Genomic DNA, 56,706 nt, shown 5'->3' on the forward strand with positions numbered 1-56,706 from the left:
TTACCGATCCACAAATGCTTGGCGCCGGCGTTGCAACGGCATTTATTGCGACCATTTATGGTGTTGGTTTAGCTAATTTATTGTTTTTACCTATGGCAAATAAGTTAAAACAGCGTGTAGAGCAAAAAATGCTTTACCATGAAATGCTTGCTGAAGGCGTTATTGCAATAAGCATAGGTGAAAGCCCAGTAAATATAGAATTAAAGCTTGAAGCCTATCGTGTAGAGCGCCCTAATTTAGTGGACGAATAACATGTTACGCCGACGACTTCGTCACTCTGCTGCTAAAAGTCAACATACCGAACGTTGGCTTGTATCGTATGCCGATTACATGACTATTATGTTTGCTTTTTTTGTGGTTCTGTATGCGATAGCGATTAATAAAGAAGAACAATTCCAAATATTGTCAGATTCCCTTGAACAGGTTTTTGATAAGTCAGCTCGCCAATACTCCCAGCAAGGTGAAGGTGTCAACGGTAATGGAATATTGACAGATAGAGTGACACCTGAACAAGAAGTTCTTTATGGCGAAAGTATATTAAAAGAAGAGCAAGGTCCTGAGCTACTCGACGGCCAAAGTGATACAAGCAATATCCAGCAAAAGTATTTAGGCAAACCTCTTGATAGTTTATTAATTAAATTACAGTCAGCGCTTATTGATGAAATCCGTGATGGAGAAGCCAGTTTAGAGCTTAACCAAGATTGGCTGATTATAGAGCTAAGCTCAGGTATGTTATTTTCAAGCGGTAGTTCAGTTGCACACTCTCGAGCAAAGCAGGTCGTCAAGATTGTTAAAGATATTATTGCACCAGTAGATAACTATGTAAGAGTACGAGGTTATACTGATGATGAAAGTATTCGTAATGAGATATTTCGTTCGAACTGGGAACTGTCGGTAGCTAGAGCCACGTCAATTTTAGTAGAGCTGGAAGCATTAGGCATTAATTCAGCTAGAATGGCGATAGAAGGTTATGGCCAATATTCACCTTTTGCAAGTAACGATACAGAACAAGGGCGCGCAGAAAATCGTAAAGTTGTTATCGCACTTTCTAAGTATGGATTACCGCCAAAACAAGAGGTTAAAAGTGACGGGCAAGCTGATGAGCCTGCAGTGATTGAACCTGAAATTGAACTTCCTTCAGATGACGATACAATAAAAATAATTCGTTTGCCTCATGGTGGTATTCGCATAACAACGCGCAATGAACAGTAATTAGGATGTAATGTGAAGATTTGGACTGTCGCTAATCAAAAAGGAGGGGTTGGTAAAACAACAACCGCAGTGAGCCTTGCCGGTATTTTGGCATTACAAGGTAAACGTGTGCTGCTTATAGATACAGACCCTCATGCGTCACTCACTTATTACTTTGGCATTGACTCAGAGGATTTAGAAGTTAGTGTGTACGATATTTTTGCCCGTGGTACAAGTATGCAAAGTGAAGAGATACTCCAAGCTTTGTGTCCATCAACACTTCAAAACCTGGATATTTTACCTGCGACTATGGCAATAGCTACGCTTGATCGAAGTATGGGTAATAAAACAGGGATGGGGTTAATACTAAAAAAAGCGCTTGCAAAAATTAGCGAACATTACGATTATGCCATTTTAGATTGCCCTCCAGTTTTAGGGGTGTTAATGGTCAATGCGCTTGCAGCAAGTGAGCGAATTTTAGTGCCAGTGCAAACGGAGTTTTTAGCACTCAAAGGGCTTGATAGAATGATGCGTACTATGGATTTGATGCAATCCTCTCAAGCAAAAGATTATCAATATACTATAATTCCTACCATGTACGACAAACGTACTAAAGCATCGTTAGAAGCATACAAAACATTGCAAAGTACATATGGTGATAAAGTTTGGCCAGGTGTGATACCGGTGGATACCAAATTTAGAGATGCAAGCTTTGCACAAAAAGTACCTGTAGAGTATTGTCCTCGCTCGCGCGGTGTATACGCATATAAAGCACTGTTAGAATATTTAATTGAACAAGGTTAATGAATGAGTAAGCAATTGTTTGCTAATGAAAAAGTAATGAAACAATACCTCGGGGCTTTGTTATGTGAAGATGAGCCTGTAGATAACCTTGAGCCAGTTGCAAAATTACTTGAGCAAATCCCAGATGATTCACAACAGCATATTCATTCAAAACCTAAAGAACAATTAAAAGCAGCAGAGAGTACATTTGATAATGACTTGCTCAATGTTGAAATTGAGCCAATAGCTGAGCCAGCGTTTGAAACTGAAAAAGTTAATGAAGTGGTTGACGAGGAAGTAATAGCACCTGCAATTACTACTATAGAAAAGCCAGAGCTGGAGATTGTAACTACTAGCCAATCAGACTATTTTGATGGTGAATTTCAGGCATTGTTTTTTGAAGTTGCTGGCTTGACCTTGGCTGTGCCATTAAAAGCACTTGGTGGAATACATCAATTAGGTGAAGTAAATCATTTGTTTGGTAAGCCGAAATGGTTTAAAGGCGTTATGCTCAACAGAGAAGAAAAGCTTAATGTTGTTGATACTGCGCGTTGGGTTATGCCAGAAAAATATGATGATAAATTAGAGGCATCTTTAGATTATCAATATTTGATTACACTAGGTGATAGCCAGTGGGGTTTATTAGCTGAAAAGTTGATAAATAACATTACATTGAGTAAAGAAGATGTAAAATGGCGTACAAATAAAAGCAAGCGCCCATGGCTTGCTGGCGTTATAAAAGAAAAAATGTGTGCTTTGATAGACGTAGATAATTTAAATATATTATTAGAGAAAGGCTTAGATAGCCGTCAGTAGTAATGACCATTACGGGGTAATAGCATGAATCAAGATAAATTACTGTCAGCAAATAAAAACGCAGATAATAACGATGAAATTTTACAGTGGGTTACGTTTAAGCTAGAGGAAGAAACCTACGGCGTAAATGTAATGCAAGTACAAGAAATACTTCGTTATACAGAGATAGCTCCTGTACCAGGTGCACCTTCATATGTGATTGGTATTATTAACTTACGCGGCAACGTTGTTACCGTTATTGATACTCGCGCACGTTTTGGTTTGCTAGCTGCTGATGCAACTGACAACTCTCGCATCTTAATTATTGAAGCAGAAGAGCAAGTTATTGGTATTTTAGCCGACAGCGTATCGGAAGTGGTTTACTTGCGCAGCTCTGAAATCGACAGTGCGCCAAATGTTGGTACTGAAGAAAGCGCTAAGTTTATTCAAGGTGTTTGTAACCGCGATAATGAATTACTGATTTTGGTTGATTTAAATAAGTTACTCAGTGATGACGAATGGGATGAGTTAAGCGATATATAAGCTTTACCAAATAAATTATGGTGTTACTTAGTATAGCTATATCAGCGTTAGCGGTAGGACTTATATCGCTGGCGTTAATTATTGCATTAAAAAATAAACACGCGAATGAAATTAATGCTGTATCGCAGCAGCTTAAAGATAGCTCTGAGCAGACTCATATTTTGCGCAGTGAGATTTCGGAGATTAGAACCGGGCTCTTAAGTATTGGTAAGCGAGTGCTTGAAGTCGAACAACAAAATCAAGATTTAATGCAACAGCAAGCGGCGCAAAAATACGATGACCCTGATGCTAAAATTTACTCTCGTGCTGTAAAAATGGTTGAGTTAGGTGCAGACCTTGATGAAGTAATACGCGAGTGCGAACTACCACGAGCAGAAGCCGAATTACTATTTTCATTACATAAACAAAAAGGTGCTTAGCGCCTTTTTTATGTGCGGATAAATTGGCTCAAGCCTTAATATTTAACTTACCTTGAAAATCCTGCCAACCTGGCGGAAATTGACCTCTTAATACATACGAAAACGCAATAAGCTCTGCAATAACATAATAAAGCTCTTTAGGAATTTCTTCTCCTAACTCTAAATGCGACAACGTTTTAGCAAGTGCTGCATCTTCGTGGATCATAATTCCTTTTAGTTTAGCCGCTGCTATTATTTCATCAGCTAATTCACCAAACCCCTTAACACTTACAGTCGGTGTGTTACCAGCTTCGTACAAAAGCCCAATGGCTGACTTATTAATAGGTGTATCACTCATAGCTAAACCTTAATATTAATAATTGCGTGAGATTTATAGAATGCCTGATTGTTGGCATCGCCTCGCCTTAAATTGAGCTCGCCAACTTGTAAGCCATGTTTAGCTAGTTTTGATCTTAAATTATCTAAGTGAGGGTGAGCAATTGCACTTACTTCTTGGCTCGAGGCTAATAGCTGGCAATCGAGTGCTTTATCCATTAACTCTGCAGTAATTTGTAGCTGCCCAAGTTTGGCATAATCAAAGTTTAATCTGACAAACCATACATTTTTATCTTCTAATTTACCGGCGCTTGGCTTTTTATACTGTCCAAGTGTTATTTCTGTTTGGGCTGCTTCTGGAGGTAATCTCATCGGTAATAAAAATTGTGCAAGCGGGTTTGTGTCTGGCTGTTGATTTGGTGTTGAGACACTCACTTGGGTAAGTGTGTTTTTAACGTGTACGATTTCGCTGGCCAAAGCTTGTACTTGAGCTTGTTGAAGCTGTTCAAGCATTTTTGCTCCCGTGTTACCCATTTTAAAAGTAGGTATAAGTACTTGTAAGAGAGCATCTAAGCCAGTTTGATTATTAAAACTGATAGGCGTTACTGATTGGCTAATCAGAGGCGCAGCTAAAATACTCACAGCCACCTGCTCAAGCCCCTTAGTGAAACTACTTTGCAGCATATCACCCGCTAGTTGAGTGGGCTGTAAAGTAGCAAGTATCTCACGCTGTATGGTTGCAGGGTTTATGTTATTACTTGAAACCATACGGTTAAATGCTTGATTAATTAAGCGAATTAAATCAGGGGTGTCTTTTGTTGCCTTATTTGTAATATCAGTAATTTGACTGCTTAAAAGTTGTTTATTGTAAGCCAACCTATCTGTAGGGGTTGTGGCATCAGGAAGCTTTAATAATGTACTTAATAGTTTTGCTTCTATTGGTTGTAGCATTTGACTACGAGAGGGCGCATTAGATAACGGCTCAGTTAACAAGGTAATGCTTTTAGTGTTCACTGTGCTTGTGTTGTTTTGATTGTTATCGTTTATTGCAAGCTGTGCTGAGGAGGTGGTAAGTCCATTAGTGACTACTTCATTGGTAGGGTTAAGCAAGGTGTTCGATTTACTGTTTTCACTAGTAATAAGGGAGCTTAATTGGCTTGTTTTTAAATCACTTGGCTTAGCGCTCGCCACTTCACCTGGAGTAGAATTATTTGTTATTGGCGTGTACGTTGCTGCTGTGTTTGCAGATGTTTGCCAAACACTAACACTTCCTTTTACTAGTTGCGTTAATTGTACAATCGGCGGGAGCCTTGAAAAGTGCTCTGGCAAAATATTGCTCGTATTGTTATTTAACGCATTACTCACACTTTGAGTAATGTTAACTCTAATTAGCGGTGATTCACTCAGTTGTATAGCTAAAGACGTTTTTTGTTGCGCGGGCGAAGTTGATAGCTGCGTTAACTCAGATTTACTTATTGTAGCAAAAGGCTTATTTTCAAAATATTTAACCGCATCATTAATTCGCGTTTTTAAATCACTAAAACTATTTTGTAGCCACGATTTTATTGGACTATTTAGGGTCAATAATGGATTTACTTTAATATTACTCGCAGAAACGGCTACTTCAGGTGCATTGCTTTTTTGCGCTAAAAGTAACTCGTTAAATGGTTTTGAGAATGAGTTGTTAAGCGTTACTTTTATATTGTTTGTATCGGTTTTAATAAATAATTTATCTGCCTGGTTCACTAAATTTACTTTAATAGGTGTATTCGGTAGCTCGGCAAGTTGTTGATTAGTAATAGGTGTTGTAAATGAACCTGACTTTTGAGGATGAGTTAAAATAGCCAGTTTTGGTGTTACTTGAAGCTGCGCACTGGGTAATAAGGCCGCGAGTAAATTAGTAAGTTTAGTTTGGCTAAGTGGTTGCGAGTGAACCATATCAGCAAAGCGGTTAATAATATTAATCTGTGCGCCTTTATTAGTCGTACTAACAACTACTTTTAAAGGCTGTTCAGTTGTAAGTAACTGGGCCACGTCTTTATTTATGGCAATACTTGCGTTGAGTTTATCAATAACTAACTTGGGAGAAGGGGATACAGCAACTTGTACATCCATTGGTTGGCTTTGTAGCTCAGTGCCCGTGCTTACATAATTTAACAAGCGCTGCAATTGTACTGGCTGATTTAAAGTAAGGGTTGTACTGTTTGGCGAGATGTTGAGCTGCTTACCATCAGGGCTGATCTGTATGTTAGCACTGACTATTTTTTGCAGGTTTTGTGGTGCGCTTGTAGTGCCAAGCCTTAATGTTTGCCAATGCTTATCAATAAATACATCAAGCGTAATCGAGTCTTTCGAAAATTGGATGTTTTTAGCCGCAAGTACCTCACTAGGTAACTGTGGTAACTCATTGGTCTGGCTGTGAGCAGATTGATTGATAACCAATGAGTTAGATAATGTTATTTGCGTTGGTGTATTCATTATTTTAAATCAAGTTTTTGTTAATCGATTATAAAGCAATATTCGTATTACCCTATCATTATGGTAGACTAACGCCTAATTTTTGGCAGAGAGAATCGTCATCTTGTTACACATTAAGTCCGTCACCTGCATCAAGCAAGATCGTTGTTTGTTTGCGGATCTTAATTTTAGCCTTAATAGCGGTCAAATCATGCAATTAGCGGGTCCTAATGGGGCTGGTAAAACATCGCTACTGCGTATTATTGCTGGCTTTTCTGTGCCTGATGAAGGGTCTGTTCTGTTCCAAGATCAACCTATATCTAAGTACTATGAAGAGTATGCCAGAGAGCTGCTTTTTATAGGGCATAAAACAGGTGTAAGTACTCAGCTTAGTGCAGTTGAAAATGTTCGCCACTGGTTACAAATTAATGGCTACATAAATGAGCCTGATTTATATCCTATTTTAGCGCAACTTGGCCTTGTTGGACTTGAAGATGTACCCGTTAGAATGCTATCTGCTGGACAACAACGACGTGTAGCGCTTGTTAGGCTTTGGTTAAGTGATGCTAAATTATGGGTACTTGATGAGCCATTTACCGCGCTTGATAAAAGCGGTGTCGCCTTTTTACAGCAGCGATTTACTGAACACTTACAAAGCGGTGGTGCCATTTTATTAACGACCCACCAAGACTTAACGACCCACTTTAGTAACTTACAAACGGTTACACTGGAGTATCGCCACTAATGACTCGTCAACACTCTTATTGGTTGCTATTTAGTGCGGTATTTACCAAAGATGTAAAACTTGCGTTTCGCCAGCGCGCCGAAATTGTAAATCCTATTTTATTCTTCTTAATTGTAATTTCATTATTTCCGTTAGCAATAGGGCCTGAGCCCGGTCTACTTGCGAGAATGGCGCCAGGTATTATTTGGGTTGCCGCATTACTCTCTACCATGTTGGGTTTAGATAAGTTGTTTAGGGATGATTTTAACGATGGCTCGTTGGAGCAGTTAATTGCATCCTCTTATCCATTATCGCTAACCGTACTTGCTAAAGTGGCTGCTCATTGGGTGGTGACAGGTTTACCGCTTGTATTAATGACTCCGCTATTTGCATTGTTGTTAAACCTAGAAAGTACGGCGTTAACAGCAACCGTTTTAACATTATTATTAGGCACACCATTATTGAGCTTTATTGGCGCAATAGGCGCAGGGCTTACTGTGGGGTTACAAAAAGGGGGTATTTTGATGAGTTTACTCGTACTGCCTTTGTATATTCCTGTTTTGATTTTTGCAACGTCGGCTATCGATACCAGTACAATGTCACTGGATTATAGTGGGCAGCTTGCCATCCTTGGTGCAATGTTACTTATTGCTATTATAAGCGCACCAATTGCCATATCGTCAGCTTTAAAAGTGAGTGTAAGTTAATGTGGAAGTGGTTACATCCCTATGCTAAAGCAGAGCGTGCATACCAGTTATGCAATACGTTACTGCCATATTTTGCCGTAGTTACCGTAGTTAGTATGATTGTTGGATGGGTATGGGGGCTTGGTTTTGCACCTGCCGATTACCAACAAAAAGACAGCTACCGTATCATCTTTATTCATGTGCCTTCTGCCATTTTATCTATGGGGGCTTACTCATCAATGGCGATTGCCGCTATCGTTGCACTTGTATGGCAGCTACGAAATGCCGAGCTTGCTGTTATTGCTATTGCGCCTGTTGGTGCATGTATTACTGCTATAGCGCTTATTACTGGCGCTGCATGGGGTAAACCTATGTGGGGTGCTTGGTGGGTATGGGATGCGCGTTTAACGTCTGAACTTATTTTATTATTTTTATATCTTGGCGTGCTTTCGCTTTACCATGCATTTGAAGATAAGAAGTCAGCAGGGCGTGCGGCTTCTATTTTAGCAATTGTTGGCGTAATTAATTTACCTATTATTCATTACTCTGTTGAGTGGTGGAATACGTTACACCAAGGTGCAAGCATTACAAAGCTAGATACAAAAGCAATAGATCCAAGTATGTTTTGGCCTCTTATGGTTAATATTTTAGCCTTTGCTGCTTTTGTTGGAACAGTGACTTTAATTCGTCTTAAAAATGAAATTTTGCAACGAGAAAAGCACCGACCGTGGGTTCGCTCGTTGTTAAATAAGGGGTAATTATGCAGTTTGACTCTTTTTCTGATTTTATTGCAATGGGAGGTTATGGATTTTATGTCTGGCTTTCTTTTGGTACATGCGCACTTATTTTACTCGGTATTTTAGTGAACTCTTTGAGAGACACCAAACGTATTATGGCTTCAGTGGAGCAACAAATAATACGTGAAGCGCGAATTAAAAAAGCTAAGCAGGAACAAATCTCATGAATCCAAGACGTAAAAAGCGACTATTGGTAATTATTGCCGTACTGTTTGGTATTGGTGGTTCAATTGGTTTAGTGCTTTATGCACTGCAAGAAAATATTAATCTTTTTTATACGCCAAGCGAATTAATTGATGGCAAAGGCCCTAACAAAGAAAAACCACATATAGGTCAAAAGTTACGTATTGGCGGCATGGTTGTGCCAGGCACGGTTGAGCGTAATGAACAAAGCTTACAAGTAAGCTTTAAGCTAATAGATACAGGTCCATTAGTGACTGTGCGTTATCAAGGCATATTGCCAGACTTGTTTCGTGAGGGGCAAGGCATTGTAGCGCAGGGCGTATTAGTCGAGCCTAATGTTATTGAAGCATTTGAAGTGCTAGCAAAGCATGACGAAGAATATATGCCAGCAGAAGTTGCAGAGGCAGTTAAAGGTATTAAGCACGAAAAACCAAAATACAACTTAGATAGTGGTAATTAGCTATGATCCCAGAAATTGGTTATTTTTCTTTAACGCTTGCCATGGTGCTAAGCGTTTTACTGTGTATTTTTCCTCTTTGGGGCGCGCATACTGGTAATCTTCGGTTAATGCGTGCGGCTCCATCTTTAGCAATAGGCCAGTTTGCTTTTGTACTAATCTCTTTTGCTGCACTTATTTATGCAAGTTTAACAGACGACTTTACCGTATCTTACGTAGCGTATCATTCAAGTAGTACGCTGCCTTGGTACTATAAAATCACCTCTACGTGGGGCGGTCATGAAGGTGCTATTTTATTATGGTTAGTAATGCAAGCGGGTTGGACTGCTGCTGTAGCAGCGCGTTCTAAATCATTACCTTGGGTATTACGTGCTCGCGTACTGGGTGTACTTGGCTTTTTAGGTGTAGGTTTTATGATGTACACCTTACTGCTTTCAAGCCCGTTTGAGCGCCTACTTCCTTATTTTCCGGTAGAAGGGCGTGACTTGAATCCGCTGCTTCAAGATCCAGGTATGATTATTCACCCACCATTACTGTACATGGGTTATGTGGGGCTGTCGGTTGCTTTCTCTTTTGCTATAGCTGCATTGTTAACAGGTAAACTTGATAACACATGGGCTAAATGGTCACGCCCGTGGACGATGACTGCGTGGGGTTTCTTAGGTTTAGGTCTTACTATTGGTAGCTGGTGGGCGTATTCAGAACTAGGCTGGGGCGGCTGGTGGTTTTGGGATCCAGTAGAAAACGCAGCGCTTATGCCTTGGCTTGTTGCAACCGCATTACTGCATTCATTAAGTGTGACAGAAAAGCGCGGTATATTTAAATCATGGACCGTATTACTCGCAATTGCAGCATTCTCTTTAAGTTTGCTAGGTACGTTTATTGTACGCTCGGGTATTATTGTATCGGTACATGCGTTTGCTACAGACCCCGATAGAGGCTTATTTATACTCGCCTTTTTAGGCATCGTTGTCGGTGGTGGCTTGGCGTTATATGCAATGCGTGTGTCACAAGTTCACAGTGAAGGACGATACAAGCTGGTATCGCGCGAAGTGGCCTTATGGCTCAATAATATATTTTTAGTTGTTGCTACATTAATTGTTATGTTAGGTACATTGTTGCCAATGGTTCATAAAGAAATGGGCTTAGGTAGCATTTCTATTGGCGAACCGTTTTTTAATAAGATGTTTGCAATAATTTTAGTACCGTTTGCTATTTTGATGGGGATCGGACCACTTTTACGTTGGAAGCAAAACAAGTGGGCTTTTTTGCAAAACAAAATATTAATGGGCGTATTAGCAAGTGTTGTGATTACCTGCGCTTGGTTATTCTCAAGTTACGATTTAGTAAAACCACTTACGTTATTAGCGACAACACTGGCGGTTTGGATTGCAATATCAACAGGGATTGATATTTACACCAAAGCAGCTGTGCACGGGAGCTTAAAAGAAGGCTTAAAACGCTTTACTGTAAGTTACTGGGCTATGGTACTTGGGCATATTGGTATTGCATTTATTATTGCGGGCGTAACACTTACCTCTGCTTATTCAGTAGAGCGAGATGTATCGATGAAACCGGGTGAAATAGCACAGCTTAATGAGTATGAATATCGCTTTGATGGCGTTAAAACTATTCGTGGGCCAAACTACAGCGGTCATGCGGGCGTTGTATCTGTGCTTAAAAATAATGAGCTAGTAACACGTTTACACGCCGAAAAACGTAAATATGACATTGGTATGCAGTTTATGACTGAGGCGGCAATAGATGCCGGTTTTAAACGTGATTTATATTTAGCATTAGGTGAGCAATTAAGTGGTGATGCATGGTCACTTCGCATTTATCATAAACCATTTGTACGCTGGATATGGATTGGTGGCGTGCTTATGTCATTTGCAGGTTTCATGATTTTGTTTGATAAACGTTACCGTACATCAGCTAAAACAGCCCGTAAAGATGTACCGGAGAGTGTTTTATGAACCGTAAAATTTTAGCTATTGCGCCGCTTTTAGTGTTTGCTTTTGTGTGTGTATTTTTATACCAAGGTCTTTTTGCCAACCCTCGTGAAATTCAAACAGGGCGGTTAGGTCAAGAAATGCCAGCATTTAATTTACCTGATTTAATGCAAGACAATAAGCAGTGGACTAACGAGTCGTTAAAAGGTGAAGTTTACTTATTAAATGTATGGGGTACGTGGTGCCCAACATGTTTAGTCGAGCTTGGTTATTTAACTAAGTTACGTGAGCAAGGCGTTAAAATTATTGGACTATATTACGTACAAGGTTACGACGCTGATTTTGATGGCCCGTTTGATATGCAATCACTTCGCAGCGAAGTCACTGATATGCTGCAACGTGCAGGTGACCCTTACCAATTTAATATTTTAGATTTACACCGTACTTTGTCGTTGGATTTAGGCGTGTCGGGTGCGCCAGAAACTTTTTTAGTCGATAAGAACGGCACTATTTTGTTACATCACACCGGTGATATAAATCCGCGAGTATGGCGTGCTAAATTTGCGCCAATTATGCAGGAGCTTAAATAATGAAGTGGTTACTACTTACGCTTAGCCTTTTTGTAAGCATGGGGGCGTTTGCACAGCAAGATCGCTATCAATTTGATAACAACAAACAAGCAATATTGTTTGAAGAGCTAACCAAAGAACTACGTTGCCCTAAGTGTCAAAATCAAAACATTGCGGACTCCGACGCTGTTGTTGCTAAAGACTTGCGCGATAAAGTACTCGTATTGGTGAAAGAAGGTAAAAGCAAAGACGAAGTGATTGATTATATGATTGACCGCTTTGGCTATTTTGTTCATTACGACCCACCTGTTACACCAGCGACTTTAGTGCTGTGGGTACTACCTGTGTTAATTGTAATTGTTGGCTTTGGTTTTATTGTTATTCGCCAACGAAAAGCATCAGTAAAACAAACATGGAGCAGCGACGATGAAATGCTGCTAGCGAAGCTAATTGAACAAAATAAACGTCAGGAGCAAAGCTAAATGATTTTAATGTGGGCGTGTTTTGCCTTACTCACACTGGTTGCTCTTAGCTTTGTTATGATACCTTTTTTAAAAAAAGAGCGTGTTCAAACGATTACTCATAACGCCAATGCTGAATTAATTAGTATTTATGAGCAGCGTTTAGTCGATTTGCAAACTGATTTAGATAATCAACGCATTGATAGCGTAAATCACGCAGAATCAATTATTGAATTAAAACGTCGCTTATTGAACGAGCTATCACCAGAGAAATCACTTAACAGCAAAGGTAATAATCGTATTTTTGCTTTAACAGGCGGTGCATTTGTTCTTGCGCTTACAGGGATTTTTTATAGTTTTACAGGCAGTCAGCAGCAAATTTCGGCTTGGCATGACGCAATGGATAATTTAGCTGATTATGGCGAGCGTGCTGTAATGCAAAAAGGTGAGCCGCTTAGTCAAAATGAGCTGCAGGCTTTTGCATTGGCGCTTCGTACTAAACTTAGCCGCTCTGGCGATGATGAAGTTGCTTGGATGCTACTTGGTCGAGTGGCTATGTCGCTTAATGAATTTGACATGGCGCAGCAGTCATTTGATAAAGCACTACGTATGAACCCTGATAATATGCAGGTTCTTATTAGTTACAGTCAGGTTTTATTACTTGAAGGTAGCGAAGCTAATATGACTCGCGCGGCAGGTATGCTTTCAAAAGTGCTAAACGTTGAGCCTACTAATTTAGATGCTATTTCGTTACTAGCCCTGATAGCGTATGAGCGTAAAGATTGGCCGCAAGCTAAAACTGCATTTGAAGTTTTATTGGCGAGCATGGAAAAAAATGATTCACGTTATAACATGATCTCCGAACGTATTGCTGATATTGAGCAACAAATGCAAAGTGAAGGCTCAGTTATGCCAGTTACTACTACAACGGGTGCTATTGCAGTTACAGTCGACATTGCAAAAGAGCTTATTGATAAACAGCCAAAAGACGGTATTTTGTTTATATTTGCAAAAGCAGCAAGTGGTACGCCAATGCCATTAGCTGCTGTTAAGCTGACTAAATATTCATTTCCAATTACAGTTGAGTTGAGTGATAGTAGTGCAATGGTTGCAGGGCTTAACTTATCTAGTGCAGAAAATATTATTATTTCGGCGCGTATTTCTATCGATGACTCTGTTATGCCAAGCTCTGGTGAGCTAGAAGGTCATTCACAGGCGTTAAAGCGTGAAAGTGTAAGTGACTACCAACTTCAAATTGATACATTAATACCTTAAGGACGTTAGATGTTAAAACACAGTTTTACTTTTTTATGTTTATTGATACTAGCCGGCTGTGCTCAAGTACCTCAAAGCAAAGTAGATGACAGAGATCCGCTGCAAAGTATTAATCGTCCATTATATGACTTTAATATGGATGTACTGGATGCTTATTTGTTGCGCCCAGTTGCTGTAGGTTATGTTGAAGTAACGCCTGTACCGGTAAGAAACGGTATTGTTAATTTTACAGGTAATATCACCGCACCTGTAGATATGATCAATGCGGGTTTGCAAGGTAAACCGGGTAATGCAAGCGTGAGCTTAGCACGCTTTTTAGTTAACTCTACTGTCGGTCTTTTTGGTATCTTTGATGTTGCAAGCTCACTAGGTCTTGAAATAGTCGATGAAGACTTTGGGCAAACGTTGGGTGTATGGGGCGTAGGTGATGGCGCCTATTTAATGCTACCAGGTATGGGGCCAACAACAGCACGTAACCTGACCGGTGATGTAGTCGACAACTTTGTATTACCTGAAGTTGCGCTAACGACTCCACAAACTATTTTAGTATTTGTTTTAAAAGCAGTTGAGGCGCGTGCATCATTAATCCCACAAGAAGGGCTATTAAATGATTCACTTGATCCGTACTTATTTGTAAAAGATATTTACTTCCAGCGTCAAATTTATGAGCTGTACGATGGCAATCCACCAGTTAAAGAAGAGCCAGCTGATTTTGATGAAGACTTTTTAGAAAGTTTATAATTGAAGCCACTAATAAAAACGCCAGCTAAATGCTGGCGTTTTTATTGACTGTTTATATAATCTGAACTTTGGCTAGAGAAAAATAAACTTAGATATCATTATAATTCAATATATTAGTAAATGTTTTAACCAGAGTTCGGGTTACTTATTTTTCGTTAACTATTAACTGCATTTGCTCATTAACCCAAGTCAGTGCTTCATGATAGGCATCAGGAACTTTTTCACCTAGGTTTAGCTCTTTCGTTAATTCGTTTGCGGCTGACCAGTTAGCTTGTTCATAATACTTAACTAAGTTTAAATATTTTGCCAGCAAGCCTTCATCGTTTAATAACGCTGCTTTTATGTCATTCGAAAGTGGAAGCTTTTTCATAACGCTTTCCATACTCTCATCTAAAATAGCATCCATAAGAGACATCATACCGGTTAAAAATGCCATGCCGGTATCTTTAAATTGTCCATGGGATATAGCGAGTAACTCACCAAAACGAGCGCGCGTAAGCGATAGCCTAATTAGCTCTACAGGTTTATCTGCTGATACTTGTGCTGCAAATAATAATGATAATAGTTTTTTAATTTCGTTAGCGCCAAGCACTATAAGGGCTTGCTTAATGGTACTTATTTCAGCACGCCTTGCAAAGGCAGCAGAATTTGAATACCTAAGTAATTTGTAAGATAGGTTTACATCACGCTCAAACACATCAGTGATTTTTTTAAGATCCATATCAACGCTTGATGTTTCGTAAAGTAATTCAGCTAATGCCATTTCTGAAGGCGGTAGAGCCTTACTTTGTACCATTTCCGGTTTGGAGAAGAAAAATCCTTGGAAATAATCAAAACCAAGCTCTAGAGCTTGTTGGTAAATTTCATAGGTTTCTACTTTTTCGGCAAGTAACTTAATATGCGAGTGCAGTTTTAAATCATTAAGAACCGTTTTTATTGTATCTATATCAGATGCTAAAAAGTCTATTTTAATAATATCAATAAATGGATAAAAGTGGCGCCAAACAGGCTGATGAATATAGTCATCAAGAGCAATAGTGTAACCTTTATCTTTTAGATCTTTCACTATGGCTAATAATCGCTTCCCAGGTTGCACAGTTTCAAGGATTTCTACAACTACAGTATCTTTGCCCAGTAGTGTTGGGTAGCCCTTTGATAGCGTTTCTAGGGTGAAATTTATATAGGCGGGTTTATTGTCGGTTAAATCTTCTAAGCCGAAATTAAACTGACTACCTTCAATTAGTCGTGTAGTTGCCTCGTCACCGTCTATATCGGGAAATACGTTATCAACGCCATCGCGAAATAAAAGTTCATATCCGATGAGCTTTTTATCTCTGTCTAAAATAGGTTGGCGTGCAGCGTAAAAATACATAAACAGTTCCGTAAGAGTAATCTAATTAGTTATTGTAATAATATATGGCAAAAGACTCAAAATAGCATTACGTATATTTGCTAGATTAATAAATTATCATTAAAAATTAAGGGCTTTCTAGTATTTAATTTATTATATTTCACCAATTCGCTTTAAAATTATTCAACATGAGTATTTTTGTATCAGGTGAGGGCAACAAGTTGGAGATTTTATTATCAAGCATGATATAGTCAGCGAGAATGGTTTTTACCCCAATAGTGTCTTAACTATAAAATTTTAAGAGTCATTATTTGGATTAAAGCCTATTATTAATAATTATGCGGAGGCTAATTTGGAAACAGGAATGATTATTTCACTAGCATTATATTTTATTGTAATGTTAGGTATCGGACTATATGCATATAAGCAATCTACTGACGATGTATCTGGTTACATGTTAGGTGGACGAAATCTATCTCCAAGTGTAGCTGCACTGTCTGCAGGTGCATCTGATATGAGTGGCTGGATTTTAATGGGCCTACCTGGTGCGATGTTTGTTACTGGTTTTAGTAGTACATGGATAGCAATTGGCTTGGTGATTGGTGCTTGGTTAAACTATCTGTTAGTTGCACCGAGATTACGTGTTTACACTGAAAAAGCAAATGACTCTATAACCATCCCAGATTACTTTTCAAATCGCTTCAATGATAAATCCAACCTATTACGTGTTGTATCAGCTGTGGTAATTATTGTTTTCTTTACTCTTTATACTTCATCTGGTGTTGTCGCTGGTGGTAAATTGTTTGAAAGCTCATTTGGTTTAACTTATGAGATGGGTTTATACATTACAACGGGCGTAGTTGTTTTATATACCTTGTTTGGTGGTTTTTTAGCTGTAAGCTTAACTGACTTTGTGCAAGGTTGTATTATGTTCATTGCACTTATTCTAGTACCAACGGTTGCATACTCTTTGCTTGAACAACCTTTAGAATCAACTTTACATAGCGTAAATCCAGATATGCTTAACTGGATTGGTGCAGGTTCTGCATTAGGTATTATTTCTGCAATGGCTTGGGGTTTAGGTTATTTTGGCCAACCACATATCATTGTTCGTTTTATGTCGGTGCGTAGTGTTAAAGATATGCCTAAAGCACGCCGTATTGGTATGACATGGATGATTGTTGCTGCCATTGGTGCTGTTGGTACTGGTATATTTGGTGCAGCTTATACTTATGAGAACAACATTGTAGTTGAAGACCCTGAAACAATTTTCTTAATTCTTTCTGAGTTGCTGTTCCACCCACTTATTGCTGGCTTTTTACTTGCTGCAATTTTGGCTGCGATTATGAGTACTATCTCATCTCAATTATTGGTTAGTTCAAGTTCATTAACAGAAGATTTCTATAAAACATTCTTACGTAAAGATGCCAGTGATAAAGAGCTAGTTGCTGTTGGCCGTATTAGTGTTGCCGTAGTTGCTATGTTCGCTATTTATTTAGCTTACGACAGAGATAGCTCTATTTTAGACCTAGTAAGTAATGCGTGGGCTGGCTTTGGTGCTGCGTTTGGACCTCTTGTATTGTTTAGCCTTTATTGGAAACGCATGAACTTTGCTGGTGCGTTAGCTGGTATGTTAGTAGGCGCATTTACTGTGCTAATTTGGATATATGGACCATTTACTATCAATGGTGAAAGCTTAAGTAGCTTTATGTACGAAATAGTACCGGGCTTTATTTTAGCGAGTATTGCAATTGTTGTTGTTAGCTTAGTAACAAAAGAGCCTGAGCAAAATATCACTGCTTTATTTGATGAAGTAGAAAAAGAGCTTTAATTAGCAATTACTATTTATTTTAAAATGAGTAGTAATTAATACCAATCCGCAATAATACTTAATCATTTTGCGGGGCTAAACGTGTTGCTACCGGCGTTAAAAAATTCTCATTTAGAACAACTAAATATCGAATTTTTGCCTAGCTATCAACACGTTTTTCCACCCTCAAAGAGATCATTTAATTAAGCGAATTGGTATAATAAAAAAGGGAGCAACTTAGTTGCTCCCTTTTTTATTTAGTTTGTCCCGTTCGAGGAGGGAGCATTCTATGAATTAACTTACTTTTTTATCGTTGTTATCTTCAAATGATGCAACGTTATCTGACTTTTTACTTTTTGCTGGCGCTTTGGTAACAGCTGGATCTTTGCCACCTTTTAATATGGTCATAAAATCATCTTTGCTTTTCGCTATTTCTAAAGCAAGTGATTCAATTTGTTGCTCACTAAGCGGTACGTCTACCTTTTCTAGCATCAGCTCAAGTGATTCTGCTATATCGAGCATCTTGTCATAAGCATCCGCTTCTTTTTTGGTAGTAAACGTCATACGCTCGACTCCGTTTCGTTCTACAACATATTTAACAACAACAGCCATGATTTCTCCTGCAAAATTGCTTGGCACCGTGGTTTTTAAAAAACCATTAGATTACTGTTTTTATGTACAGTAATGGTTTGTAAGTAAATTTGCAAGCGCGAAGTATTAATTTTTAGGTGTCTTAAATTTGACAAAAAACGGTAACTTTACTTTAGTTAAGCAATCACTTTGTTGTACCAGCTGCATTTTCAGGATTTCGGATCATAGTGATAATGCGTTTAGGTACACTTTAAGTGATGAACTTTACAGTTCCTTATTTATTGATTTCCTGAGCAATACTCAAAATTAAGAAAAGAAGAATAAGGGCAAGTTTAATGAAAACGTTAAAAAATTTACTCATCATAAGCTTATTATGTTTACTACCCGCGACTACCGCGTATGCACAATTATCAGAAGTAACTAAGCAAATGCCTCAAGCTGAGACAATTAGTATAAATAATGCTGATGCAGAGATGCTTGCTAAGTTACCTGGTATAGGTAAGAAAAAAGCGCAGGCAATTGTGGATTATCGTGAAGAAAATGGCGAATTTAAAAGCGTTAGTGATTTATCGCAAGTTAAAGGGATTGGCAAAAAACTTTTAGCTAAATTAGAGGGGAAACTTTCACTTTAATATTTCTAAAAAGTAATCAGGGTGCTAGGCGCCCTGATTAAATTGTTTTAGCGCATCGCTTAAGTGCTTTTTAGCAAAGTTAATTTCAATAGGTGTAGTTAATAGTGGATAGCACAATCCGCCAAGTATCAAAAATGGTATTAATATCCAACCTTTAAATACAGTGAATATTAAAAATAGTGGGCTAAGTAATAGCAACTTTATAATACGCAATAGAACTTTATCAGTTGGCGATAGCTGACTTAATGCAAGCGCAATTACGTCTTGACGCTGGCGTACTTTTAAATGCTTAAGCTGGTCTAATTGGCTTGAAAAAAATGTAAACATATTAAATCGACTTTTTAATTGATAAACGGGCAATAATTATAATAAATAGCGTTAGTGAGAAAATCCCAAATATCACTTCCATCCAAGCAGGCATGCTCATGCCAACAAACTGCCAATCTATATTTCCACAATCCCCGGTAGCTTGAAAAAAGCTAGGTATCCATTCATGTAGTGGCATAAATGATGGGAAATTTGGTTCAAACTCGCAGCTAAATGCAAAAGGGTCTGTGGTGGTCTGCATATCAATATGTTCGCGAGCAATTAAGTATCCCCAAACACTCGATATTCCCCAAATAACATACGCTATCATACGCACAGTTTTACTTTGTGGTTTACTTGAGCCTACAATCCCTGCGCCTAATAACCCCAATACTGCAGTGCGTTGATATATACACATTATGCAAGGCGCTAACCCCATTTTGTATTGAAAGAAAAGAGCGGTAACTTCAAGTAAAAAAACGATAGCTGTAAATAAAAGCCACGGGGTTCGTTGGGTAGGTAATTGTGCAAGCCAGTTCATAAAAATTCCGCGTTTTAATAGGACGTTAGATTATGACGTAGGATAAAGTATGCAGCAACAAAAAGGAAAAAAAAGCTACCGAAGTCGCTTTTTATAAGATGAAATTAATGACTACTCAATTCAGCCTTAGCAAAGGTTAAATGACGTTCTATTATTTTCCCATCGATACATAAGCTCAGTTATATTGCTTACTTATACTAAGGTGATGCATCATCTAAAGAATTTTTTATGGTTGCACTTTTTTGTACTTTTTCTTATGGCAAGTGCGGGATAAGTTAATTAAGCTCAGGCGCTGCGTAAATAAAAATATCTCCATAATAACAATGTACCTACAATGAATATTACTCTAGATATTCATGCATTGTAGCTAAATTAGAGAAACCCAAATTTAATTATTTATTAATTTTAAATTTCTACCCATTTGCTTTATTAATATATATTACTTTACTTGTTAGTTGTGCTTCGTCTGGTACAATCAGTCAGTTATTCGTGTAAAACGATGAGTGTTGATTAATTCGAGTGGGAACTGGATGAGAATTTTTAAAGCGAAAAGCCCAGCAGGATTTGCTGAAGAATATATAGTTGAGTCCATTTGGAACGGCGATTTCCCTCCAGGTTCAATTTTACCTGCCGAGCGAGAACTTTCAGAGTTAATTGGTGTTACAAGAACAACCTTGAGAGAAGTACTACAGCGTTTAGCGCGTGATGGTTGGCTAACAATTCAGCATGGTAAACCTACAAAAGTAAATAACTTTTGGGAAACGTCTGGCTTAAACATTCTTGAAACATTAGCGCGCTTAGATGAAGACAAGATGCCAGAGCTGACAGATCAGCTTTTATCTGCACGTACTAATATTAGTGCTATTTATACACGTGCTGCAATTAAGTTAAATCCTGAACGCGTAATTGAAATTTTATCACAAAGCCATGAGCTAGAAGACACCGCTCAAGCATTTGCTGACTATGATTATAAAGTGCATCACGAATTAGCCGTTGCGGGTAATAACCGTATTTATGTATTAATACTTAATGGTTTTAGAGGCTTTTATTCAAAGATTGGTTGTCATTACTTCTCTGATGCCGGAACTCGTGAACTTGCTCGTCAGTTTTATAAAGATTTAACCATTTTGGCAGAAAATAAAGAGCATGATGGTGCTATTTCGATGATGCGTAAATACGGTCATCAAACAGGTGAGATTTGGCAAAAAATCCGTGGTGATATGCCCTCAGATATAATGGACTAAGTCTAAGCGAGAAACCTGCATTTGCAGGTTTTTTTATATCTATAAAATTTAGCGCCACCGTATATGAAATTCTAAAAAGTTTAATGTATAAACCACTTCGATATTTTTAAAATTTCTACTTAGTTACAACGCAACTTACCCTTTAAAATAGACCTATTATTTAAGCATATTAGTGCAAGTTGCAAGTGTTCGTTATTTTCGATTGCTCACATCGTTAAATGCGATTGTTCTTTTGTAGTGAATAACTTTAGAATGCCAATTAATTATATGTATGCGCTATTGGTTTTTAATTTTTAGCGCCCATATAAGTACCAGCATTGCGAAAGCAATTGAAAACAAACTCAAAATATTTGGAGAATAAAATGGGTGTATTAGTAGGCCGCCAGGCACCAGACTTTACCGCTGCAGCTGTTCTTGGTAACGGTGAAATTGTAGATAGCTATAACCTTCATGAAACAATTAAAGGTAAAAAAGCAGTTATCTTCTTTTACCCACTAGATTTCACGTTTGTATGTCCTTCTGAACTTATTGCATTTGATAAGCGTTTTGAAGAGTTTCAAAAGCGTGGCGTAGAAGTAATTGGTGTTTCTATCGATTCACAATTCTCACATAACGCATGGCGTAACACTGCTGTAGCAGACGGCGGTATTGGTAAAGTTCAATACGCACTAGTTGCAGACGTTAAACACGAAATCTGTAAAGCATATGACGTTGAGCATCCAGAAGCGGGTGTTGCGTTCCGTGGTTCTTTCTTAATTGATGAAGAAGGTAACGTACGTCACCAAGTAGTGAACGATTTACCACTAGGTCGTAACATCGACGAAATGCTTCGCATGGTTGACGCGCTAGCGTTCCATACTGAGCACGGTGAAGTATGTCCTGCTGGTTGGACTGAAGGTAAAAAAGGTATGGACGCAAGCCCTGAAGGCGTTGCTAAGTTCTTATCTGAAAACGAAGGCGAGCTATAATTTAGCCCTTAGTTTTAAATAAAAAAAACCGCCAATTGGCGGTTTTTTTATTTGTAGCGTTAGCTCACTTTAAAATAAGCTCGCAAAGTTAAAACGAGAAGCTAACTTTAGTATAGAAGTATCGGCCTCTAGGGTTGTGTACACCTGAAGCATAACCGTATAGATCAGCGTCGCCATCACCAATTGCAAATGGTGGCTCTTCATCAAATAAGTTATTTACACCTAGCGATACTTTAGTTGAGTCAGTAACACGATAAGATGTTTGTAAATCTACCAATGTTTGCGAATCAACCATACGTGATGTATTGCTATCAAAGTCTAAATTACCGTCAAAATCAATATCTGGGGTATCTTCAAACTCACCTACATAACTGATGTTTACGTTTGTATTAAACTCGCCAATTTCCCAGTTTGTAGAGAAAATCCAGCGGTGCTCTGGATAGCCATACTCACCGGTGTAATCGCGGCCATCTTTTTCAAATTTATCTTGGTATGCCCATTCTAAATTAAATTTCAATAAACCTAAGTCATCAAGTGAGTGATTGTAGTTAGCTGAAACATCGACCCCAGATACTTCTTGCGAAGAAACGTTTTCAAATGTGCTGTAAATTTTTTGAATTGTTCCTAAGCTATCGCCACCTGTAGGTGTTAAGCGCACACATACAGTACTATCTTGGTTATTACACTCAGAGTTATAAATTGGACCAAACTCTTGCTCATCAATTTTGTTATCTTGAGTGATGCTCCACACATCGACACTTAAACCAAACTCAGCAGAAGGCGCCCAAATAAAGCCGACATTCCATGATTCTGATTCTTCAGCTTCAAGGTCAGGGTTACCAGCAAATTCAATGTTGTAATCAAGTGCATCACAATCAAGGCCTGTTGCCTCACATCGGTATGTATCTACAAAGAATTGGCTTTCTTGAGATGGACCCAAACCAACTTGTGCCAAAGAAGGCGCTCTAAAGCCTTGTGCCCAAGAGCCACGCACTGTGATTTCATCAGTAGGCGCCCAGCGAAGAGCTACTTTAGGGTTTGTTGTTGTACCGAAGTCACTGTAGTCATCGTAACGGCCAGCAAGTTGTAGCTCTAAATTATCAGCAAGAGGGATAGAAAACTCGACATAGGCTGCGTATTGTTCACGATCTGCAGATGCAGATACAGACTCTGTGCCAAATATTAAACCACGTTGAAATTGATCATCTGGAATGTCATTAACGTCTTCTTCACGGTACTCAATACCTGCAGCCATCATTACTACATCATCGCCAAAACTAAATGCTTCACCTGTAATGTTTGCATCAAAGGAAGTCATGTGAGACTCACCACGACGCACTAAGCTTGTTGTAATACGATCAATTACAGCAGGGTCGTTGTATGTGCCACCAAATGGATTGTAGTTTCCTGCATCAATTTCTTGTTGTAAGAAATCAGTACGCACCCAACCTTGTGTTCTATCACCTGTTTGAAGAGATTTACTTCGGCCTTTTTGTACAGCGGTTTCCCAGCTCCAGTCATTAAACTCACCTTTAAGCCCTGCAACAAAGCGAAGAGTATCTGATTCAATATCCCATTGGCGTGCGCCAGCATCAACTGTACGGTAACGACCAATTTGAATGTCTTCACCAAATGGATTGTTAGGGTGGCTAGCTGGGACAGTTAAGCCTGCATCTTCATCAAGGGGAGTAGGGGCTCCGGCCGCAACAGACGTATTGTGCTGTACTGCCATTTCTAAAAAGCCCGTAATGCCATTATCAAAGTTATATTCAAATTGAGAAATAGCACCCACGCGTTCAGACGCTGGTGCGATATAACCGTAGGGGCCGTAATCAAATAAACAACTGCCGCTTGAAGTTGCATTTTCAGCAGGACAAGCCGGATCAATTGTTTTAACACCGTCTACATAAAAATATCCAGGGAAGCCACGAGATGAGCGAAAATCTTCACCACCATAAGGTGATTGATTTGCTGTACCTAAGCTGCCCATTTCATCAGAAGAAAGAGATGTATTTTTAAAGTAATCGATAATAACTGACGCGCTACTTTTCTCGCTAGTAGTACCCCATACTAAACTTGCTGTTGTTTCTTCATAATTGGGACCATCAGTACCACCGTAGCCCAAATTAACTTCAACACCGTCAATGTCTTTTTTCAAGATTACGTTTACCACACCCGCCACTGCGTCTGAGCCGTAGATAGCTGAAGCACCATCTTTTAGTATATCGATTCGCTCAATGGCAGAAACTGGGATACTGTTAATATCTACAAATGAGTTTGTGATACCTTCGGCAAATGCACTAATAGATACACGACGGCCATTGATTAGTACGAGCGTAGCATCAGCACCTAAGCCACGTAAACTAACAGCAGCAGACCCATTTGCAGTTGAGTCTTGGTTGTTACCACGTGTTGAGAAAGTACCGCTACCCGCGACAGGCATTCTTTCGAGGAGTTGTTGTAGGTTGTCATAACCCATGTTCTCAATATCAGCTCTTGCGATTGATTGAACCGGAGAAGGTCCTTCGATATCTGAACGTTTGATTCGTGAGCCAGTTACTTCAATGCGCTCTACTTTTTTAGCTTCTTCAGCAGCGTAAGTTGTTGTTGTAAAACCTGCTGAAAGTGCGATTGTAGCACCTGCAATTAAGCTAGGTGTAAATGCAATTGATTGCTTCATCCTTAAGTCCTTGTTGATATGTTATAAATTTAGTTGCTCTATACCAATCCTTTTTAAACTGTTAAATAAATCCCATATTTAAGCGGATTGATATAACAAGCGACGACATTAATATCATGTAACTTAAGTGTTAGCAATTAGACTGAAATGTGATTTTAGTATGGTTTTTTGTGTGTTTTTGGATGATTTTAAAACAGATGTTATGCGCTGAAGAAGGTTGAAATAGGCGCATATGCTTTATTTTGGAAATAACAAATACAGCCTAAATGCGAGTAATAATTAAATTAATTAATTCACAATAAAATTGTAATAAATTATTTACATGTATATTCTGAATAAATAGTAATCTTGTTGTATATTAATAAAACAAATAATAGTTGTTTTTTTTAATAAAAAAACGCCTAACTTGTTAGTTAGGCGTTGTGCTTATACTTTGTGTTTCATTAAACGTTCTTTTTCGCGAGACCAATCTTTATTTTTCCCGTCGTCACGTTTATCGTGCAACTTTTTACCTTTTGCTAGATGAAATTCAAGTTTTACCCAACATTTTTTCCAGTACATAGCTGTAGCTATTAATGAATAGCCATCTCGCTCTGTTGCGCCGAGTAGACGGTCAAGTTCGCGTCTGCTTAATAGTAACTTACGATAACGCAACGGATCGCAAATTACATGGGTTGATGCACTATTAAGTGGCTGGATTTGCGCGCCAAGCAAAAATGCTTCGCCATTTTTAAGATGAATATAAGTTTCGGTGATGTTTACCTTACCTGCTCGGATACTTTTTACTTCCCAGCCTTGTAGTTCAACACCTGCTTCAAACTTATCGTGTAAAAAATACTCATGTCGCGCTTTTTTGTTTAGCGCGATGGTATTACTTGTCGATTTTGATGAATTTTTCTTAGCCATAGTGCCCTATAATATACGTAATGTGAGATGTTTTACATCGATTTTTTAATAATGCTTTTAAAAATTAAGCTTTAATTTAAGCAGCATGAAAATTTGGGGAAACGCGCAAAGCTTGCTAAAATTCGCCCACACAGTTGGGAGTGAGTATGCCACAAATAGAAAAAAGTGCGCTGGTTATGTACAGCACTAAAGAGATGTTTGATCTAGTTAATGATGTAGAAGCTTATTCGCAGTTTTTACCAAATTGCTCAGACTCAAAAATTGTTTCACAGCATGATAATAACATGACCGCGAGTTTAGAAATATCCAAGGCGGGTATAAAAAAGTGGTTTACCACCGAAAACACCTTTGTTGATGAGCAAACAGTGTTACTAAGCCTTGTTGATGGACCATTTAAGATGTTAAAAGGACGTTGGCACTTTCAAGAGCTTGACGCCAAAGCATGTAAAGTTCACTTGCAACTAGAATTTGAATTTTCAAGTAAGTTAATAGAGCTTGCCTTTGGTAAGATTTTTAACGATGTTGCAAAAAATATGGTGAGTGCATTTACTCAACGTGCAAAACAGGTTTATGGAGCGAGAGCATGATTAATGTTGAGGTGGTATTTGCATTACCAACCACGGCCACGTGTTTATCAATTGAAGTGCCACTAGGGACTACAGTCGAGCAAGCTGTTATTCAGTCAGGTATTATACAAAAGTGCCCTGAGATAGATGCTACATCGCTAACTTTAGGTGTGTGGAATCGAACTGTAAAAGCTAACTATGAGTTAAAAGACGGTGACCGTATAGAAATATATCGTCCATTAATTGCAGATCCTAAAGATGCGCGTAGAAAGCGTGCAGAAAAAGCTAAAGAAGAAGGGCGTGCAAATAAAATAACGGGTGGCCGCCCACTCGAAAAGTAACGAAAATCGGTATAAACGTGGAAAATTTAACGGATTAAATCACACGCTGACGTTGTTTAAAATGGTAAAAGCTTTTAAATAAACCAATAAAAAAGGTGAGCCATGCTCACCTTTTTTTACCACTTGAGAAATTTATTGCTCGAGCGGTGTAGTAAAGTTTTCAGGTTGGTCATAATCACCTGAAATTGAAACTAACTTTTCATTTTCAAAGTTAATTACTAACTCTTTATTTTGCTCGTTTTTACGGCCTTTATTGAAGCTGTAAATATAACGCCAAGTATTGTTATCAAAGGCGTCTTCGGCAATAGGTCTGCCTAATACGTAAACAACTTGCTCTCGAGTCATATTTACACGAAGTTTTTCAACATCCGATTGCTCTAAAAAGTTGCCTTGTGGGATGTTAATTCGGTATACCCAGCTAGAGCAACCTGCTGCTGAGCTAAGTGTTAAAGCAACGATAAGCCAAAGAGAAAAAGTTTTTAACGACTGCATTGTTAGTTGTGATCCTTATTTTTTATAATCTGCATGATACCGATTAGTCACTGAAGGTAAAACCCTTTTAAGCAATTGTTTTATGTTAAGGGCGTTAAGGTAATGTTTTGACCATTAATAATGAAAAAAGTTTACAGCACATCGAAACGAATATTTTAAAAACGGAGTCTACTTGGTTTTTATATATAGTTGAGACACGATTTGGTCATTGGTACACAGGGATCACGACTAATGTTGAAAAACGCTTTGCAACTCATCAAGCCGGCAAAGGGGCCAAAAACCTTAGAGGGAAAGGGCCGCTTTTACTTATCCATCAACAACAAGTTGGTAATAAAAGTGAAGCAAGTAAACTTGAGTATCAATTAAAAAAGCTTTCTAGAGCCAAAAAAGAAGCATACGTTTTAGCATTTAATACCGGCGACACTAAAATCATTTAGTTAATTTACTTAGATTAAACCGTATTCGCTGTGGGCAAAAGCTAGCTTTTAATATAGCTTTTGCTCACAAAGGAAATATAGCCGTTATAGCTGCTTAGCGATGTTTTTCAAAGGTAGCGACAAGTGCATCGAGTGTTTGAGCGCTGTTTGCCAAGTCACGAATAGCTTGCTCTGTATTGATTTGCTCGCTCATTGCTTTATCGCTAATTTCACTTATTTGCTCTATGTTACGACCTACATCAGCAACCACATTACTTTGCTGCTCAGTTGCAGTTGCAATAAGCGTAGCCATATCGTTTATTTGATTAGCTGTTTCGGCTATCGCATCGAGTAATTCTACTGAGCTTTGCATGGCTCCAACGCTTTGCTGCGCTTTATCTTTTGATTGGCTAATATCGTTAACTACATCATCAGATATTCTTGTAAGCTCTTCAATCATAGATTGAATTTCGGTGGTTGATTGCGATGTACGGTTTGCCAGAGCGCGTACTTCATCAGCAACAACAGCAAAGCCTCGGCCGTGCTCACCTGCGCGAGCAGATTCAATTGCCGCGTTTAAAGCAAGTAGATTAGTCTGATCCGATATCCCTCTAATTGAATCCACAATACTTGCTATATCAACCGTTTTTTTAGAAAGCAAAGTAACTTGCTCTGTTATGCCATCAATATCGCTAGCTAGGGCTGAGATAGTTGCCTGGCTTTGTAATACTTGTTTATGGCTTTGAATGGTGTTCTCACGGCTGTTATCGGTTAACTTAGCTGTATTCGCTGCGCTTTGTGCTATTTCTTGCACTGTAGCGCCCATTTCGTTGATAGCTGCTGCGACAGATATTGTTTGCTCTTTTTGATTATCAATTGCTTGCGAGTTTCGTTTTGCCTGTTCAAATACATGATCAGAACTTTGGCGAATATCGTGGCTTTCACTGGCAACTTGAGTAATCGCTGTTTCTATTTTATTTATAAACTGGTTAAAGCCATTACTTAAATTGTTGAGCTCTGGTTGGCTTGATTCTGGTAAGCGGTACGCTAAGTTTGCATCGCCAGAGCCTAAGCGTGAAAATAACTCAGCCATTTTAGAAAGTGGAGATGAAAGAGAGCGAGCAAGTAAGTAACTAATCAAGCTAGCAACTAACGCGGTGATTACTGTAAAAGTAAATATTTGCCATTGTAGGGTGTTTACACTTGCGAATACTTCACTTTTTGGTACTTGAGCTACAACATATAAGTCAGTGTTTTTAATTGGGGTTGCAGCTATAAGAGTTGGTTCGCCATTTAAGTTAATTTCTTCTAGTGCAAAGCCATTACTATTAAATAGTTGGCTGTGAATATTTGCAGTATATAAATCGTCAATATTTGCTTTTGCTACTTTATTGGCATCTTTATGAAGTTGAATTAATCCATTTTTATCTGCAATAAATACAAAACCTGTTTGCTCAATTTTAAATTGCTGTAATAGCTTTTGCATATCAGTGATGCTTTTTGCAAGACCTGCTAAACCAGTACCATTAGCTTGCTGATGATTTACAAACATTTTCACATCATTGGCTGACTCTTGATAAATACTGATAGAATAAGGTTGTTTTGATTGTTTGAACGCAAAAAACCAGCCATCAGCTGCATCGTTTTTTAACACACGCAAAAAACCATTTTGGTTCCAGTACTGTGCAGTGTCTCTATTTGCCCAAGATGCTGTTGCTAAATCGTATTGCTGGGCAACACGATTTAATTCTTTTAATAATAAAGTGTCGTCTTGATTACTAGACTGAGCCCACTGTAAAACAAATTCGTTTGATGATAGTTGCTGAGCAGCACCAAGTAACTCATTAATTTCACCGCCTATATGATTACTGATTGTTTGCAGTTTACTAGGTAGCTCTGACTCGATCATACGTTGCTCAATTATGTCTTTAGAGCTGTATAAAGAGGTCAAGCCAATCAGTGCCGCTACGCATATAGCAATAACACTGCCTAAAGCTGTGATTTTTTGAGTAATAGAAAGGTTTTGTATCGTCATGATATTAATTAATTTTACAACTGAGTAGAGGACTATACTAGCACATTATTTATTTAGAGCTAGATATTGCCTACTGTGAAATGAATAGAAGGTAGCGTGTTATGGTTAAATTTTTATGAATATGCATAAAAAAGCCCATAAGCAAAGCATATGGGCTTGGTTTCTAACAAGCGAAACATTTATCGTTTAGGGTTAAACAATCTTTTTCATTGCTGACATGTAGCCACGTAATTTAGCACCTACTTTTTCAACTGGGTGTTCACGAAGGGCGGCGTTAATTTGAATTAATGTTTGGTTATCAACTTGGTTACAGTGCTCGCCAAGGCCTTTACCAATAACATCTGTATCAATTTTTTTCATAAAATCTGCAAGTAATGGTAAACATGCATGGTTATATAGGTAACATCCATACTCTGCAGTGTCAGAAATTGTACGGTTCATTTCAAAAAGCTTTTTGCGTGCAATAGTATTAGCAATTAATGGCGTTTCATGTAAAGACTCGTAGTAAGCTGACTCTTCAATAATACCGGCTGCTGTCATGGTTTCAAAAGCAAGTTCAACACCTGCTTTTACCATTGCTACCATTAAAATACCGTTATCAAAAAATTCCTGTTCTGAGATTTCTACATCGCCAGCAGGGGTCTTTTCAAAGTTAGTCTCTGCTGTTTCAGCGCGCCATTTAAGTAAGTTTACGTCATCGTTATTCCAGTCTTCCATCATAGTGCGTGAGAAAGTGCCGTCGATGATGTCATCTTGATGCTTATTATAAAGCGGGCGCATAATTAGTTTTAGCTCTTCGCTTAGTTCGAACGCTTTTACTTTTGCAGGGTTTGAAAGGCGGTCAAGCATGTTTGTAACGCCGCCGTACTTAAGTGCTTCGGTAATTACTTCCCAGCCGTATTGAATTAGCTTTGATGCATAACCCGCATCAACGCCTTTTTCTATCATTTTATCAAAACATAAAATAGAGCCAGTTTGTAACATGCCACATAAAATGGTTTGCTCGCCCATTAGGTCTGACTTAACTTCAGCAATAAATGATGATTTAAGTACACCTGCACGGTGTCCGCCAGTCCCTGCTGCATACGCTTTAGCTTGTGCTAAACCATGACCTTGAGGGTCATTTTCTGGGTGAACAGCAATTAGAGTTGGTACACCAAAACCGCGTTTGTATTCTTCACGTACTTCAGAACCAGGACACTTAGGCGCAACCATGATTACAGTAATGTCTTCACGTACTTGCATGCCTTCTTCAACAATATTAAAGCCATGAGAGTAGGCAAGTGTAGAGCCTTTTTTCATAAGCGGCATAATTGCACTTACTACAGCAGTATGTTGCTTATCTGGTGTTAAATTAAGTACTACATCAGCTGTTGGGATTAGTTCTTCGTAAGTGCCAACAGTAAAGCCGTTTTCAGATGCGTTCAAAAATGATTGGCGACGCTCAGAAATAGCTGATGCGCGTAATGTGTAAGAAACATCTAAACCAGAGTCACGTAAGTTTAAGCCTTGGTTTAAACCTTGTGCGCCACAGCCTACAATAACTAGTTTTTTACCTTTAAGTGCATCAACGCCATCGGCAAATTCGCCTGCGTCCATAAATTCACATTGCGCTAATTGCGCTAATTGCTCGCGTAAAGGTAAGGTATTGAAATAATTCGCCATTGTTAGTGTCCTATAAAGTCATGTTTGTTAGATGCGCAATGTTTACTGCGCTTACAAACACCATATGTAAAATCGTTGCTTGCGTAAAATGATATATTTGAATTAAAGTGTTTCATAATATGAAATGCAGGGGGGGGTTGGATGGAACATAAGCACTTAAACTACTTTTTAGCGTTGGCTAAAACACTTCACTTTGGGCGCGCAAGTGAGCTTTGCCACATAAGCGCACCCACTTTGAGCCGAAATATAAAACATTTGGAAGAAGAAGTTGGAGTGGCATTGTTTATCCGCGATAACCGAAGTGTTAAATTAACGCGTGAGGGGGAGTCCTTTATTGATTACGCAACGGCAACGCTTGCTAATTGGCAACGTTTTAAAACGAATGTAAAAGACCCACAACAGCATATTTACGGCAAAGTAAGTATTTATTGTTCTGTAACTGCATCTTATAGTTTTTTACATCAAATATTAGAACAACTTCGTGCGCAGCATCAGTACATAGAAATAACATTAAATACCGGTGACCCAGCACTTGCTATAAATCGTGTCCTAGATGGCCACGAATTAATGGCAATTGCAGCTAAGCCTAATAAATTACCGTCGCAAATTGCCTTTGTTGATATTGGGCACTCACCACTTTTATTAATTGGCCCAAAAATTCAATGTCCGATCACACAAAAGCTTACACAAAATAGTGATGATATTAATTGGTCTGATTTAGAGTTTATTGTCCCAGAACAAGGTTTTTCTCGCCAAAGGTTAGAGCATTGGTGGCGCAAAAATAATATTCACGGAAAAATCTACGCTCAAGTTGCAGGACATGAAGCAATGGTATCTATGGTGAGCTTAGGACTAGGTGTCGCTATGGTCCCTAAAATAGTGCTAGATAACAGCCCGCTGCAGGATAAGGTACAAATACTAACACCAAAAATGCAAGCACCTGAAGGGTTTGATATCGGTTTGGCGGTATTAAGAAAAGAGTTAAATGACCCTGCAATCAGTGCGTTGTGGAATATTGCGCAAACTTTAGAAGCAAAAGCAATTTAATATACACACAGATCAAGTAAATTAGTTAAATAGTATTAATATAGGTTGCGTATGAGTTTACTATTACTTAACATTGAGTGCTAATAATAAAAACAATGACGCTTGAGAGTTTATTTATGAACCACGCCGTATCACTTGCTCATTCTGCTCAATGCCTTAAAAAGGCGATTCCTTTGATGGTAAAATACCGCATGCCGGTTACGCCTATCAACTATGCAATTTGGTACTGTTACATTCAAGGGAGTAACCCTTCATTAAATGCTGAATTAGACCATGTTATTGCTGAGCAACAAACATGCTCACAAGACAAAGCAAAAGAAATTTTTGATAAGCATTTAACGCAAGACGATCTGGCTTTCTTTCAAGAAATGACTGAAAAGTTCCATACAACCATGGAGCAAGTCCAGCAAGATATAAGCACCACGCTTGAACATTCCAAAAGCTTTACAACAAGTTTAGTTGATTCACAAAATGAATTAAATATGCTTGCTGATGTAAATTCTTATAATGAAATATTAGGTTGTGTAGAGCGCTTAACCGACGATTCTATTGCTATGCAGGATTATGCTAGAGAATTTCAAACTAAGTTAGCTGTTGCTTACAACGAAATAAAAGATTTAAAAGAAGCACTTAATATTTCAAAAGAAGCAGCTGACACCGACACGCTTACGGGGTTTTATAACCGAGGTAAGTTTGATTCAGATATCGTAAAATTTTGTTTAGAATACTCAGAGAAAGCACAGGAAGATTCTCTTGCCGTACTAATTATGTTTGATATTGATCACTTTAAACGTTTTAACGATGACTTTGGTCATCAAAAGGGTGACGAAGTGTTGAGGTTAGTTGCCAAAAAAGTGAGAGAAAATACAACTGAAACAGCAAATATATATAGATACGGTGGCGAAGAGTTTTGTATAACAGCTTATTTTGACACTATTAACGATATAATAGCGTTTGCCGATTGTATACGTTTAGCTATTGCGAAATTAGCGATTCGTAAAAAGCATGATATAACAGCTAAACGTGCTATTTCTGCAAGTTTTGGTTTAGCTATTTTACGTCCATTTACTAATAGCTCAGTTTTAGTTGAGCGTGCAGATAGAGCCTTATATATCGCAAAAACACATGGCCGAAACCGAATAGAAATAGCCCCTGATATTTAATAAGCATCAGAAGCTTGATTTATTACGGCTAAAGCCGCTATTAACTTTGGTAACCTAGTAGCTTGTAAGGTTAATAAAAAAAGTTGTTAGAGTTGGCTTCCTGCAGATTTTATTTGAATTAAAGCATTTGCGAGGTTATCCCTCATTTCCAAAGTTTCTCAAAGCAGTGCCAGCTTAGCCAACGCACATAACTAATTTGAAGGGTTTGTCACTTCAAAAACACAAAAGTTAACATTTGTGTATACAAATTGTGAATAATTGTAACCAGCTAGAGCTAGTTTAAAAAGACCTTGCTAGTATGGGGAACTTACTTAATTTAATACTTTGATGTACGCTGATGCGGTATTCCTTCTCCTTATTAACTGCTCTATGTTTTAGCACTTTGTTTGCTTGCCTTTCGGTGCAAGCAACACAGGCAAGCAAGCATGCTGACGATTATACAGAGCAAGATATAACAACTGATCGCCTGCATTTGAGTTTAAGCGTTGGGGCTGGAGTTATAACCAACCCTTTGCATGGTGGAGATAATATTCCGCTTGTGCTTATTCCACAAATTGCGTTTTATGCAGAGCAATGGTTTTTTGATAATGGCCGCCTTGGCTATTCATTTTCACAATCCCCAAAGCATCACTTTAATCTAGTTAGTGAACTCAACTCTGAATCTCGCTTTTTTATAGACTGGCACCCTAAAAATGTATTTGCATTGCAAAGTAGTGCTCTTAATAATCAGTTTGTAATGCAAAATGAAGCCTCGTCCTCTCGCTACGCTGATATTGATAATTTGCATAAACGGCAAATTGCCTTGGATGCGGGTATTGCATATCACTATGTAAATGATGACCATGTTTTTTCAGTTCAGGCTCTGCATGATATAACCGATGTTTATCGAGGTGTACGCGGTGCATTGCAGTGGCAATATCATACTGTGCTAGGAAAGCTTAAAATAAAGCCAACACTTGGAATAAACTATAAATCTGCGGAACTAAATAGCTATTTTTATGGACTTAATGAGGGTGAAACTCAATTTGGCAAAATAGACGTTGGTAGTAGTTGGCAACCTTATGCTAAAATCGACGCCCGTTGGCCACTGAGTAAGGCTGACTCTCTTCGTTTTCATGTAGCATATTACGACTATTCGGCTATGGATGGCAGTCCGCTCTTTGAACGTACTTATTCAATGACTGCATTTATAGGATTCGATCGTACTTTTTAATATGAAGTATTCAATATTAGTTGTGTTTATTACCACTTTTTTTAGTGGTTTTAGTGTGGCACAAACCCCTGTTTTTAGTGTTTCTCCAAAAGTCTGCGTGGTTTCCGAACAGCAGGATTTTTGCGATCTTGATTTACAGTTTAAATGGCTATTAAACACCTATAGTGATGTCTGTTTGTATCAACAAGAACAACTACTTCAATGCTGGCAGCAGCAGCGTTCTGGGCAATTTAATTATAAAGCGCGTGTTCAGGTGGAGACCATATACTCCTTAATCAATCCTCATACGGGTGTGTTAATAGCAAAAACACAGGTTGAAGTACAAAGCGCCCATGCTAAAAAAAATAGGCGTAGGCTTCGCTCTCCGTGGAGCTTTTTTTAATTTAGGAGCAACTAATGCCAAAAATTTTACTTGTTGAAGATGATCTCGGTTTACAACAGCTAACAAAAGATTACCTTGAACATAATGGCCTTGAAGTCGAAGTGTTAGAGCGTGGTGACGAAGTGTTTAATTACCTAGAAAACAATACACCCGATTTAATGATTCTAGACGTTATGCTGCCAGGTAAAGATGGCTTTAGCGTTTGCCGCCAAGTAAGAGATAAATTTACTCTACCAATTTTAATGTTGACTGCTAAAGGCGAAGACTTCGACCAAGTGCTTGGTTTAGAACTTGGTGCTGATGATTATGTAATAAAACCAGCAGAGCCACGTGTATTACTAGCGCGGATCAATGCATTACTACGACGTGGGCAACCAATAGTAAAGTCTAGTGAAGAACTGCAGTTTGGTGATTTAGTCATCGATAAAACAAGCCGTATTGTAAAACTAAGTGATTCAGAGATTGTATTAACTTCGCACGAGTTTGAACTACTATGGCTATTAGCGTCAAATGCGGGTGAAGTACTAAGCAGAGAACATGTGCACCAACATATGATTGGCCGTCAATACGACGGACTTGATAGAACTGTGGATGTACGCGTATCACGAATTCGTAAAAAATTAGGCGATAATAGTGATAAGCCGTATCGTATAAAAACCGTATGGGGACAAGGCTATTTATTTGTTTCTGATGCATGGGATCTTTAGAACTATTTAAGGTTAATCGGCTGTAATGGGAAAACTGTTTACCAGCTTATACTTATATATCATTGTTTCATTATTTGTTGTAAGTGGTGTTATTGAGCAGCTGTGGCCCTATGAAGAGTCGCAGCAGCAGGTCTTCTTAGACGATGAGTTTGGGCAATCACTGTGGTTGCTTTCACAAACCCCAAATGGTCTTAAAAAACTAAAGCATAACTTTGAAAGTAAAGTGATTGAACGACGTGATTTAATACTTCCTCAAAAACAACAATCGCAGCTAAATCAAAACCACTACTTATATTTGTATGATAAGCAACAACGCATTGTTTGGTATGTAGATCTCGGTAATGATTCATTACTTCAAGTAGGACCGGTAGGCGTATTAACGCAGCAATCATCTTCTGTTTGGCCGTATTTATTACTACTTATTATTGTAGGTATACCAGTTGGGCTATGGAGCTTTTTACTCTGGCGTGACTTTGAAAAGCTACGTAAAGCGTGTGAAGCGGTAGAGGGTTTGCAAGACTTTCAACTAAATGACTCTTCTAAGTCTTTCTTTTTACCTATAACTGATACATTAAAGGTAATGCAGCAACGTATTGAGTTTTTACTTAGTGCGCAGCAAGAACTTACCTCATCGGTGTCGCATGAGTTTAGAACACCACTAGCACGTTTAAAGTTTGCAATAGTCATGCTACAAGAACAAATGCTTGACGAAAAAGGCGAAAAATACCTAACAAACATGCAAACAGATATTAGTGAGCTTGAGTCACTAGTTTCTGAAATGCTTGAATACGCGCGATTAGACTCTCAACAACCAAGTTTACAGCCAATAAACTGCGATTTAGCTGGGCTGGTAAAAACCACTGTTGAAAAGCTAAATTTTGAAGCTAGAACAACGCTCTCTATAAACCTCCCTGAGCATTTAAATTACTACTGTGATAGCCACTTTATGGCGCGAGTATTTCAAAATTTAATTGGCAATGCGCTCAAATACACTCATCAACAAGTCAAAATTTCATTGCTACAAGAGGCAACTCACATCGTATTGATTGTTGAAGATGATGGTGAAGGGATTGACCCCGTTGAGCGAGAAAACGTATTTAAGCCTTTTACTCGATTAGATAAAAGTAGAGGCAAGGACACTGGTGGCTTTGGTTTAGGGCTTGCTATAGTTGCTAAAATTGTGTCGTGGCACCAAGGAGAGTGTAAAGCAGAAAGCTCAAGCTTAGGTGGTGCTAAATTTATTGTATATTTACCTCTCAAATTTAAGACATAAAAAAAGCGCCTAAGGCGCTTTTTTTGCGGTTAAAAACCAAAATCAACAAGTAGCAATATAATAGACCGCAAGTATTTAAAAAAGTTCTCAATTATTTTTTATTTTTTTCAAGTAATGGCATTAACATTTGCTCAAGGCCATTTAGTTTAACCTCATACATCATCGCTAGTTGGCTACCAAGTTTCGAGTTAGGAAATCCCTGCTGTTTGAACCACACCAAATAAGGTTCTGGTAGTAGTAATAAAGGGCGCCCAGCATATTTCCCAAAAGGCATCGTTGTATTTACAGCTATTTTTAATTGTTTTGGATCCATAAGAGTTACTTAGGTTTTAAAGTCTGCGTAAGTGTAAGGGATTTTAGAAATATAAAATAGGCTGTGACGGGCAAGAAACAGCCTATTTTGCGAGGGAGTAGGCCCTCTGATTTAATAATTTTTTGTTGATTAATATAAACCTAGTTGAACTTTAATTAGCTGGGATCTAATTAAGTTATTATTAGAACATGGGGTTTTATTTAACCAACATGGATAGTCTACCTGTTTTTTATGGTCGTGGTGAAATGGCTTGTAAAGGAATGTAAATAGAATTGCTTTTCATTTAAAAACTAATAACAAAGCCTTAATGATTTTAAGGCTTTGTTATTTATAGACGTTATAAAAAGTGATTATTCGTTAAATAGCTCTTGTTTAACGTGCTCTGCAAAACCACTACCTGCTTCTAAGTAAAAGTTATAAGTAGAATGAACACCCATTTCTTCTAGCTCTTTTTGTTGATCAGGGTAGTTTGCAATAGCTGTTACTTGGCCTTTATAACCTGAGGCTTGTAGTTGCTCTAGCGCAAAAATATTTTGCATATGCTTTGGCATTGCAAGCATGACCATTTCTACTTGCGAATGATTTACTCGTTGCCAAAAGTCAGGATCTGTTGCATCAGCAATTAATACGTTGCGGCCTCTGTTAACGTGCTTATCTACCACTTCAGGTTTTATATCTATGCCTGCAACAACATTTGGGTGAGTCGCGTTGATTGTTTCATAAGCACCAGTACCAATACGTCCCATACCAAAAATGACTATTTTAGTATCGTTTAGGTTAACAGGTAGCTCTTCAGCTAAACGAGTTTTGCTTTCAAACTTTAATAGCCAGTGCTCTATTTTTACGTATAGCTCGTTTGAGCGCTTATTTAACGGCGAGGCAATTACAAAGGTAATAGAAACAGCAATTGCCATTACGGCCAGCCACTCAGAAGTGATCATGCCTGTGCTAGCAGCTACTGCACATACAATTAACCCAAATTCACTGTAGTTAGATAAACTAAAGGCGGTAAGTAATGATGTACGTGCGCGTAGTTTGAATATATTTGTGAACACGTAATAAAGCGCTATTTTAATAGGTAAAACTAAAACAAGTATAATAGCAACGATTAATGAGCTAGTGGTTAGCTCTGCGCTCAAGCCAATACTTAAGAAAAAACCGACTAATAATATGTCTTTTAAATTAAGCAGAGATTTTGATAGTTCTCCTGCTTTTTTATGTGGTGCAAACATCATCCCAATTATGAGTGCGCCTAGGTCGCCTTTTAATCCTGCAAATTCAAATGCATGATAACCAGCAACTAAAGCAAAGAAAAAACCAAATAGTGGTAATAGTTCACCATGTTTAGAGCGATTTAATACGCCATACATGACAGGCCGTAATAAAGGCAGAGCAATTATTAATGCAATTGCCCATACATTTGGAATTTTACCTGTACTAATCGCTAAAAAGATAACAGCAAAGATATCTTGCATGACTAGTATACCAATGGCTATTTTACCGTGTAGGCTTGCCATTTCTCCGCGTTCTTCAAGCACTTTTACTGCAAAGACAGTACTTGAAAAGCTAAGCGCAAACCCAACTAATAAAGCACTTTGCCAACTTAAATCAATAAACAGTGGAATAGCGAAAACACCAAGCAATAACATAAAGCCACTAAAAAGCGCGCTGCTAAAAATAATATGCAATGTTGCAGGCGCCCACACTTGGGGTTTAATTAAACTGTTTACCTTTAGCTTTAAACCAATACTAAAAAGAAGAAGGGTTACGCCAAGTGCTGCTATTGTATCGAGCAACTCTGTACTTTTATAACCCGATAAGTTTAAAGCAAAACCTGCTAATAAAAATCCAATAAGAGGAGGCAGCTTTAACTGATAAACAGCAAAACCACACACAAACGCGGCGGCAAAATAGATTAGTTCCATAATTCTTAATATCACTTCATTTGGGGTTGCAGTGTAACGAAAAATTTATACCATTGAAAATAAAAATAGACCTAAAAATGAACGCGTCTAATCAAATACTTGCCTAGCTGTGTATAAAAAATACGCATCAAACATATATTTAATCGTAAATAGTATGTAAATAACATTTTTTCACTGACATTGGCTTTTAAATATGGTTAAGATGCGATAACGAAGAAGTTTAAGCATGAGCAAATAATAGAACCGCTCAGCTTAAGGAGAAATATATGTTTAAAAAGATTTTAGCGTCGGTAGGTATTGGTGCTGCAAAAGTAGATACTGTTTTAGAGACTGAACACCTACAACCAGGTCAGCTTTTTAACGCACAAATAGTCATTACCGCAGGTGATGTTAGCCAAGATATTGCAGGCTTAGATTTGTTACTTATGACCCGTGTTAAAGTGGCAGGTGATGATGGCGATTATTTTACCAATCATGTGATTGACCAATGGCGAATTACAGATATAGGTACAATTGAGCCGGGCGAAGTTAAAAGTATCCCTTTTGAAGCACGTCTTCATTCTGAAACACCTATTACAGAAATTAATGCAGGTTATAATCAATCACATGTATGGCTTGAAACAGGTTTAGATATTGATTTAGCACTTGATCCGAGCGATAAAGACCATTTACATATTTACCCTAATGAAGCTGTTAAAACGTGCATGCAGGCGATGGAAAAGCTAGGTTTTAGCTTAATGAAGGCTGATGTAGAAAAAGGCCATTTGCGCGCTTCAACATTTCAATCGTTATCGGGTTGTTATCAGGAACTTGAATATAAGCCAAATAGCCGTAGTTTATTTGGCATTCAAGAGATTGAGTTGTCATTTGTACCAGAGGCACATAAAACACATGTGCTTATAGAGCTAGACAGGGCCTTTAGAGGCGATGGTTATGTAGATTTAACGATAGAGCATGACCACGTGAATTTATCGCAGTTGTGCGACCAACTAGAGCGCTTATTTGCTTAATATAAACTAACAAGTGAATAATTTTATTAAACCCGGCCTAGGCTGGGTTTATTGTTTATAGGATTTAAAATGCAATTTAAATGTGAGCAGTTTAATGCTTTAGATGCGCATACTCTTTTTACTATTATGCGAGGACGTGTAGACGTATTTGTTGTAGAGCAGGCGTGCCCTTACCCTGAACTTGATGATGTAGATATTGATTTAAATACACAGCATTTATATACACTAGACAATGGGCGGCTACACACTTATGCCCGATGCTATGAAAAAAATGAGCAATACAGCGCAATAGGGCGCGTGCTGGTAAGTAAAAGTGCGCGTGGCAAAGGCGACGCCACTGTACTTGTAAGTAAAGCTATAGAATGCTGTAAAGAGCGGTGGCCTGAACGAGATATTTATATTGGCGCACAAACCTACTTACTTGATTTTTACCGCTCCTTTGGCTTTGAAGATTACAAAAGTGAATATCTAGAAGACGGTATACCTCATCAAGATATGATTTTAAAACTCACTCAATAAATCCAATTTAAGCAGCTATAAAAAAGCCCACTAATGTGGGCTATTTTATTTAAAACTATTTTAAGGCTAAGGTATCATTTAGCTCAATAGTGAGTGTAAAAACACCATGCCAATAGCCAGTGGACATACAAACTTAGTATACCAAGGCCATATTTTCCAAAACAATGTATTGTGAACCTCTGGGTTACCCTCTTGAATTGCTTTTAGTAATGAGCCTCTATACCAAATCCAGCCAACAAATATACAACACATAAGACCAAGTAAAGGCTGAGCTACTTTTGTAGTGAGAGTGATTACTAAGCCAAATAAGCTGCTAAGGTTACACACAATTGTAATGCTAACGACAGCGATTAGCGCCCCAATTAACCACGTTGCTTGAACGCGTTTCATCCCAAAGCGCTCTACGGTGTATGATACTGGCGCCTCTAACATTGAAATAGATGATGTTAAAGCGGCAATACTCATTAACGCAAAAAATGAAAAACCCACAAATAAGCCAACTTCGCCCATTCCATCAAATAATGCGGGGAGTACCTGAAACACTAATGTATCTTCAGAGAGTAGCTTACCCGTTTTGGCCGAGAATATTTCAACGCCTTGAGCTTGTGCTACGTACATAGCCGGAATAATCAGTAAACCTGCAACAAAGGCTATGAATACATCAATAAGGGTCACATAGGCACCTAAAGAAACAAGATTTTCTTTTTTACTAATGTACGAGCCGTAAATAATCATTACGCTAGTGCCAAGCGATAAAGAGAAGAAAGCTTGCCCTAGTGCACTTACTAATAGTTTTGCGTCAAAAATAGATGAAAAGTCAGGAACTAAGTAGGCTTTTAAGCCTTCCATAGCACCATCTTGCGTCATCACATAAGCAATAAGTGCAAATAAAATGCCTAAAAGTGCAGGCATTAAACGCTTAGACCACTTTTCAATACCGTTTTCAACACCTCTACTTATAATAGCGACAGTTAGTACGATAAAGATCATAGTGAATATAATATTTCGAGTAAGTGATTGCTCGCTTAACCATGTAGATGCTGTGTTGGCACCAACTAAAGTGGCAATGGGTTCAGCTGTGGCGCTGAGCATCCAACCGGCAACAATGGCGTAAAAGCTTAGTATAAAGCCAGCGCATAAAATACCGCCAAAACCAACAGCAAAAGCAAAGTGTTTTTGCCATGACTTATTAGATATTTTTTGAAGTGATGACACTGCGTTTGCTTGGCCATGACGTCCAATCATAAGTTCAGCCATTAAAGCGGGGTAGGCTAAAAAGAACGCAAGCACTAAATATGCGACTAAAAATGCAGCACCGCCATTACTTGCTGTTTGTGTAGGGAATCCCCAAATATTGCCCAAACCAACGGCAGAACCCGCGGCGGCCATAATAAAACCAAAGCGAGAGCTAAACTCGCCTCTAACTGCGCTCATATTATTGTACTTCTCTATTGTGTGACGGCGGTGACAATCTACTGGAAATGTAAAAAAATAAAAAGTGCTTATTTGCTGATCTAGCACAAATTAATAAGTAAAGTGTATGTTATAACCATCGATTTTAATTGTTGTTATTAAGTCGTTTAAAATAACGAGTTGATTTTGTTTAATAATTGTTAATTACAGTCTGTAACTATTGCTTTACGGATTATGGTGCTGTGCAATAGTGAGAGTAAAGCACGCCCCCCCTAACTGGGTGCTTTTACTTACTTTAACGCTGCCATGATGCCAATCAGCTACCTTGGTAACAATGGCTAGGCCAAGGCCATAACTCTTATCGGCTCTGTTACGGTGATCTTCCTCTCTAAAAAATGGGCTAAATACATTACTAAAGTTCTCTTGTGCGATACCAGGGCCGTCATCTTCTACCGTTATTATAAGCTGTTGCTCGTGTAACTTTGCACTGAGGTAAATATGTTGGTTTGCAAAATCACATGCGTTAGTTAATAAGTTAGTAATTGCACGAGCCAGCCAGTGAAGATCTGCATTTATTATTTTATCTGTACTATTGAGCTGTACGTTGAGCATTTGCATTTCAAGTTTTGGTGCAAGTTGAACTAAAATATCTTCAAGGTAGGATTTAATATTGGTTGATGAATAGGTTAGTTTATTCGCGTTTTGCTCTAAAGTAGCAAATGCTAAATAGCTACTAAGCATCGATTCCATATGATCTAAATCGTTTTCCATACGGGTTAAATACTGTTTTACTTTTTGCTCATCATGGCTATCTAATGCCGCATCTAAACCAAATCGCAGGCACGCGATAGGAGTGCGTATGTCGTGAGACAAGCTTGAGGCCATTAGTTTGTTTTCGGCGACAAGTTTCTCTATTTGGCTAGCCATGCGGTTAAAAGTAAGTTCCACATCTTTTATATAGGTAAAGTGCGATACCTTTATTCGGGCATGAACATTACCAGAGGCAAACTTTTTAGCGGCTTCATTTAAGACAGTTAGCCGTTTAGCTAAGGGCGCGATAATAAACCCCATAAATACACATAGGCCTGCGTAAAATAGTAGAGTTAATATAATGTCGTTATGCTGCTCGCTATCAAAAATTTTATCTAAGCGCATTGATAAGTGAAAAGGATTTAAAACGTCGCTACTATAAAGCATATAAAAGCCTTGCTGATCTTCTAAAATCAGCCCACCTGGCGTGTGCATTTGTAATAATAAAGAAGGTGGTAAAGCGAGTGACTCATTTGGCTTGTAGTCAATTAAAACATCAAACTCTCGGGCTAGTTGTTTTACATAATCGCTGCGCTCAGATGTAGGTATGTTAGCTAACTGCTTATTAAAACCCATGATCATTTTACTTTGCTGACTAAATTCATCTTGTGGGGTATGCGCTTGTTGACTAAAAGCATCAATAAGCCAGCCCAATACCACAATAGATAAAAGTGCACTGCCTAGAAGCGATATATAAAACTTTTTCATTTATTTATTCATCGCTCTATTACCACGCGGTAGAAACAAGTAAATATCCACGGCCCCAAATAGTTTTAATTTTTTCAGGGTTTTGTGGATCATCATTAAATTTTTTACGAAGTGCAGAAATAAGTACATCAACACTTCTATCAAGCCCATCGTATTCTCTACCTTTCGTAGCTTTAAATACGGCATCGCGTGAGACAACTTGACCTGCATTGCTTGCAAGGTAGTGTAATAATAGATATTCGGCGCTTGATATGTTTATATCTTGCTCGTTAAGGGTCACATTTCTAGATTCGGTATTAATACTAAGTGCACCAACTTGAATAACGCTTTGGCTAACCTGCGGCTTATTTGGCTCATTATTTTGACGCAGTGCTGCTTTTATTCGCGCTAGCAATGCACGTGGACGCACCGGTTTCATTATGTAATCGCTTGCGCCAACTTCTAAACCAATAACTTCATCCATCTCTTCATCGCGTGCGGTGAGCATTATAATAGGCGAATTATAAAAGCTACGAAGCTCTCTACATACGCTAATACCATCTTGCCCCGGGAGCATAATATCAAGGAGCACAATATTTGGGTTTAACGTTTTGACCTGGCTAACAACTTCGTCACCACGATGACAAACATGCGTTGTATAGCCTTGCTCTGTTAAATATTCAGCAACCCATTGCGCTAGTGATGCATCGTCTTCAACAAGTAAAATAGTGCCGTAGTTATCCATAAAATATCCCTAATACGATTGGTATTAAAATAGTCGCCAGCGGCGTTTTTTTTGTCTGTTTTGATAAACCCATTGTAGTTTTACTTCTGCTGTACTGATGACTTTGGATGTATTGCTATCAAATAGTTCAAATGAAATGCTTTGCTGTGAGTCAAAAGCATAATTAAAAGTACCACTTTGTTGCTTTAGCCAACATTGCATAATGTACTTTGAAGTTGCATCGCGTAGGCAGTAATTACCAATGATAGGCTGCTCCCACGTAAGTGTAACATCGGCATAGCAATTACGCCCTTCGCGCAGTGCAACGCAAGTGTCGGGTAGTGCTATGAGTGCTTCAGGGGGGTCCTGCGCTTTAACAGTAAAGGTACTGGGAAAGATCAGTAATACCCAGATCCATCTAAAATACATAACGTAGGCCTACCTTGGCTTTATGTTGATATCCTTGGGAAATAATTGGGCTGTCGTCAATTTCTTTTGAAAACCATGTAGTAAGCCAACCGGATAAAAACACCCAATCTTGGCTTATTGGATATTCAGCATGGAACTCAAAGATGATACTAGTACTGGCATTGCTGCTATAAATCGGGCGAAGGCTGGTGGCTTCATCGCTATCAATGCCAAAGTAATAATTGGTAAAGTCAGCAGAGTAGGCGCTTAAACCAACACCAGATCTAAACTCCCAGTTTCGCCATGGCAAAATGTGGGTAAAAAAGCTATTTATAACCCAGCCATTATGGGCACCAGATACGTCATGAAGGTATTCAAAGGAGAATTGTGAATTTTCAAATCGGCGCGAGAGCCTAAGACCAACATCAAAATCGTAATTACGTTTTTTAATACCTTGGAGTTCTTTTATAACACCGTGGTTATAAAACCCGAGGCCTTTTTCGTCAAACCCGGCTTGAGTATTTGTGCCAAGTATATCTAAGCCCCAATCAAATTTATCTATAAGGCTGTAACCAATTACAAGACCACCGCTGAGTTGATTGTGATCAAAATCAAGATAAAATTTATCGTAAGAAACAGCAAGACTTAAATCAAGCTCAACGCCTTTATCGTAAGATTCGATACCGATTAGGTAAGAATCTTCAATATAAAAGCCCGCACCTGCACTCCAATCCCAGGCAAAGCCTTGGGTTGGCTCTAACGTATTGTCTGCATAATAGCGATTACTTGCCATACTTGTGGTGCTAAAAATAAAGCAAAAAAGCAATGTTATGCTAACTAAAGTATGGTTAAGCAAAGTGTTTCTCATCCCTATGGGGCCTAATTATTATTTGTTATTAGGCGTAGTATATTGTTAATTCGTTCCTTTAATCTGTAAAAAAATGTAGTAAGTGTTAGGTCTGTTGAACTTTCAAGGTTAAATTTTCAGCAGTCTGTTTGGTATATAGGCAAGGCAGAGCCTATGCAGTGTGGCTATTCCCCATAAATGGGCGATAACGTAGCATTAATGCCAAACAGGCGCTGCCCAATGGGTTCTTCCTATGGGCTATTTACGCTTTGTTGCTCGGTTTTTACTTATTCTTACATGGATGTAAGCCATTAGAATAACGCAGGAGCAGTTATCGAGCCCACTAGGCTACAAACCGAGCGCCGCGATTGAATAGCCCCTAGTTTGAACAAATTTTAATCCGTAAAGATCAACAGACCCTAATTTACTGAACTTTAATTTTATCGATTAATATACTGCTTAAGTAAAACTGCATCATAGGCGTTAATGCGCTTACTTCTGTTCTGTTACATGGACCACTAAGCTTGGCAAGGCTAGATAACTTTGACAACGTTTTGTACTGAGGAATTTGAATGTCTTTTCCAAGTCTTTCCATGCGGGCTTCATCAGTATTTTGCTGATGGACAAAAGCGACAACCTCAAGCTCATTAGTTATTTTTTGCTCTTCGGTGAAACTATAAACTAGTGGCTCACGATGAAAACTTGCACTATCAATAGAAGATTTAGCAAACCAAACAACATCACCTGATGCTTTGTGTGTGAGGCGCATACTTACTTGTGCAAATATTGCAGCGCATTCCTGAGTTGGGTATTGCTGAGCAATATCTGAATATAATGTAAAAGGGTTCTCAGGTTGCTTTATTGCGTACTTAACATCGTCAGTGAAAGTTAAATCAAGTTGCTGAATAGTTAGTGTGTAGTCGCTGTTATTTTTAGTGGTTACTTTTAGCTGTTTATCGTTAAGTGCTTGGCTAATTTGCGATAAAAGTTTATCGGTTACACTTGCCTTATCGGTAATAATTTTTACAGTTTGGTTTCTAACTACCTTATGTGCAGGAAGTTGAACGGATTTAACTTTTGGGGATGAGTGTTCTGTGGTGTACTCAAGCTGGTAGGTCTGACTTTTTAATGTTGGCTTTAATGGCATAGCCAGTGGCTCGGCCGGCTGCTTTGTAAGAGTACAACCAGTTGATAATATAACAAAAAGTGACACAACTAAAAAACGCATAAGTACTAAACACTCACTAAAAACCAAATAATCGTCGTATTGTACGTTAGTCCAAACAAAACTTCATGATATTATCTACATAGATGTAGTTAAAAAGATAAAATTTATAAAAATGAAGTATCTCAAATCTTTATTGTATAGCCTACCTGCTTTGTGTTTGTTGTTTAGCTCTGTGAGTTATGCAGCAAAAGCAGATCCTGATTGGGATGCATTTGTAAAAAAGTACGGCCGTTATACGCAAAAAAAACTGAAAAATAAAGGTATACCAGGCGCTGCACTTTCGATTGTAAGTACAAATAACTCAGACTACATACATACTATGGGTGTAACTAAAACCCGAAATGGACAAAAAGTAAATAAGCATACCCGGTTTAGGCTCGCGTCTGTTTCTAAAACATTTGCAGGCTCGTTATCTGCTAAATTAGCCAATGAGGGTTTACTTAAATTAGATAAAGCTGTTAGCGATTACATAACTGAGTTCAAAGGGACTGTTTATCAAGATGATTTAAAGGTATTTCACCTTCTAAGTCATGCAAGTGGTTTAGTGCCTAATGCGTACGATAATTTGATAGAGTCTCGTATGGATTACCCCAGTATTGTTGAAAAATTACTTAGTGTTAAACCTATTTGCAAACCAGGCGAATGTTATGGTTATCAAAATGTTATGTTTAGCCTTATAGGTAATGTGATATTACAAAGCAGCGGTAAAAGTTACGCGCAGTGGTTACGAGAAACTATTTTTGCGCCTTTAAAAATGAGTGATGCCAGCTTAGGTTTTGAATCTATGGTTCAGGATGAAAATTACGCATTACCACACGTGCGCGGTACAAAACGTTGGTATAGCGCTAAGCTTAAAAAAAATTATTATAAAGTGGGACCTGCAGCGGGTGTAAACGCAAGTGCAAGTGACATGGCCATTTGGTTAAAAGCCCAGCTAGGGCAATACCCTGATGTTTTGTCATTGGATACTCTAGCAAAGCAAACGCGTCCTTATACACATACAAAAAAAGAAATGCATCGCAGGGTGTGGAAAAAACACCTTAATGAGGCTTATTACGGACTAGGTTGGCGGGTTTATAATTATGCTGATGAAACGCTTTACTATCATAGTGGCTGGGTGCAAGGATATCGAAGCGATGTGGTTGTGTTTCCCCAATTAAATGTTGGTTTTAGTTTAATCGTTAATGCTGAAACCGGTGTAATAAATGAATTAACGACTGAATTTATCGACAGGCTATTAGAATACAAACGAGGTAAAAAAATATGAATAAAATAATATTAGCAATAACTTTTTTAGCCTTGTCATTTAATTGTAGTTTGGCATTTGCCGCACCTGACGAGGTATATTTGTTTCGTCATAGCGAAAAGTTAACGGGGAAGAACCCAGCGCTCTCAGAAGAGGGGAAGGCACGTGCAAATAATTTAGTTACTTTGTTTAAAGAACATCAAAATATACATCTTTTTAGCAGCAACTATAAACGCACGTTGCAAACAGCCGCACCTTTGCAGGCACATTTTAATACCAAATTAAATGTGTATAACGCAGGTGAGCTAGGTGATTTAAAAAATGAGTTACTCAAACTAAAGGGTGTAGTTGTTGTTATTGGGCACAGTAATACGACGCCGCAACTGGCTGAACTACTCTCCAATGAAAAAGTGCCAGCTATGAGTGAGACACAATTTACTCAGTATTTTATATTGCATAATAAGCCCAGAAGTAATGGCACTGATTATGATGTAACGCACCATACAATGAGCTTTTAAATTAAAAAGTGTTAGGTAACAAAAAACCAGCATTAAGCTGGTTTTTTAATTTAAACGTACTAAATCCTTTAAATAGGATTAATTAATTACGTGGTAAATGTATTTTTTTCTCAACACTTTGACGATAAAGCACAATAGTGTGACCTATCGTTTGTAGCTTAGTCGCACCAGTTTCACGTACGATTGCTTCAAAAATAAGTGCTTTTGTTTCACGATCATCAGTTGGAACTTTAACTTTGATTAATTCGTGAATTTCTAATGCACTTTGAATTTCGACTACTACGCCTTCGGTTAAACCGTTAGAACCTAGTAAAACTACAGGCTTGAGGCTATGTGCCTGACCTTTTAAAAACTGCTTTTGTTTGTTTGATAATGTCATGTTTATACAAATTTTGCTGAATATGGCTTGAATTAAAGGTATTCTAACGCCATCTAGAGAATATTACTAATTAGTTGCGTGTTAATTTATGACAAATAAAAAACAGTCAGCCAGTTCACAGCGATGGCTGAAAGAACATTTTGATGATAAATATGTTCAAGAAGCGCAAAAAAAAGGCTGGCGTTCACGAGCGGTTTTTAAATTAGATGAAGTACAAAATAGAGATAAGTTACTTCGCCCTGGTATGACCGTTGTTGATTTAGGAGCAGCTCCAGGAAGCTGGTCACAGTATTTGGCAGAAAAAGTAGGTGACAAAGGTCAAGTAATTGCCTGTGACATATTACCTATGGACTCACTTGCGGGTGTTGACTTTTTACAAGGTGACTTTCGTGAAGAAGCTGTGTTAAATGCGTTGCTAAAACGTATTGATGGTAAAAATGTTGATGTGGTACTCTCTGACATGGCACCAAATATGAGTGGTAATAACTCAGTAGATCAAGCGGGTAGTATGTATTTGGTAGAACTTGCGCTGGATATGTGTAGTCAAGTACTAAAGAAAAATGGCGCATTTATTGTTAAGGTTTTCCAAGGTGAAGGCTTTGATCAATACTTGCAAGATGTACGTAATAGTTTTAAAGCAGTGAAAATACGCAAACCTGATGCCTCACGTGCCCGTTCTCGGGAAGTATATATAGTAGCGACTGGATACAAACTGTAGTACAGTTGCTTGGCGTTTAGTTGAATTTAAATTAATTGGATACAAGAGGTTAACCCCTTGAGCGATATGGCGAAAAATTTAATACTATGGCTGGTGATTGCAGTTGTGCTGATGTCAGTCTTTCAGAGCTTTAATGGTGGCGAGCAAGTTGATCGTCAAACAAGTTACACTCAATTTGTTAAAGATGTCCGCAGTGGCTCTTTACAAGAAGTTATTATCGACCGCGGTACAGGAAATATTACTGGTACTAAGAGCAGTGGTGAACGTTTTCAAACAACGATGCCAATGTACGATGAAGACTTAATAAATGATTTACTTAAAAATGATGTAAATGTGAAGGGTGTACAACCTGAAGAGCAATCATTCTTAGCAAGTATATTTATTTCTTGGTTCCCGATGATACTGCTTATTGGTGTATGGATATTCTTCATGCGTCAAATGCAAGGCGGCGGCGGTAAAGGCGCTATGTCATTTGGTAAGAGTAAAGCTCGTTTAATGAGCGAAGATCAAATTAAAACAACGTTTGCAGATGTTGCTGGTTGTGATGAAGCGAAAGAAGATGTTACCGAATTGGTAGACTTTTTACGTGACCCTTCTAAGTTTCAAAAGCTTGGCGGTAGTATTCCTAAAGGCGTACTAATGGTTGGTCCTCCTGGTACTGGTAAAACGTTACTTGCAAAGGCTGTTGCGGGTGAAGCGAAAGTACCGTTTTTTACAATTTCTGGTTCAGATTTTGTTGAAATGTTTGTCGGTGTGGGTGCGTCACGTGTACGTGATATGTTTGAACAAGCTAAAAAAGCGGCACCTTGTATTATCTTTATAGATGAGATTGATGCGGTTGGTCGTAAACGTGGCGCAGGTATGGGCGGCGGTAACGATGAACGTGAGCAAACACTCAACCAAATGTTAGTAGAAATGGATGGTTTTGGTGGTAACGAAGGTATTATCGTTATCGCGGCAACTAACCGACCAGATGTTCTAGATCCTGCATTACTTCGTCCAGGTCGTTTTGACCGCCAAGTAGAAGTAGGTTTACCTGATATACGTGGTCGTGAGCAAATACTTAAAGTACACATGCGTAAAGTGCCATTAGGCGATAACGTAGAGGCGGCTCTTATAGCGCGTGGAACACCAGGTTTTTCTGGCGCTGATTTAGCGAACTTAGTAAACGAAGCTGCACTTTATGCTGCACGTGGTAATAAACGTGTTGTAAGTATGGCTGAATTTGATGCTGCTAAAGATAAAATCATGATGGGCGCAGAGCGCAAAACCATGGTGATGAGCGAGCAAGAAAAAGAAATGACAGCATATCACGAAGCAGGCCACGCAATTGTGGGCCGTATGGTTCCTGAACATGATCCGGTTTACAAAGTATCTATTATTCCACGTGGCCGTGCGCTAGGTGTAACAATGTACTTGCCTGAACAAGACCGTGTTAGTCATTCAAAAGAGCTTTTAGAATCAATGATTTCAAGCCTTTATGGTGGCCGTATTGCTGAAGCGCTTATTTATGGTGCTGACAAAGTAACAACGGGTGCAAGTAACGATATTGAGCGCGCAACTGATATTGCACGTAAAATGGTTACACATTGGGGTTTAAGTGAAAAGCTAGGTCCATTGCTTTACGCTGAAGATCAAAACGAGATGTATATGGGTGGTGGCGGAAGCCGTGCATCTAGTATGTCGGATGATACTGCTAAAATAATTGATGCTGAAGTACGCTTGTTTTCAGATCGTAACTACCAAAGAGCAGAAGAAATATTAAAAGAAAATATTGATATTCTTCACTCAATGAAAGACGCGTTAATGAAATACGAAACAATCGACGCTAAGCAAATTGATGATTTAATGGCGCGCCAACCAGTGCGTGAGCCGCGCGATGCTCATGACCGCCATGAAGCTAAGCCGGTAAAAGAGCAAGAACCTCAAGAGCCAGTGCTTGATGAAAGTCAAAAAGCGGATGATTCATCGAAAAAAGATGAAACAAACCTTGATGATAAAGCTGAATAATCGTTAAAATAGTTAGTGAAAGCCCCGAATTTCGGGGCTTTTTTGTATCAGCTATTTAGAAAAAGAATAAAGGTTGGCAATGACTAATATATTAAAGCTTCCCAGAGGACGTACGCTCAATATTGAAAAGCCTGTTATTATGGGAATATTGAATGTAACGCCAGACTCATTTTCTGACGGCGGGCAGTTTTTAGACCCCAAAATAGCGCTAAAGCGCGCAATGCAATTGTTAGGGGATGGTGCGCAAATTTTAGACATTGGGGGAGAGTCTACCCGCCCCGGCGCGCCAGATGTGAGTTTGAAAGATGAACTAGCCCGAGTAATTCCTGCTATTAAAGCGATACGTGAGTACAGTGATTGCGTTATTTCAATTGATACCAGTAAAGCACAAGTAATGGAGCAAGCAATACTCGCTGGGGCAGATATAGTCAATGATGTAAGAGCTCTACAAGAAATAAACGCCTTAGAAACGGTTGCGCAGTATGAAGATGTAGCAATTTGTTTAATGCATATGCAAGGGCAACCCCGCAGCATGCAGTGCGCACCTCATTACGACAATCTGTTTGCAGATATAAATATGTTTTTTAGTGAACGTATTAAAGCATGTGAAACAGCAGGGATTAAGTTTGAGCGACTTATTCTAGACCCTGGTTTTGGATTTGGAAAAACACTTAGCCATAACTATCAAATATTGGCTAAGTTTGATGATTTTAACAAGTTAGGTTTGCCATTATTGGCCGGATTATCTCGTAAGTCGATGATAGGTAATCTATTAAATAGAGAAACAAATGAGCGATTAGCGGGCAGCTTAGCGGGTGCGTTAATCGCGGCGCAAAATGGCGCAAAAATTATTCGTGTACATGACGTTAAAGAAACCGCAGACGTACTTGGTGTATATCAAGCCTGCGAGAAAGGAATTGCATAATGAAAGAAAGAAAATATTTTGGTACTGATGGCGTACGTGGTCTAGTAGGAACGCCACCTATTAACCCTGAGTTTGCAATGAAGTTGGGTTGGGCTGCAGGGCGCGTATTATCTCAAAGTGGTACTAAAAAAGTCATTATAGGTAAAGATACGCGTATTTCTGGCTACATGCTTGAAACTGCACTTGAGGCTGGTTTAATTGCCGCTGGTATTGATGTTGTATTACTGGGTCCAATGCCGACACCTGCAGTTGCGTATTTAGCGCAAACATTTCGTGCAGAGGCAGGTATAGTAATTAGTGCCTCACATAACCCTTATTACGATAACGGTATTAAGTTTTTCAATGGGCGGGGTCTAAAGCTTGACGATGAAGTAGAGCTTCAAATTGAAGCGATGCTTGATGAGCAAATGACATGTGTTGCTTCAGATAAACTAGGTAAAGCTTCGCGTTTAGTTAGTGCAGACGGCCGTTATATAGAGTTTTGTAAGAGCCAGTTCCCCCAAGGGTTATCTTTAGAAGGGCTTAAAATTGTTGTCGATTGCGCAAATGGCGCTACATACCATATAGCTCCTTCTGTCATGCGCGAACTTGGCGCTGAAGTTATAACACATGCATGCGAGCCTAATGGCGTTAATATAAATCATGAATGTGGCGCTACTCATGTAGATACCCTTAAACGCAAAGTGCTTGAATTTAAAGCTGACGTAGGTATTGCATACGATGGGGATGGCGATCGTGTAATGATGGTTGATCATAATGGTCGTGTATTTGATGGTGACGATTTAGTTTATATTATTGCTTGCCAAGCTGCCGAAGATGATATGTTGGGTGGAGGTGTAGTTGGCACTGTAATGTCTAACATGGGTCTTGAAAATGCTTTAAAAGCAAAAGGTATCGAGTTTGCTCGCAGTAAAGTGGGTGACCGCTATGTAATGGAATTACTACAGCAAAAAGGCTGGAAAATTGGCGGTGAAAGCTCAGGCCATGTATTAAATTTAGATTTAATTAGCACGGGTGATGGCATTATATCAAGTTTGCAAGTACTTGCAGCTATGGTTGCACAAAACCGTACACTACAAGATTTGGGTGCTGGTTTTACTAAATATCCAATGAAAATGATTAACGTGCGCTATACCGCTGGAACAGATCCGACAAAAGCGCCAGAGGTACTTTCAGCTGTAGCAGAAGTTGAGCTTGCTTTAGGCGACAAAGGCCGAGTTTTACTGCGCAAATCAGGCACAGAACCTGTTGTTCGTGTTATGGTTGAAGCCGAGCAAGAAAAAATTGTAATAGACAGCGCTCAAAAAATTGCAGCTGTTGTAGAATCTATGAGCAAACAGACTGATTAATAACAATAACCTCTTGTAACTTTGGGCGAGAAAAGTTAATATCTCGCCCGCTTTCTAATGTGGAGTGGAAAATGGCAATACGCAAGGCGATGGTCGCAGGCAACTGGAAAATGAATGGTTCGTTAGAGCTAGTTAAACAAATGTCTGATGCTATTAACGATGTAAAATCACAAGAGATGGACATTGTTTTATTTCCTCCATTCCCACTTGTACCTGCGATGATAGCTAGTGGTGTTTCTACAGGTGCTCAAACTGTTTCTGAAAATACACCTGGTGCGTTTACCGGTGAAGTAGACGGACAGCTTCTAAAAGACTTAGGTGCAACTTACGTACTCGTTGGTCACTCTGAACGCCGCAGTATTTATAACGAAAGTAATGAAACTGTCGCTGAAAAGTTTGCTAGAGCACAAGAAGTTGGGTTAACACCAATTTTATGTGTTGGCGAAAGTGAAAGTGAGCAAGAAAACGGTCAAACCGAACAAGTCGTTGCTGCACAAATTGATGCAGTAATTGAAAAATTAGGTGTAGCAGCACTGAAAGATTCTGTGATAGCATACGAGCCCGTTTGGGCCATAGGCACAGGTAAGACTGCATCGCCAGAGCAGGCACAAACTGTTCATAAATTTATCCGTGATAAAATTGCTGCACTTGATAGCACTTTAGCACAAGGGCTTTCCATCTTATATGGTGGTAGCGTTAATGAAAAAAATAGCGAATTATTATTTGCACAAACAGATATAGATGGCGGCTTAATTGGCGGCGCAAGTCTAAAAGCAGAATCTTTTTCTGCAATCTGTAACAGTGCAAAAGGGACTGTATAAGATGTACGAAATTTTATTAGTAGTTTATTTAGTTGTGGCTTTAGCTCTAGTTGGAATGGTTTTAATTCAACAAGGTAAAGGCGCAGATATGGGTTCTTCATTTGGTGCTGGTGCTTCAGGCACGGTTTTTGGTTCGTCTGGTGCTGGTAACTTTATGACAAAAACAACCACAAGCTTAGCAACAGTATTTTTTGTTTTAAGCATTGTGCTAGGTAACCTAACTGCAGGTCAAATTAAAAAGACTGACGAGTGGGAAAACCTAGAAGCAGCTCCTGCAGTAGAAACTGTAGTTCCTGTTGAAGAAGATGTTCCGGTAACATCTACGAAAGAGCAAAGCTCTGACGTACCGAACTAATTTAGCGTAATGCTATCGTTAAACGATTTATACTCCTCAAATAAATCATATGTTTAACAAATAAGCGAAAGCTTAAAAATGCGGATGTGGTGGAATTGGTAGACACGCCACCTTGAGGGGGTGGTGCTTTCGGGCGTGGGGGTTCAAGTCCCCCCATCCGCACCAAATTTAGAAACCAGTAACAGAAATGTTACTGGTTTTTTTGTGCCTGCGATTTAAATTGAATGTTATTTGTACTTTCTTTTTTTAAAGGGCAATTAGTTATGTAGAATTTTGAATTGTTTGTAAAAAAAACTAGAAATTTTACAAATTTAGTTAACACTTATGAGTAATAAGCCGATAATAGATTTAGACAATAAAATAAGGTATTCACAATGGCTTCAGGCTTCACTTTTCAAAATCTCAGCATAAGTAAAAAAATACATGCGATTACGAGTATTGCTGTCGTTGCATTTTTAGTGATTGTTCTGATCAACTATTTTGCTATGAATGATAATAGAATTGCACTTGATGAAATGGAAAAATCATCCTACAAAGTTGTTAAGTTAACATCTGCTAATGTTGGCATTTTAGAGAAGCTGGACGAACTTTACACCCAAGCCGTAACATTTGGTGAGCAAGATTTAGTCGAGAAAGCATCTGACACATACAAGCAACTTGAGTTGAATATTATTGCGATAGAAAAAATAAATGCCTCTTACATTCACAGTGACACTAAAGAGCAGCTCGCAAATTACGAAAAAATATCAGCGACTATCGCAAATGGCATGGTAAATGGAACAGCAGATTTTAGTAAAATTCAACAACAAGCACAGAGGAAAACAGCGCTTTATAACGATGTCCTAGAAAAGTTTAAGGCAGCACAAGTCAAAGCTGACGATCGTTTTTTTGAACTTGTTGCAAGCACAAAGGACCGCTCTGATTACGCCCTTACGTTAATGTTAGTTGTTTCTATTGTATCGCTTATTTTATTGCTCTTTATGGCTATTTGGATAGCTAAGCGAATTGCTTCTTCGGCAAGTGATGCGGCAAATAATTTAAGCTTATTAGCAAGCGGTAAAGGCTCGCTAAGCACTAAATTGACAGTTAACTCTGAAGATGAAATAGGTCAAGTATCTATAAACTTCAACTCTTTTATTGGCATATTGAAAAAAACGGTGTTAGAAATTATCGCGGTTTGCGAACCGTTAATGGAAAACTCTACTCGCTTAGTGCAGGGGATGGAACAAGCGGAGCGTGCAACGACTAAACAAACCACTGATGCTGAGATTGTAAAGCAATCGATGGAAGAGATGAAACAGAGTGTAGGAGATATCTCTCAATCAGCTGCAAGTGCTTCTCATGCAGCGCAAACGGCAGAGAAAGAAGTTGAGCAAAGTCGAACTCAAGTACAAACATCAGTAACCGCTTCTCGTACGTTAAGTGATGAGATTAATCACGCTGCTACAACTATCAATAAATTAGCAGACGATACAAAAAATGTGTCGCAAATATTAAATGTTATTACATCAATAGCGGAGCAAACAAATTTACTTGCACTTAATGCTGCCATTGAGGCTGCCCGTGCTGGTGAGCATGGCCGAGGCTTTGCTGTTGTTGCTGATGAAGTTAGAGAGCTTGCATCGCGAACTGCTCACTCTACAAATGAGATTCGAGAGCTGTTGACTACTTTAACTGAAGCGGCTAACGAATCAGTTACTGCAATGACGACTGCAAGAGATATGGCTACAGATAATGCAACTGCAGCAGAAAAAACGGGTATTTCTATAGAGAAAATTGCAGAGCAAATGTTAGAAATAAATGGAATGAACTCACAAATTGCTG

Annotated in this window: 60 protein-coding genes and 1 tRNA gene (2 of these 61 running past the window's edge); 41 read left to right on the top strand and 20 right to left on the bottom strand. The window is 38.6% G+C overall.

Annotated elements, in window-relative coordinates; genetic code table 11:
• The 6 genes in view from H5157_RS08080 to H5157_RS08105 are tightly spaced (at most 24 nt apart) and all read left to right on the top strand, a layout consistent with a single transcriptional unit that may run on beyond the window.
• Window positions 1-251 carry the 3' portion of a flagellar motor protein gene (locus H5157_RS08080; RefSeq protein ID WP_024595391.1) on the top strand. It extends 514 nt beyond the left edge of the window, so the window shows 251 of its 765 coding nt (coding positions 515-765); its start codon lies off the left edge, out of view; it ends in the stop codon at window positions 249-251.
• 1 nt (window position 252) lies between these two features.
• A complete protein-coding gene (locus tag H5157_RS08085; protein WP_024595392.1) occupies window positions 253-1,212 on the top strand; it encodes a flagellar motor protein MotB in 960 nt (319 codons plus the stop codon).
• A 12-nt stretch (window positions 1,213-1,224) separates the two neighbouring features.
• Complete coding sequence (locus H5157_RS08090) at window positions 1,225-1,995, top strand: ParA family protein (RefSeq protein WP_002959298.1); 771 nt, start codon at window positions 1,225-1,227, stop codon at window positions 1,993-1,995.
• Window positions 1,996-1,998: 3 nt separating this feature from the next.
• Window positions 1,999-2,790, top strand: a complete 792-nt coding sequence (locus H5157_RS08095) for a chemotaxis protein CheW (RefSeq protein ID WP_024595393.1) — start codon at window positions 1,999-2,001, stop codon at window positions 2,788-2,790.
• A 24-nt stretch (window positions 2,791-2,814) separates the two neighbouring features.
• Window positions 2,815-3,312: a chemotaxis protein CheW gene (locus H5157_RS08100; protein ID WP_002959294.1), complete on the top strand. Its 498-nt coding sequence runs from the start codon at window positions 2,815-2,817 to the stop codon at window positions 3,310-3,312.
• A gap of 17 nt (window positions 3,313-3,329) precedes the next feature.
• A complete protein-coding gene (locus tag H5157_RS08105; RefSeq protein WP_024595394.1) occupies window positions 3,330-3,731 on the top strand; it encodes a DUF2802 domain-containing protein in 402 nt (133 codons plus the stop codon).
• Between the two features lie 28 nt (window positions 3,732-3,759).
• On the opposite strand, the gene H5157_RS08110 is transcribed toward H5157_RS08105, so the two are convergent.
• Together H5157_RS08110 and H5157_RS08115 are read right to left on the bottom strand one after the other, a co-directional pair.
• A complete protein-coding gene (locus tag H5157_RS08110) occupies window positions 3,760-4,068 on the bottom strand; it encodes an EscU/YscU/HrcU family type III secretion system export apparatus switch protein (RefSeq protein WP_007377933.1) in 309 nt (102 codons plus the stop codon).
• A 2-nt stretch (window positions 4,069-4,070) separates the two neighbouring features.
• Window positions 4,071-6,524: a flagellar hook-length control protein FliK gene (locus H5157_RS08115; RefSeq protein WP_182724515.1), complete on the bottom strand. Its 2,454-nt coding sequence runs from the start codon at window positions 6,522-6,524 to the stop codon at window positions 4,071-4,073.
• A 103-nt stretch (window positions 6,525-6,627) separates the two neighbouring features.
• Here H5157_RS08115 and ccmA point away from each other — a divergent pair, with 103 nt between their 5' ends.
• From ccmA to H5157_RS08165, 10 genes are read left to right on the top strand one after another with little or no spacing between them, the layout of a single operon-like run.
• Window positions 6,628-7,248 carry a cytochrome c biogenesis heme-transporting ATPase CcmA gene (gene ccmA, locus H5157_RS08120; RefSeq protein ID WP_152609331.1) on the top strand — a complete coding sequence of 207 codons (621 nt, stop codon included), beginning with the start codon at window positions 6,628-6,630 and terminating at the stop codon, window positions 7,246-7,248.
• A complete protein-coding gene (gene ccmB, locus H5157_RS08125) occupies window positions 7,248-7,934 on the top strand; it encodes a heme exporter protein CcmB (protein WP_002959286.1) in 687 nt (228 codons plus the stop codon). Before ccmA ends, ccmB begins: the two co-directional genes overlap by 1 nt.
• On the top strand, window positions 7,934-8,671 hold the full coding sequence (locus H5157_RS08130) for a heme ABC transporter permease (RefSeq protein WP_002959285.1): 738 nt from the start codon (window positions 7,934-7,936) through the stop codon (window positions 8,669-8,671). The genes ccmB and H5157_RS08130 overlap by 1 nt, the downstream gene beginning before the upstream one ends.
• Window positions 8,672-8,673: 2 nt before the next feature.
• On the top strand, window positions 8,674-8,877 hold the full coding sequence (gene ccmD / locus H5157_RS08135; protein ID WP_002959284.1) for a heme exporter protein CcmD: 204 nt from the start codon (window positions 8,674-8,676) through the stop codon (window positions 8,875-8,877).
• On the top strand, window positions 8,874-9,353 hold the full coding sequence (ccmE, locus tag H5157_RS08140; RefSeq protein WP_002959283.1) for a cytochrome c maturation protein CcmE: 480 nt from the start codon (window positions 8,874-8,876) through the stop codon (window positions 9,351-9,353). The genes ccmD and ccmE overlap by 4 nt, the downstream gene beginning before the upstream one ends.
• A gap of 2 nt (window positions 9,354-9,355) precedes the next feature.
• Window positions 9,356-11,326: a heme lyase CcmF/NrfE family subunit gene (locus H5157_RS08145; RefSeq protein ID WP_002959282.1), complete on the top strand. Its 1,971-nt coding sequence runs from the start codon at window positions 9,356-9,358 to the stop codon at window positions 11,324-11,326.
• Entirely contained in the window at window positions 11,323-11,892 is a 570-nt protein-coding gene (locus H5157_RS08150; RefSeq protein ID WP_002959281.1) for a redoxin family protein, read from the top strand. The genes H5157_RS08145 and H5157_RS08150 overlap by 4 nt, the downstream gene beginning before the upstream one ends.
• Window positions 11,892-12,353, top strand: coding sequence for a cytochrome c-type biogenesis protein (locus tag H5157_RS08155; protein ID WP_002959280.1), 462 nt, complete (start codon window positions 11,892-11,894; stop codon window positions 12,351-12,353). The genes H5157_RS08150 and H5157_RS08155 overlap by 1 nt, the downstream gene beginning before the upstream one ends.
• Window positions 12,354-13,607, top strand: coding sequence for a c-type cytochrome biogenesis protein CcmI (ccmI, locus tag H5157_RS08160; RefSeq protein ID WP_182724516.1), 1,254 nt, complete (start codon window positions 12,354-12,356; stop codon window positions 13,605-13,607). It begins immediately after the preceding gene.
• Between the two features lie 9 nt (window positions 13,608-13,616).
• A complete protein-coding gene (locus tag H5157_RS08165; protein WP_182682688.1) occupies window positions 13,617-14,348 on the top strand; it encodes a VacJ family lipoprotein in 732 nt (243 codons plus the stop codon).
• Between the two features lie 145 nt (window positions 14,349-14,493).
• On the opposite strand, the gene H5157_RS08170 is transcribed toward H5157_RS08165, so the two are convergent.
• Complete coding sequence (locus tag H5157_RS08170; RefSeq protein ID WP_004335679.1) at window positions 14,494-15,720, bottom strand: EAL and HDOD domain-containing protein; 1,227 nt, start codon at window positions 15,718-15,720, stop codon at window positions 14,494-14,496.
• Between the two features lie 331 nt (window positions 15,721-16,051).
• Between H5157_RS08170 and putP the strand changes: the two genes are divergently transcribed.
• Window positions 16,052-17,530: a sodium/proline symporter PutP gene (putP, locus tag H5157_RS08175; protein ID WP_149602304.1), complete on the top strand. Its 1,479-nt coding sequence runs from the start codon at window positions 16,052-16,054 to the stop codon at window positions 17,528-17,530.
• Window positions 17,531-17,803: 273 nt separating this feature from the next.
• Here putP and H5157_RS08180 read toward each other — a convergent pair whose 3' ends face one another.
• Window positions 17,804-18,121 carry a YebG family protein gene (locus H5157_RS08180; RefSeq protein WP_182724517.1) on the bottom strand — a complete coding sequence of 106 codons (318 nt, stop codon included), beginning with the start codon at window positions 18,119-18,121 and terminating at the stop codon, window positions 17,804-17,806.
• 314 nt (window positions 18,122-18,435) lie between these two features.
• Between H5157_RS08180 and H5157_RS08185 the strand changes: the two genes are divergently transcribed.
• Window positions 18,436-18,732 carry a helix-hairpin-helix domain-containing protein gene (locus H5157_RS08185; protein WP_165723515.1) on the top strand — a complete coding sequence of 99 codons (297 nt, stop codon included), beginning with the start codon at window positions 18,436-18,438 and terminating at the stop codon, window positions 18,730-18,732.
• A gap of 24 nt (window positions 18,733-18,756) precedes the next feature.
• Here the strand turns inward: H5157_RS08185 and H5157_RS08190 are convergent, their stop codons facing one another.
• Window positions 18,757-19,059, bottom strand: a complete 303-nt coding sequence (locus tag H5157_RS08190; protein WP_024595348.1) for a DUF6170 family protein — start codon at window positions 19,057-19,059, stop codon at window positions 18,757-18,759.
• A gap of 1 nt (window position 19,060) precedes the next feature.
• The gene (gene dsbB / locus H5157_RS08195; RefSeq protein WP_024595347.1) at window positions 19,061-19,579 is read right to left on the bottom strand and encodes a disulfide bond formation protein DsbB; all 519 of its coding nucleotides are present in this window, start codon (window positions 19,577-19,579) and stop codon (window positions 19,061-19,063) included.
• Between the two features lie 530 nt (window positions 19,580-20,109).
• Between dsbB and fadR the strand changes: the two genes are divergently transcribed.
• A complete protein-coding gene (gene fadR / locus H5157_RS08200) occupies window positions 20,110-20,823 on the top strand; it encodes a fatty acid metabolism transcriptional regulator FadR (RefSeq protein WP_004335692.1) in 714 nt (237 codons plus the stop codon).
• 362 nt (window positions 20,824-21,185) lie between these two features.
• On the top strand, window positions 21,186-21,791 hold the full coding sequence (locus H5157_RS08205) for a peroxiredoxin (protein WP_007378637.1): 606 nt from the start codon (window positions 21,186-21,188) through the stop codon (window positions 21,789-21,791).
• An 88-nt stretch (window positions 21,792-21,879) separates the two neighbouring features.
• On the opposite strand, the gene H5157_RS08210 is transcribed toward H5157_RS08205, so the two are convergent.
• Entirely contained in the window at window positions 21,880-24,471 is a 2,592-nt protein-coding gene (locus tag H5157_RS08210) for a TonB-dependent receptor (RefSeq protein ID WP_182724518.1), read from the bottom strand.
• A gap of 426 nt (window positions 24,472-24,897) precedes the next feature.
• A complete protein-coding gene (gene smpB / locus H5157_RS08215) occupies window positions 24,898-25,377 on the bottom strand; it encodes an SsrA-binding protein SmpB (RefSeq protein ID WP_004335699.1) in 480 nt (159 codons plus the stop codon).
• 146 nt (window positions 25,378-25,523) lie between these two features.
• Here smpB and H5157_RS08220 point away from each other — a divergent pair, with 146 nt between their 5' ends.
• Together H5157_RS08220 and H5157_RS08225 are read left to right on the top strand one after the other, a co-directional pair.
• Window positions 25,524-25,964 carry a type II toxin-antitoxin system RatA family toxin gene (locus H5157_RS08220; RefSeq protein WP_182715998.1) on the top strand — a complete coding sequence of 147 codons (441 nt, stop codon included), beginning with the start codon at window positions 25,524-25,526 and terminating at the stop codon, window positions 25,962-25,964.
• The gene (locus H5157_RS08225; RefSeq protein ID WP_138488725.1) at window positions 25,961-26,284 is read left to right on the top strand and encodes an RnfH family protein; all 324 of its coding nucleotides are present in this window, start codon (window positions 25,961-25,963) and stop codon (window positions 26,282-26,284) included. The genes H5157_RS08220 and H5157_RS08225 overlap by 4 nt, the downstream gene beginning before the upstream one ends.
• 132 nt (window positions 26,285-26,416) lie before the next feature.
• On the opposite strand, the gene H5157_RS08230 is transcribed toward H5157_RS08225, so the two are convergent.
• Window positions 26,417-26,776 carry an outer membrane protein assembly factor BamE gene (locus H5157_RS08230; protein WP_004335706.1) on the bottom strand — a complete coding sequence of 120 codons (360 nt, stop codon included), beginning with the start codon at window positions 26,774-26,776 and terminating at the stop codon, window positions 26,417-26,419.
• A 107-nt stretch (window positions 26,777-26,883) separates the two neighbouring features.
• Between H5157_RS08230 and H5157_RS08235 the strand changes: the two genes are divergently transcribed.
• Window positions 26,884-27,213, top strand: a complete 330-nt coding sequence (locus H5157_RS08235) for a GIY-YIG nuclease family protein (protein WP_004335709.1) — start codon at window positions 26,884-26,886, stop codon at window positions 27,211-27,213.
• A 94-nt stretch (window positions 27,214-27,307) separates the two neighbouring features.
• Here H5157_RS08235 and H5157_RS08240 read toward each other — a convergent pair whose 3' ends face one another.
• Both H5157_RS08240 and ilvC read right to left on the bottom strand, forming a co-directional pair.
• Complete coding sequence (locus H5157_RS08240) at window positions 27,308-29,227, bottom strand: methyl-accepting chemotaxis protein (RefSeq protein ID WP_182715997.1); 1,920 nt, start codon at window positions 29,225-29,227, stop codon at window positions 27,308-27,310.
• A gap of 192 nt (window positions 29,228-29,419) precedes the next feature.
• Window positions 29,420-30,892: a ketol-acid reductoisomerase gene (gene ilvC / locus H5157_RS08245; RefSeq protein WP_182724519.1), complete on the bottom strand. Its 1,473-nt coding sequence runs from the start codon at window positions 30,890-30,892 to the stop codon at window positions 29,420-29,422.
• Window positions 30,893-31,033: 141 nt separating this feature from the next.
• On the opposite strand from ilvC, the gene ilvY reads away from it, so the two are divergent.
• The 6 genes from ilvY to H5157_RS08275 all read left to right on the top strand — a co-directional run bounded on the left by ilvY (window position 31,034) and on the right by H5157_RS08275 (window position 36,677).
• Window positions 31,034-31,939, top strand: coding sequence for an HTH-type transcriptional activator IlvY (ilvY, locus tag H5157_RS08250; protein WP_024594947.1), 906 nt, complete (start codon window positions 31,034-31,036; stop codon window positions 31,937-31,939).
• Window positions 31,940-32,055: 116 nt separating this feature from the next.
• Window positions 32,056-33,102, top strand: coding sequence for a GGDEF domain-containing protein (locus H5157_RS08255; RefSeq protein WP_182715995.1), 1,047 nt, complete (start codon window positions 32,056-32,058; stop codon window positions 33,100-33,102).
• Window positions 33,103-33,502: 400 nt separating this feature from the next.
• On the top strand, window positions 33,503-34,315 hold the full coding sequence (locus tag H5157_RS08260; RefSeq protein WP_024594945.1) for a MipA/OmpV family protein: 813 nt from the start codon (window positions 33,503-33,505) through the stop codon (window positions 34,313-34,315).
• A gap of 1 nt (window position 34,316) precedes the next feature.
• Entirely contained in the window at window positions 34,317-34,697 is a 381-nt protein-coding gene (locus tag H5157_RS08265) for a DUF3019 domain-containing protein (RefSeq protein ID WP_024594944.1), read from the top strand.
• 14 nt (window positions 34,698-34,711) lie between these two features.
• Window positions 34,712-35,404 (top strand): response regulator, encoded by a 693-nt coding sequence (locus H5157_RS08270; RefSeq protein ID WP_024589922.1) that lies wholly within the window; start codon window positions 34,712-34,714, stop codon window positions 35,402-35,404.
• Between the two features lie 25 nt (window positions 35,405-35,429).
• Window positions 35,430-36,677, top strand: a complete 1,248-nt coding sequence (locus H5157_RS08275) for an ATP-binding protein (RefSeq protein ID WP_182695457.1) — start codon at window positions 35,430-35,432, stop codon at window positions 36,675-36,677.
• Between the two features lie 91 nt (window positions 36,678-36,768).
• On the opposite strand, the gene H5157_RS08280 is transcribed toward H5157_RS08275, so the two are convergent.
• Window positions 36,769-36,990 carry a DUF3820 family protein gene (locus H5157_RS08280; protein ID WP_024594942.1) on the bottom strand — a complete coding sequence of 74 codons (222 nt, stop codon included), beginning with the start codon at window positions 36,988-36,990 and terminating at the stop codon, window positions 36,769-36,771.
• 350 nt (window positions 36,991-37,340) lie between these two features.
• On the bottom strand, window positions 37,341-38,915 hold the full coding sequence (locus H5157_RS08285) for a cation:proton antiporter family protein (RefSeq protein WP_004335737.1): 1,575 nt from the start codon (window positions 38,913-38,915) through the stop codon (window positions 37,341-37,343).
• Window positions 38,916-39,181: 266 nt separating this feature from the next.
• On the opposite strand from H5157_RS08285, the gene H5157_RS08290 reads away from it, so the two are divergent.
• Together H5157_RS08290 and H5157_RS08295 are read left to right on the top strand one after the other, a co-directional pair.
• Complete coding sequence (locus tag H5157_RS08290; protein WP_004335740.1) at window positions 39,182-39,925, top strand: sporulation protein; 744 nt, start codon at window positions 39,182-39,184, stop codon at window positions 39,923-39,925.
• A 69-nt stretch (window positions 39,926-39,994) separates the two neighbouring features.
• The gene (locus H5157_RS08295) at window positions 39,995-40,444 is read left to right on the top strand and encodes a GNAT family N-acetyltransferase (RefSeq protein WP_004335742.1); all 450 of its coding nucleotides are present in this window, start codon (window positions 39,995-39,997) and stop codon (window positions 40,442-40,444) included.
• Between the two features lie 78 nt (window positions 40,445-40,522).
• Here H5157_RS08295 and H5157_RS08300 read toward each other — a convergent pair whose 3' ends face one another.
• The 6 genes from H5157_RS08300 to H5157_RS08325 all read right to left on the bottom strand — a co-directional run bounded on the left by H5157_RS08300 (window position 40,523) and on the right by H5157_RS08325 (window position 46,561).
• Complete coding sequence (locus tag H5157_RS08300; RefSeq protein ID WP_182724520.1) at window positions 40,523-41,878, bottom strand: sodium-dependent transporter; 1,356 nt, start codon at window positions 41,876-41,878, stop codon at window positions 40,523-40,525.
• A 204-nt stretch (window positions 41,879-42,082) separates the two neighbouring features.
• Window positions 42,083-43,375, bottom strand: a complete 1,293-nt coding sequence (locus H5157_RS08305; protein ID WP_024597093.1) for a HAMP domain-containing sensor histidine kinase — start codon at window positions 43,373-43,375, stop codon at window positions 42,083-42,085.
• 19 nt (window positions 43,376-43,394) lie between these two features.
• The gene (locus tag H5157_RS08310) at window positions 43,395-44,099 is read right to left on the bottom strand and encodes a response regulator transcription factor (protein ID WP_024597092.1); all 705 of its coding nucleotides are present in this window, start codon (window positions 44,097-44,099) and stop codon (window positions 43,395-43,397) included.
• A gap of 24 nt (window positions 44,100-44,123) precedes the next feature.
• Complete coding sequence (locus tag H5157_RS08315) at window positions 44,124-44,507, bottom strand: DUF3019 domain-containing protein (protein WP_024597091.1); 384 nt, start codon at window positions 44,505-44,507, stop codon at window positions 44,124-44,126.
• Window positions 44,497-45,279: a MipA/OmpV family protein gene (locus H5157_RS08320; protein ID WP_259395072.1), complete on the bottom strand. Its 783-nt coding sequence runs from the start codon at window positions 45,277-45,279 to the stop codon at window positions 44,497-44,499. The genes H5157_RS08315 and H5157_RS08320 overlap by 11 nt, the downstream gene beginning before the upstream one ends.
• Window positions 45,280-45,757: 478 nt before the next feature.
• Complete coding sequence (locus H5157_RS08325; RefSeq protein ID WP_002963149.1) at window positions 45,758-46,561, bottom strand: hypothetical protein; 804 nt, start codon at window positions 46,559-46,561, stop codon at window positions 45,758-45,760.
• Window positions 46,562-46,673: 112 nt separating this feature from the next.
• Here H5157_RS08325 and H5157_RS08330 point away from each other — a divergent pair, with 112 nt between their 5' ends.
• Together H5157_RS08330 and H5157_RS08335 are read left to right on the top strand one after the other, a co-directional pair.
• Window positions 46,674-47,828 (top strand): serine hydrolase, encoded by a 1,155-nt coding sequence (locus H5157_RS08330; RefSeq protein ID WP_182695454.1) that lies wholly within the window; start codon window positions 46,674-46,676, stop codon window positions 47,826-47,828.
• The gene (locus H5157_RS08335) at window positions 47,825-48,325 is read left to right on the top strand and encodes a histidine phosphatase family protein (RefSeq protein ID WP_002963152.1); all 501 of its coding nucleotides are present in this window, start codon (window positions 47,825-47,827) and stop codon (window positions 48,323-48,325) included. Before H5157_RS08330 ends, H5157_RS08335 begins: the two co-directional genes overlap by 4 nt.
• An 82-nt stretch (window positions 48,326-48,407) precedes the next feature.
• Here H5157_RS08335 and yhbY read toward each other — a convergent pair whose 3' ends face one another.
• Window positions 48,408-48,704 carry a ribosome assembly RNA-binding protein YhbY gene (yhbY, locus tag H5157_RS08340; RefSeq protein WP_002963153.1) on the bottom strand — a complete coding sequence of 99 codons (297 nt, stop codon included), beginning with the start codon at window positions 48,702-48,704 and terminating at the stop codon, window positions 48,408-48,410.
• An 88-nt stretch (window positions 48,705-48,792) separates the two neighbouring features.
• Between yhbY and rlmE the strand changes: the two genes are divergently transcribed.
• The 8 genes from rlmE to H5157_RS08380 form a co-directional block, all read left to right on the top strand.
• Complete coding sequence (gene rlmE, locus H5157_RS08345; RefSeq protein WP_002963155.1) at window positions 48,793-49,422, top strand: 23S rRNA (uridine(2552)-2'-O)-methyltransferase RlmE; 630 nt, start codon at window positions 48,793-48,795, stop codon at window positions 49,420-49,422.
• A gap of 66 nt (window positions 49,423-49,488) precedes the next feature.
• Window positions 49,489-51,432, top strand: coding sequence for an ATP-dependent zinc metalloprotease FtsH (ftsH, locus tag H5157_RS08350; protein WP_033013425.1), 1,944 nt, complete (start codon window positions 49,489-49,491; stop codon window positions 51,430-51,432).
• A gap of 79 nt (window positions 51,433-51,511) precedes the next feature.
• Window positions 51,512-52,357: a dihydropteroate synthase gene (folP, locus tag H5157_RS08355; RefSeq protein WP_154903580.1), complete on the top strand. Its 846-nt coding sequence runs from the start codon at window positions 51,512-51,514 to the stop codon at window positions 52,355-52,357.
• Window positions 52,357-53,706: a phosphoglucosamine mutase gene (glmM, locus tag H5157_RS08360; protein ID WP_182724521.1), complete on the top strand. Its 1,350-nt coding sequence runs from the start codon at window positions 52,357-52,359 to the stop codon at window positions 53,704-53,706. Before folP ends, glmM begins: the two co-directional genes overlap by 1 nt.
• Before the next feature lie 71 nt (window positions 53,707-53,777).
• Entirely contained in the window at window positions 53,778-54,527 is a 750-nt protein-coding gene (gene tpiA, locus H5157_RS08365) for a triose-phosphate isomerase (protein ID WP_002962767.1), read from the top strand.
• Between the two features lies 1 nt (window position 54,528).
• A complete protein-coding gene (gene secG, locus H5157_RS08370) occupies window positions 54,529-54,882 on the top strand; it encodes a preprotein translocase subunit SecG (RefSeq protein WP_002962769.1) in 354 nt (117 codons plus the stop codon).
• A gap of 80 nt (window positions 54,883-54,962) precedes the next feature.
• Window positions 54,963-55,047: transfer RNA gene (locus tag H5157_RS08375), tRNA-Leu, on the top strand.
• A 209-nt stretch (window positions 55,048-55,256) separates the two neighbouring features.
• Window positions 55,257-56,706, top strand: partial view of a methyl-accepting chemotaxis protein gene (locus tag H5157_RS08380; RefSeq protein ID WP_024594860.1) — the 5' portion only. 176 nt of this gene lie beyond the right edge of the window; 1,450 of the gene's 1,626 nt are visible here — the first part of the coding sequence; its start codon is at window positions 55,257-55,259; the stop codon falls past the right edge of the window.

Origin of the sequence: Pseudoalteromonas sp. SG43-3, assembly GCF_014164385.1 — a bacterium.
GTDB lineage: Bacteria > Pseudomonadota > Gammaproteobacteria > Enterobacterales > Alteromonadaceae > Pseudoalteromonas > Pseudoalteromonas distincta.

What these genes read in the sequence shown, in the direction of transcription:
- H5157_RS08085 (WP_024595392.1), top strand. Translation starts at nt 253, where the DNA reads ATGTTACGCCGACGACTTCGTCACTCTGCTGCTAAAAGTCAACATACC.
- H5157_RS08095 (WP_024595393.1), top strand. Translation starts at nt 1,999, where the DNA reads ATGAGTAAGCAATTGTTTGCTAATGAAAAAGTAATGAAACAATACCTC.
- H5157_RS08100 (WP_002959294.1), top strand. Translation starts at nt 2,815, where the DNA reads ATGAATCAAGATAAATTACTGTCAGCAAATAAAAACGCAGATAATAAC.
- H5157_RS08105 (WP_024595394.1), top strand. Translation starts at nt 3,330, where the DNA reads ATGGTGTTACTTAGTATAGCTATATCAGCGTTAGCGGTAGGACTTATA.
- H5157_RS08110 (WP_007377933.1), bottom strand. Translation starts at nt 4,068, where the DNA reads ATGAGTGATACACCTATTAATAAGTCAGCCATTGGGCTTTTGTACGAA.
- H5157_RS08115 (WP_182724515.1), bottom strand. Translation starts at nt 6,524, where the DNA reads ATGAATACACCAACGCAAATAACATTATCTAACTCATTGGTTATCAAT.
- ccmB (WP_002959286.1), top strand. Translation starts at nt 7,248, where the DNA reads ATGACTCGTCAACACTCTTATTGGTTGCTATTTAGTGCGGTATTTACC.
- H5157_RS08130 (WP_002959285.1), top strand. Translation starts at nt 7,934, where the DNA reads ATGTGGAAGTGGTTACATCCCTATGCTAAAGCAGAGCGTGCATACCAG.
- ccmD (WP_002959284.1), top strand. Translation starts at nt 8,674, where the DNA reads ATGCAGTTTGACTCTTTTTCTGATTTTATTGCAATGGGAGGTTATGGA.
- ccmE (WP_002959283.1), top strand. Translation starts at nt 8,874, where the DNA reads ATGAATCCAAGACGTAAAAAGCGACTATTGGTAATTATTGCCGTACTG.
- H5157_RS08145 (WP_002959282.1), top strand. Translation starts at nt 9,356, where the DNA reads ATGATCCCAGAAATTGGTTATTTTTCTTTAACGCTTGCCATGGTGCTA.
- H5157_RS08150 (WP_002959281.1), top strand. Translation starts at nt 11,323, where the DNA reads ATGAACCGTAAAATTTTAGCTATTGCGCCGCTTTTAGTGTTTGCTTTT.
- H5157_RS08155 (WP_002959280.1), top strand. Translation starts at nt 11,892, where the DNA reads ATGAAGTGGTTACTACTTACGCTTAGCCTTTTTGTAAGCATGGGGGCG.
- ccmI (WP_182724516.1), top strand. Translation starts at nt 12,354, where the DNA reads ATGATTTTAATGTGGGCGTGTTTTGCCTTACTCACACTGGTTGCTCTT.
- H5157_RS08165 (WP_182682688.1), top strand. Translation starts at nt 13,617, where the DNA reads ATGTTAAAACACAGTTTTACTTTTTTATGTTTATTGATACTAGCCGGC.
- H5157_RS08170 (WP_004335679.1), bottom strand. Translation starts at nt 15,720, where the DNA reads ATGTATTTTTACGCTGCACGCCAACCTATTTTAGACAGAGATAAAAAG.
- H5157_RS08180 (WP_182724517.1), bottom strand. Translation starts at nt 18,121, where the DNA reads ATGGCTGTTGTTGTTAAATATGTTGTAGAACGAAACGGAGTCGAGCGT.
- H5157_RS08185 (WP_165723515.1), top strand. Translation starts at nt 18,436, where the DNA reads ATGAAAACGTTAAAAAATTTACTCATCATAAGCTTATTATGTTTACTA.
- H5157_RS08190 (WP_024595348.1), bottom strand. Translation starts at nt 19,059, where the DNA reads ATGTTTACATTTTTTTCAAGCCAATTAGACCAGCTTAAGCATTTAAAA.
- dsbB (WP_024595347.1), bottom strand. Translation starts at nt 19,579, where the DNA reads ATGAACTGGCTTGCACAATTACCTACCCAACGAACCCCGTGGCTTTTA.
- fadR (WP_004335692.1), top strand. Translation starts at nt 20,110, where the DNA reads ATGAGAATTTTTAAAGCGAAAAGCCCAGCAGGATTTGCTGAAGAATAT.
- H5157_RS08205 (WP_007378637.1), top strand. Translation starts at nt 21,186, where the DNA reads ATGGGTGTATTAGTAGGCCGCCAGGCACCAGACTTTACCGCTGCAGCT.
- H5157_RS08210 (WP_182724518.1), bottom strand. Translation starts at nt 24,471, where the DNA reads ATGAAGCAATCAATTGCATTTACACCTAGCTTAATTGCAGGTGCTACA.
- smpB (WP_004335699.1), bottom strand. Translation starts at nt 25,377, where the DNA reads ATGGCTAAGAAAAATTCATCAAAATCGACAAGTAATACCATCGCGCTA.
- H5157_RS08220 (WP_182715998.1), top strand. Translation starts at nt 25,524, where the DNA reads ATGCCACAAATAGAAAAAAGTGCGCTGGTTATGTACAGCACTAAAGAG.
- H5157_RS08225 (WP_138488725.1), top strand. Translation starts at nt 25,961, where the DNA reads ATGATTAATGTTGAGGTGGTATTTGCATTACCAACCACGGCCACGTGT.
- H5157_RS08230 (WP_004335706.1), bottom strand. Translation starts at nt 26,776, where the DNA reads ATGCAGTCGTTAAAAACTTTTTCTCTTTGGCTTATCGTTGCTTTAACA.
- H5157_RS08240 (WP_182715997.1), bottom strand. Translation starts at nt 29,227, where the DNA reads ATGACGATACAAAACCTTTCTATTACTCAAAAAATCACAGCTTTAGGC.
- ilvC (WP_182724519.1), bottom strand. Translation starts at nt 30,892, where the DNA reads ATGGCGAATTATTTCAATACCTTACCTTTACGCGAGCAATTAGCGCAA.
- ilvY (WP_024594947.1), top strand. Translation starts at nt 31,034, where the DNA reads ATGGAACATAAGCACTTAAACTACTTTTTAGCGTTGGCTAAAACACTT.
- H5157_RS08255 (WP_182715995.1), top strand. Translation starts at nt 32,056, where the DNA reads ATGAACCACGCCGTATCACTTGCTCATTCTGCTCAATGCCTTAAAAAG.
- H5157_RS08265 (WP_024594944.1), top strand. Translation starts at nt 34,317, where the DNA reads ATGAAGTATTCAATATTAGTTGTGTTTATTACCACTTTTTTTAGTGGT.
- H5157_RS08270 (WP_024589922.1), top strand. Translation starts at nt 34,712, where the DNA reads ATGCCAAAAATTTTACTTGTTGAAGATGATCTCGGTTTACAACAGCTA.
- H5157_RS08275 (WP_182695457.1), top strand. Translation starts at nt 35,430, where the DNA reads ATGGGAAAACTGTTTACCAGCTTATACTTATATATCATTGTTTCATTA.
- H5157_RS08280 (WP_024594942.1), bottom strand. Translation starts at nt 36,990, where the DNA reads ATGGATCCAAAACAATTAAAAATAGCTGTAAATACAACGATGCCTTTT.
- H5157_RS08285 (WP_004335737.1), bottom strand. Translation starts at nt 38,915, where the DNA reads ATGGAACTAATCTATTTTGCCGCCGCGTTTGTGTGTGGTTTTGCTGTT.
- H5157_RS08290 (WP_004335740.1), top strand. Translation starts at nt 39,182, where the DNA reads ATGTTTAAAAAGATTTTAGCGTCGGTAGGTATTGGTGCTGCAAAAGTA.
- H5157_RS08295 (WP_004335742.1), top strand. Translation starts at nt 39,995, where the DNA reads ATGCAATTTAAATGTGAGCAGTTTAATGCTTTAGATGCGCATACTCTT.
- H5157_RS08300 (WP_182724520.1), bottom strand. Translation starts at nt 41,878, where the DNA reads ATGAGCGCAGTTAGAGGCGAGTTTAGCTCTCGCTTTGGTTTTATTATG.
- H5157_RS08305 (WP_024597093.1), bottom strand. Translation starts at nt 43,375, where the DNA reads ATGAAAAAGTTTTATATATCGCTTCTAGGCAGTGCACTTTTATCTATT.
- H5157_RS08310 (WP_024597092.1), bottom strand. Translation starts at nt 44,099, where the DNA reads ATGGATAACTACGGCACTATTTTACTTGTTGAAGACGATGCATCACTA.
- H5157_RS08315 (WP_024597091.1), bottom strand. Translation starts at nt 44,507, where the DNA reads ATGTATTTTAGATGGATCTGGGTATTACTGATCTTTCCCAGTACCTTT.
- H5157_RS08320 (WP_259395072.1), bottom strand. Translation starts at nt 45,279, where the DNA reads ATGGCAAGTAATCGCTATTATGCAGACAATACGTTAGAGCCAACCCAA.
- H5157_RS08325 (WP_002963149.1), bottom strand. Translation starts at nt 46,561, where the DNA reads ATGCGTTTTTTAGTTGTGTCACTTTTTGTTATATTATCAACTGGTTGT.
- H5157_RS08330 (WP_182695454.1), top strand. Translation starts at nt 46,674, where the DNA reads ATGAAGTATCTCAAATCTTTATTGTATAGCCTACCTGCTTTGTGTTTG.
- H5157_RS08335 (WP_002963152.1), top strand. Translation starts at nt 47,825, where the DNA reads ATGAATAAAATAATATTAGCAATAACTTTTTTAGCCTTGTCATTTAAT.
- yhbY (WP_002963153.1), bottom strand. Translation starts at nt 48,704, where the DNA reads ATGACATTATCAAACAAACAAAAGCAGTTTTTAAAAGGTCAGGCACAT.
- rlmE (WP_002963155.1), top strand. Translation starts at nt 48,793, where the DNA reads ATGACAAATAAAAAACAGTCAGCCAGTTCACAGCGATGGCTGAAAGAA.
- ftsH (WP_033013425.1), top strand. Translation starts at nt 49,489, where the DNA reads ATGGCGAAAAATTTAATACTATGGCTGGTGATTGCAGTTGTGCTGATG.
- folP (WP_154903580.1), top strand. Translation starts at nt 51,512, where the DNA reads ATGACTAATATATTAAAGCTTCCCAGAGGACGTACGCTCAATATTGAA.
- glmM (WP_182724521.1), top strand. Translation starts at nt 52,357, where the DNA reads ATGAAAGAAAGAAAATATTTTGGTACTGATGGCGTACGTGGTCTAGTA.
- tpiA (WP_002962767.1), top strand. Translation starts at nt 53,778, where the DNA reads ATGGCAATACGCAAGGCGATGGTCGCAGGCAACTGGAAAATGAATGGT.
- secG (WP_002962769.1), top strand. Translation starts at nt 54,529, where the DNA reads ATGTACGAAATTTTATTAGTAGTTTATTTAGTTGTGGCTTTAGCTCTA.